Below are 42,822 nucleotides of genomic sequence, written 5' to 3' on the forward strand. Positions count from 1 at the left end.
GCAAGGGATGCATTCCTGCCGAGATAACATGGCATACCCGACATGAGTAAACGCCGAACATAAAGCGAACTCTGTATTTGTGGGAGCCGGGCTTGCCCGCGATACAGGCGACCTGATCTCAAAGGCATATCGCATGGTCCTTTTATCGCTAGCAAACTCGGTTCCTACGGGGTGCGATGGATTAATTACAAAGTAATGACGTCAACAAACCGTCAAATTATCGCATTTGTTACACATCACTTTTTTCAGCCGCCGAACGGGCGACGGTTTCCCGACACACGGTCACAACTTTTACGCTTCTCCGGGTCATATCTGAGTGCTGGCCGATTGGATCTTGGCAGCCAAGCAAACTAAGCCCGAGCCCGGAGATAAGTCCATGATTTATAACGTCCAAAATTTTGGCGCCAAAGGAGATGGTGTCACGGATGATACCGCTGCCATCCAGAAAGCTATTGATGCAGCCGCCGCTGCTGGCGGTGGGCAGGTTTACATTCCGCCTGGCACCTTCATTGTCAGCGGAGGCGAAGAACCGTCCGACGGCTGCCTGATGCTGAAAAGCAACGTGTACATGTTTGGCGACGGGATGGGCGTTTCGAACATCAAAGTGGCCGACGGCTCGGACACGAAAATCACCGGCATCATCCGCTCGGCCTATGGCGAAGAAACCCACGACTTCGGGCTCAGCAACCTGACCCTCGATGGCAACCGGGATAACACCACCGGCAAGATCGACGGCTGGTTCAACGGTTACATTCCCGGCCAGGAAGGTTACGACTCCAACGTCACTCTGGACGGCGTAGAAATCAAGGACTGCTCCGGCTACGGCTTCGACCCGCACGAACAGACCGTCAACATGGTCATCAAGAACAGCGTGTCCCACGGCAATGGCCTGGACGGCTTCGTCGCGGACTTTCTCAGCAATAGCACGTTCGAGAACAACGTCGCCTACGACAACGATCGTCACGGCTTCAACGTAGTCACCAGCACCCACGACTTCACCCTCACCAATAACGTCGCCTATAACAATGGCGGCGGCGGGATTGTGGTGCAGCGCGGCAGCGAAAATATTCCTTCGCCGAGCAATATCGTCATCACTGGCGGCGAGGTTTACGGCAATGGCGCCGAAGGCGTGCTCATCAAGTTGTCCAGCGACGTCACCCTCAGCGGCGTGAATATCCACGACAACGGCAGCGCCGGCGTGCGGATCTACGGCAGCAACAACGTTGACGTCACCGACAACACCCTCAGCAATAACGCCCTGAAAGGCGGCGTACCGGAAATCATCATCCAGTCCTACGACGACACCCTTGGCGTCTCCGGCAAGTATTTCAACGGCAGCGACAACACGATTCAGGGCAACACCATCACCGGCAGCAACCTGTCGACCTACGGCGTGGCAGAACGCAACGAAGACGGCACTGACCGCAACGCGATCATCGGCAACACCATTGGCCATACCACCAAAGGCGAAACACTGGTGTATGGCGATGGCAGTTACGTCAGCGCCACCGTGCCGGTGGTCACTGTTCAGGGCACCGAGGGCAACGACACGCTGATCGGCAGCAACGCCAATGAAATCCTTTACGGCGCAGCCGGTAACGACGTGATCAATGCCGGTGCCGGAGATGACATTCTGGTCGGCGGCGCGGGCATCGATAAGCTCACCGGCGGTACGGGCGCGGACACTTTTCGCTTCGCCAGCCAGTCCGACAGCTATCGCACCGCGACTAACAGCTTTGTCGACACCATTACCGATTTCGACGTCACTCAAGACAAGATCGACCTCGCAGACCTGGGCTTCACCGGTCTGGGCACCGGTCGCGGCGGCACCTTGCAGGTCAGCTACAACGCCAGCACCGATCGCACCTACATCAAAGACTACGACGCGGACGCCAACGGCAATCGCTTCGAGCTGATTCTGAGCGGCAATCTCACCAGCACGCTGACCGCCGACAACTTCATCTTCAACCGGACGGTCACCGGTACCAGCGGCAACGACTCGTTGCAGGGCACGGACTCGGCAGACACCCTGCTCGGGCTGGCCGGTAACGACAGCCTGGCTGGCGGCGCGGGTGATGACACGCTCAATGGCGGCGCGGGCATGGACACCCTCAGCGGCGGAGCGGGAGCGGACACCTTTGTGTTCTCCGAACGCACGGACAGCTACCGCAACTACAACGCGGGCGGCGCTAACCTGGGTGATCTGATCACCGACTTTGATCGCACCGCCGACAAGATCGACGTCTCGGCGCTGGGCTTTACCGGTCTGGGCGACGGCAAGAACAACACGCTGTATCTGGTTCTCAACGACGCCGGAACCAAGACCTACATCAAGTCGCTCGAAGCTGACGCCAATGGCAACCGCTTCGAGATCGCGCTGGATGGCAATTACCTCGACAAGCTGACCAACGCCAACTTCGTCTTCGCCACCGCGCCCACCACCAATCAGGCTCCGGTGGTTGCAACGCCATTGCTGGATCAGAACGCGACGGAAAACACCGCCTTCAGCTATGTCGTTCCTGCCACTAGTTTCACTGACCCGGATAACGACAGCCTCAGCTACACAGCCTCCCTCGCCGACGGCAGCGCCCTGCCCGGCTGGCTGACCTTCGACGCAGCCACTCGCACGCTGAGCGGCACGCCGGACAGCACCGCTTCGGGCAACTACTCAGTGAAAATCACTGCGACTGACGGCAGCAACGCCACGGTCAGCGACAGTTTCACGCTTGCGGTGCAAGACGTTCCTGGTGCGCCGATCATCATCAATGGCACGCCAAACAACGACACACTGACGGGCACTGCGGCCAACGAACAGTTGCTGGGCGGCGCCGGTAACGACACGCTCAACGGTGGCGCGGGCAACGATATTCTTGTCGGTGGCGCAGGTGCGGACAAACTTACTGGCGGCGACGGGGCTGACGTCTTCCGCTTCACCTCGAAGATGGACAGCTACCGCACCAGCACGACCAGCGCCAGTGATCAGATCCTTGATTTCGATGTGGCCGCCGACAAGATCGACGTCTCGACGCTGGGTTATACCGGCCTGGGCAACGGCCTGAACGGCACACTGCAGGTGACTTACAACGCATCGAACAACCGCACTTATCTCAAAGACAACACGGTCGACGCCAACGGCAACCGCTTCGAGATTTCAATGGCAGGCAATCTGGTCAACAGCCTCACGACCAGCCATTTCGTGTTCGCCGACCAGAACACGCCGAGCAACATCGCGCCGGTGGTGGTCATCCCGTTGCTGGACCAGAACGCCACTGAAAACACCGCTTTCTCGTACACCGTCACCAGCAACAGCTTTGCCGATGGCAACAAAGATGCGTTGAGCTACAGCGCTACCCTTGCAGACGGCACAGCGCTGCCTTCCTGGTTGAGCTTTGACGCCGTCAACCTGACCTTCAGCGGCACGCCGACCAGCACCGCGGCAGGCAATTACGACGTGCTGATCAAAGCCACCGATCCCGCGGGCGCGTCGGTCAGTGACAACTTTGCCTTGGTGGTGGCGGATGCACCCGCCAATACCCTCGCGGGCACCGACAACGCTGAAACCCTGACCGGCACGGCAGGCGCTGACCTGATCCTCGGTCTGGGTGGCAACGATACGATTCGCGCCGGTGCCGGGGCAGACATCATCGACGGCGGCGCTGGACGTGACTCGCTCTATGGCGGCGAAGGTGCCGACACGTTCCGCTACAGCAACGTGCTCGACAGCTATCGCGACTATGACGCTGGAGGTGTCACGGCCACGGACACGATCTATGACTTCACCCAGGGTGTGGACAAGATCGATGTCTCAGCTTTGGGCTTCCTCGGGTTAGGCGACGGCAGCAACGGCACGCTGTACATGACCCTCAATGAAGCGGGCGACAAGACTTACGTCAAATCCAGCGTCCCCGACGCCGATGGCAATCGCTTTGAAATCGCTCTCAGTGGTAATTACCTCAACACCCTGACCGCCGACGATTTCGTTTTCGGCGAACGTGCTCAGCAGGACATCCTTTACCTGCCGACGCTCGGCCAATCCAATGCGCGTCTGCTGCGGATGACCGAAGACGATGATCAGTCCGGCACCTCCATGCTGGTCAACGACCTGAGCAAGTACACCACCTACGATGTTCGCAGCCAGTTCAACGATGCCGACGGCAATGGCATCGACATCGCAGTGGGTGGCAGCACCGTCAACGGGATGTCCACGCTGGGCGCTGAAGAGCTGAAATTGTGCTGGTGGCTGACCGACACGAACGAGCCGGGCCCGGCGCTGTTGCGTGCCGTTGCACTGCTGCAGAACCAGCTCACCGAGCTCAAGGCCATCGATAACGTCAAGATGGGCATCATCTGGGGTCAGGGCGAAGAAGCGGCGCAGGAAATTGGCCGGGCAACTGACAAACAGGCAGCAGCGGCTGACTACAAAACCGCAACGCTGGCGGTGTTCGACTACCTGCACGCGCAGCTCGGCAGCTTCGACGTGTACATGATGGAGACCGGTCACTACGACCAGGACGCCGCCCGTGCACGGGGTTATTCCGAAGAGAAGATCGCCCAGATCGTGGAAGGTGTGGACTATGTCCGCTCGACTCAGGAAGCCATCGCTGCCGAGCGCACCGACGTCAAACTGGCTGTCGACTACACCGACTTGCCGTTGCGTCACGAAGTCGATCCGCTGGTGTATCCCGATGACGTCTGGCACTTGCACGAAGAGTCTGCAGAAATCGTCGGCCAGCGTCTGGCTGACTACATCGCCGATGACCTTGGCTTCCAGGGCAACCCTGACGACAACAACAGCGTGCAGGACATCTTCGATAACGCTCATAACGAAGGCGGCATGATCTTCGGCACCGATCAGGCCGACACGCTGGTTGGCACTTCGGGTAACGACACACTGGACGGCGACCTTGGCGCTGACACCATGACCGGCGGCGACGGCAACGACATTTATGTGGTCGACAACGCCTTCGACAGCGTGGTGGAAACCAACACCTCTCCTGCACAGATCGACACCGTGCAGGCCTCGGTCAGCTGGACCCTGGGCGACAACCTGGAAAATCTGGTGTTGACCGGCGTCTCGGCAATCGACGGGACAGGCAACGCGGTGCGCAACTTCATTACCGGTAACTCGGCCAATAACGTGATCAACGGTGGGGCTGGCGCGGACAGCATGAGTGGCGGCAACGGCAGTGACACGTATTACGTGGACGACTCCGGCGACAACGTGATCGAGACCAACAGTGACAAGGTATCGGGCGGGATCGACAGCGTGCACAGCAATCTGGCGACCTACACGCTCACGGCGAACGTTGAAAACCTGTACATCGACAGCAACGCAGCGGCCAACGGCATCGGCAACGCGCTGGACAACATCCTGTTCGCGGGTGCTGGGGATAACGTGCTGGAAGGCCGTGACGGCAACGATACGGTTTCGTTCGAGCGCGCACTGGCGGGCATCACTGCAACCTTGTCGACCTCAGCGCAACAGAACACTGTCGGCTCGGGGCTCGATACCCTCAAGGGCATCGAAAACCTGATAGGTAGTGCTTATGCCGACACCCTCTCGGGCAACAGCGGCGCCAACGTGCTCAATGGCGGTGCGGGCAATGACACGCTGGTGGGCGGCGCAGGTAACGACAGGTTGATTGGCGGTGAAGGCACCGACACTCTAACGGGCGGAACAGGCGCTGACACTTACGTCTTTGGTTCGCTCTCGGAAATGGGAACGGGTGCATTACGAGACGTCATCAGCGGCTTTAAAACCGCCGAGGGCGATCAACTGGACTTCACCGGCCTGGATGCCAACCCGCTGACTACCGGGATGGACGCCTTCAAGTTCATCGGCAACAACGCCTTCGACACCGCAGACGCCACCGGCCAGCTTCGTTTCGCCGACGGCATCCTGTACGGCAGCCTGAATGCTGATGCGACGCCGGAGTTCGAAATCCAGCTGGTCGGCGTCAAGGAGCTGCACGCCAGCGACTTCACGGCCTGATCAGTCAGAGGAATCCGGTGCGGCTTCTGATATCAGAGGCTGCATCGGATTTCTACACACTGGTCTGTAGGAGCCGGGCTTGCCCGCGATAAGGTTTCGGTGATCTGTCTGCCAGATCGCGACGCCTTTATCGCGGGCAAGCCCGGCTCCCACAGGGATGATGCGATCCCAATATTGGCGCGATGTCGTGGGACCGGCTTTAGCCGTACAGTCGCTGCATCTATGTAGTCATATATGCAGCTTTCCCGGCTAAAGCCAGTCCCACGTCGTCACATCAACCTGCGCGAAAACCTGGGTCTACCATCTGGATCTGTGCGAGCTGGAATATGGCGGCCCCCTCAAAACAACCGCTGCACCTGTTCCAGGACGCCGCGGTTCATTTGGCCGGTGTGGGTGTGCAAGCTGACGTAGCTCTGCAGCATGTCGAGCTTGGTATTGAGTAAATCACGACGAGCCTGAAACACACGCTGTTGCGCATCGAGGATGTCAACCGTCGAGCGCACACCGCCTTGAAAGCCTTTCTCCGTAGAGGTCAGCGCCTTTTGGTTGGACTCCACCGCACGCTGCATAGCCTTGGTTTTGGAAAACCCTGCAACCACGCCCAGATAATCCGTCTCGATGTCTTCCGACAATTGTTGGCGTTGCACGTCGTAATCCGACTGCGCACCCGCCAATTGAGCTTCAGCCTTGGCCACCGAGGCCCGAACCGAGCCGCCACGATACAGCGGAATATCCAGCTGCACCCCTACGTAATAGGTGTCCTGACGGGGATCGAGGTCCTGATACTGACGGGTCTCCCGACGCGTCAACTGAGTGGTTAACGACAGCGTCGGATAATGTCCGGCGCGCTGCGTGTCCGCCTGTGCCTCGGCCACTCTCATGGCCGCCAGACGCGCCGCCAATTCCGGGCTGGCGTCCTTGGCAATAGCCGTCCAGTAAGACAAATCCTGTTCCGGCGGGATCGGGCTATTGGCCGCAAGCTCTTCGCGCATTGGCCGGATATCAGCAATCGACACATTCGCTCGCCCGGACAATGCGCGCAATGCCGCGACCCGACGGGCCACGGCTTCTGCCTCCTGCGCCTCAACAAGGTCCAGACGCGCCTGAGCTTCATCGATGTCGGTGATAGCGCCCTGGCCGGACTTGAACAGCTTTTGGCTTTGCGTCACCAGACCGCTGATAGCGGCCTTCTGCTGGGCGATCAGTTTGATCTCGTTTTCGGCCCGAGCCACATCGAAGTAAGCTTTGGCCACTCGGTCATAAAGGCTCTGATTGGCGACGTCGAATTGCTGCGTGCCCAAAACCCCACGTGCCTTACCCTCTTGATACGCCGCCCAGCGGCCTTTGTCATACAGCGGTTGTTGCGCGGCCAGCGTGACGTTGTTGGCCTGGTAATCATTGCTGTTCACATAGCCGTTATCGCTGCCGCCATCGGTGCGGCCGCCATTGCCGTAGCGCGAGGTCAAAGAAACTTGCGGATAAAGGCCGCCACGACCAATGGCCTCCTCTTGCCGGGACGCATCGTAAGCATGACCGGCGGACTTCAGTGTCGGGTCATTGAGGCGTGAAGCGTCGTAGGCTTCGATCAGGCTCAGCCCGGCCTCAGCGGCCCACGCAGGACTGAACACCACCCAGCCGGCCCAAAGACCTACCAGCAAACGGCAACGGCGAGAGCGCTGGATCATGCTCATTCCTCTTTGAATGCAGCGAGCATGCGTTCGCGCAGGGGCTTCATCAGGTAATTCATCAGCGTGCGCTCCCCAGTCACTACCGTGACATCGGCAAGCATGCCGGGACGCACCAACAGTCCAGCGTTTTGCAGCGCGACCACCGTCTCGGCAGGGATCTGGACCTTGGCGGAGAAGTACGGCCGGCGGGTCTGCTCATCAAGCAACTGGTCTGCCGAGACCGTGCTCACAACCCCCGTCACGGTCGGCGTATCAACCCGTTGCAGCGCAGTGAAATGCACATGCACGGGTAAACCCGGGCGTAATTTGTTCGCCATCAGCGGCTCGAAACGCGCAGTGATTGCCATCGGCGCGTCCAGAGGCACTACTTGCATCAGGTTTTGCCCGGCCTGCGCGACGCCGCCCACGGTGTGAATCGTCACATCCATGATTTGCCCGGAAACCGGGGCACGAATGGCGCCGCTTTCGACCTCGAACTGCAGCGCACTAATCTGATCAGCAAAACCTGCTGCCTCGGCGGAAACCTCGCTGAGCTGAGTCTCGGCGTCGCGACGGAATTCCTGCTGGGTCTGAAGCGCCTTGAGCCGGCTTTCATTGATGGCCTGGCGCGTTTTGCCCACATCACCCACACCGGATGCAATTTGCCCGGCCAGTTGCGCCGCGTTGCGTTCTGCCTCGAAAAGTTTGTTGCGCGGTATATAACCTTCTCGCGCCAGATCACGCAGGCCTTCAAGCTCCTGCTGCTGGAATTGCATCTGCGCATCGTAATTGCGCTTCACGCCCTCATAGCCGCGCAACTGTTGCTGCAACGATTCGATTTCGTGTTCGATTATTTTCAAACGGCTGGCCAGCTCGGCGCGGCGGGTCTCGAACAACTGAGTCTGCAACCCCATCGCCGCTTTGATTCTTGGCTCCTGGGCACGCTCAAGTAACTCAGGCGGCCACTCGATAGCGGCGCTCCCCAGACGCTCAGCGATCAAGCGCGCCTCAACGGCGCGATCATTGAGCAACTTGCCTTGGGTGACATCCAGCTGCGACTGCGCTCGCAACGTGTTGAGCTGCACCAGCAATTGGCCTTGGCTGACGTGATCGCCATCACTGACCAACAACTTCTCAACCACACCGCCGACCAGCGTTTGTACAGCCTTGCGCTCGCCGGCAACTACCACAGTGCCGCTGCCGACCACTCCCTGATCAAGCGGCGCAAGACACGCCCACAGGAGAAAACTGCCCAGTGCGACGCAGAGAAAAATAACCCCGTAACGCGCAGCGCCGCCCGCATCAGTACTGGCTTCGGATGCCATGCCTGAATGACGCACACTGACAGGATTTTCGCTGCGCACGTTGGCGCCCGGCTCAAGATCACGCATCTTTACTGGCCACCATGACTGGAGCGGTTTTTTCCGCTGGCATCAACGCCTTGAGCACCCGATCCCGTGGACCGAACGCCTGCTGTCCACCGTCCTTGAGCAACAGAATGTGATCGACTACGGCCAATATGCCCGGCCGGTGGGTAATCAGCACCACCGTACTGCCCGCCGCCTTGAGGGCTTTGACCGCCTGAATCAGCGCCAACTCGCCCGCCTCGTCCAGATTGGAGTTGGGTTCATCGAGCACGATCAATGCCGGGTTGCCATACAGCGCACGAGCCAGGCCAAGACGCTGCTTCTGGCCGCCGGACAATCCGAGCCCGCCAGGCCCCAGCGGCGTGTCGTAACCTTTGGGAAAGTGCAGGATCATTTCGTGAATACCCGCATGGCGACTCGCCGTGATGATCTTGTCGGCATCCTGCTCACCAAAGCGGGCAATATTGTCGGCGACGGTGCCGTCAAACAGCTCGATATCCTGAGGCAAGTAACCCAGGTGGGGGCCTAATGCATCATGCGTCCACTGACTGATTTCGGCGCTGTCCAGCCTTACCGAACCGCCTATCGCAGGCCAGACGCCGACCAGCGCTCTGGCCAGAGTGGATTTGCCGCTGGCGCTGGCGCCGATCACCGCCAGCACGTCGCCTTTAGCAAGGGCGAAATTGATGCCACGCAGGATCGGTTGCGATGCGCCCGGCGGGCCTACATAAAGTTGCTCCAGTCGCACCGCGCCCGTCGGTGGTGGCAACGGCATGCGCAATCGCTCGCGAGGATGCGTGGTCAGTAACTGGCTCAAGCGCTGATAACTCTGGCGCCCGGAATTGAACTGCTTCCAGGAACCAATAGCGATTTCAACCGGGGCCAGCGCGCGACCGAGCAACAGCGACATCGCGATCATCATGCCGGCCGACAGCTCGCCTTCGAGTACCAGCAATGCGCCCAGGCCCAGCGCCAGCGATTGCCCGGATATACGCACGAAACGCGTGGCCGAAGTGATCCGCGCACTGCGGTCACTGGCATGCGCCTGAGCGGCAATGATTCGTTGCTGCAGCAGACTCCAGCGTTGGCGCAAGGGCCCGAGCATGCCCAACGCTCTGATCACCTCGGCATTTTGCAAGGTGCTGTTGACGTAAGCCGCCGAACTCACGCTCAGGCGATTGGCTTCGCCAAGACGAACCCGCGTCGCCAGTTCGCCCCACAGTGCCAGACCAATCAACACGATGGCGAGGACCAGTGTCAGCAGGCCAAACCAAGGATGAATAATGAATGCCACCAACAGGAATATCGGCAGCCATGGTGCATCCAGCAAGGCAATCAAACCCTGCCCGGTGATCAACTGCCGGAGCGTGGCCAGATCGCTGAGAACCTGTGCCGGATTGGCGTTGTGCTCTTGCAGGCTACGGGCGAATGCAGCATCGAACACCCGCTCGCCCAGCGCCTCATCGAGCCCCGCACTCATGCGAATCATCACTTGGCTGCGCACCCACTCGATCAGCCCACTGAAAAAGAACAAGCCCAGCGCGATCAAGGTCAGCATGACCAATGTGGTTTCATTACGGCTGGTGAGCACCCGGTCATAGACCTGCATCATGTACAACGACGGCACCAGCACCAGGAGGTTGATCACCCCACTGAACAGCGCCAACGACCAGAACACCCGGCGATAGCAGAGCAAGGCGGCATCAATGTCATGACGCGGATCAAGCGAGAAACGCATAGTGTGTCGACCGGTAAAGAAGTGTCAGTGTTTGCCGCAATCCATGCGTCGGGGGTTGAGCTGAAGGTGAAACTGCAACTATCTGATTTGGTTCTTTTCTGTAGGAGCTCACGAGCACCGCGAGGCAGCGATGGCGGCCTGTCTGAGACTCCGCTATCGCGGCCTCGCGGTGCTCGTGAGCTCCTACAGATCAATCATTTGGTGCAAGATTTCCCGCTGCCAGTAACTAGGTTACAAGGCCAGCCATGCCGGAGCGTCAATGTCCCGGCAATCCGCAAGTGATTGACAGCACTTGGCCAGCTTAGTGCCTGTTTGGCGGGGGAATTTCTGCTCGGCTCGTAATAAGCCGCGGACTAGAGAGGTCGCAAACGCCCAGGCCCCTGGCGTATCCAGCCAGGGACCTGCCGTTCACTGCATGACTCAAAGGAAGGTGAACACCGATTCCGCAGCCAGCCGCGACTTCGGCAGTTTGGCGTTGAAGTCGGTTTCGCTGCGATAGCCCAGGCTTACGATGACCAGACTGGTAAAACCTTGTTCGCGCAGGCCGAGCTCTTCATCCAGCTTCTTGAAGTCAAAACCTTCCATCGGCGTGGCATCCAGCCCCAAAGAAGCCGCGCCCAACAACAATGTGCCCAGTGCCAGATAGGTTTGTTTTTCCATCCAGTGCTGCACGTCTTTCTGGTCGTAGCGGTGCATATCGACATAGCCGCGACGGATTTTGTCCTGGCCAGCCTTGGCCTCGGCATTCTGAAAACGACCGTCCAGATCCTCCTGATCCAGCACAGCGTGCAGGTGAGCCTCGGTCATCTCGGTGCGGGTGCAGAGCACGATCACGTGAGACGCGTTGAGGATCTTTGCCTCGTTATAGGCAAAACCATCCTGCGCACCTTTGGCAATACGTGCCTTGCCCTGTTGGTCAGCGGCAACGATGAAATGCCAGGGCTGCGAGTTCACCGACGAAGGGCTGTGGCGCAGTTGGTCGAGCAGTGCATCAATGCTCGCCTGAGGAATTTTACGGGTCGCGTCGTAAGCTTTGGTGGTGTAACGGCTCTTGGCGAGGCTGGTGAGTTCCATGATGTTCTCCGGTCAAAAATGCTTAGCGAGTCGGTGCTGGCGCTGCGTTGATTTTTACCCGCAACAGGCTGTAGGGCTTCTGGCGAAGGTCTTTACCGTCGTGGAAACCGGCCTGACGATGCAACTGGTTGGCGGTGAAATACAGATAGCCATCCGGACCTATGGACAAGGTGTCGGGCCATAGCACTCGAGGATCGTGAACGATGGTTTGCCAAGTGCCATCCGCGAGTCGTTTGCGAATACCGTTGTGTTCGTAATCACTGGCATACACCGCGCCGTTCGCGTCTGCTTCGAGACCATCGGAAGCACCTTTTTCACCCAGATCCTGAACAGCTGCGTCCAGCGCTTTCTCGCTGACGCTTGAATCACGCAAGAGCCTGGTCGGTACGGAATACAGATGACGGCTCGACAGCGGGCTGAAATACAACGTCTGGCCATCTGGCGACAGTGCGATGCCATCGGAGGCAACACCCAGCGCTTTCTTCTTGCCATCAGCACCCTTGGTCATGACGGCCTGCCCTTCAACGACCGGGATGAACGACGGATCAACCGATGTCGACTTCGCACCGCTCAAACGGCGCGTTGCCTTGCCGGTAGCGATGTCCATGACAATGATTGCTCCCGGCCCACTCACGGAAGAGTCGGTGACATAGACCGTGCCTTCCTTGCCAGTGCGGAAATCAAAACGCATGTCGTTGACGTAAGTGCTCGGCAGGATGACGTTGGCCGGGAAGACCAGCGTTTTCACCACCTTGTTACTCGCCAGATCGACCGCTACCAGTTTCGCGCCTCCAGCCTTGGGTGCAGCAAAACCGGGGGCCGCAGTGTCCAGCAACCAGACGCGACCCTGCCCGTCTGCAACCACGCTTTGCACGCTGATCAGGCCCTTGGCCGGGTCTTGGGGATCTTCCTTGTTGATTTGCGCGTTCGGCCACGCCTGCACGTTGCCGTCCCGGACTTCAGCCACGGTAAAGGGCACGTCATCGCCCCAACGCGGGAAGTTGACGAAAATCCGGCCGGTTTCACTCACCGTCACGCCAGTGGGCATGGCGTCATGAAACGCAAAGACTTGCTGCAATTGGCCAATGGCCGTATCGGCCGGCGCGCTTGCTGAAAAATCGGCAGCCTCTGCCGCCAACGCTGTTTGAGCCGTCAAGGCCACACCCAGCGCCAAAGCGGAAACCGCGAAAAAGGACTTCTTGAACATGAGCATTCTCCTGACTGCCTGCTGGACACAGGCAGCCACTGACGGATCGATGAAAATCAGAAGCCTTCGAGGACGATTTTGCCTTTGGCCTTGCCGCTTTCTACAACGGCGTGGGCACGGCGCAGATTAGCGGCGTTAATCGTGCCGAAATGTTCGCCAAGGGTGGTCTTGAGCACACCTTGATCAATCAGGTCGGCGACGCGATTCAACAGCTCGTGCTGCTTGATCATGTCTGGCGTTTCGAACAGGGAACGGGTGAACATCAGCTCCCAGTGCAACGACAGCGCCTTGCGCTTCATCGGTACCACGTCGAGAGTTTTCGGGTCGTCGATCAGGGCCAGTTTGCCTTGCGGGCGCAGCGCTTCGATCAGTTGCGTGAAGTGGCTGTCGGTGTGGGTCAGGCTGGCGACATGGGTCACCTGGCCAACGCCAATCTGCTCCAGTTGCGCCATCAATGGCTGGCTGTGGTCGATGACGTGATGCGCACCGAGCTGCTTGATCCACGCTTGAGTTTCAGGACGGGAAGCGGTGCCGATCACGGTCATCCTGGTCAGTTGGCGGGCCAACTGAACGAGGATCGAGCCAACCCCACCCGCTGCGCCGATGATCAACAGACTTTCGCCTTCGCCACCGCCCTCTTCCACACCGAGGCGATCAAAGAGCAGTTCCCAAGCGGTGATGGACGTCAGCGGTAAAGCGGCCGCGTGGGCGTTATCAATGGATTTTGGCTTGTGGCCGACGATGCGCTCGTCTACCAGATGGAATTCGCTGTAGCTGCCGGGGCGCACGATCGAGCCGGCATAAAATACTTCATCGCCAGGCTGAAACAGGGTCACGTCACTGCCCACTTCGCGGACCGTACCAACGGCGTCCCAACCGACAACCTTTGGCTCGGTCGCCCCTGAACCGGCGCGAATCTTGGTGTCTACCGGGTTGACCGAAATCGCGTGAACTTCCACCAGCAAGTCCCGAGGGCCGGGCACGGGTTTCGGCAGGTCCATGTCGAGCAGTGCACTTGGATCTTCAATCGGCAGACCGTGTTGGGTAAAGGCGATAGCTTTCATGGCAAATCCTCTGAAGAGAGTTCTAAAACGTGGAGCCATAGTCACCTTCTCTGCCGCAAAGAAAAACCCCTAGAATGCGTCAACACTTTCACAGCTGGAGTGAAGATGATTCGTCTCGATGACCTTGCCTTGTTCGTGCGTACAGCCGCATTAGGCAGCTTTTCCAACGCTGCGCGGGAGGTGGATCTGCTGCCGGGACAAGTAGCGGCGGCGATCAAACGCCTGGAACGCGAGCTGGATGTGCGCCTGTTCGCGCGCTCCACCCGCAGCCTGCGCCTGACCGTTGAGGGCGAGCAGTACTTGCCCAACGCGCAAACCGTGCTCGATACCCTGAAAGACGGTCGCGAGAAACTTCGACGCGAGAGCGCCGAGTTGCGGGGTGTGCTGCAAGTCGCCGCACCTTCGGACCTGGGGCGTAACGTGCTGCTGCCATGGTTATCCGGGTTTCGGCGCGAGCATCCCGGGCTGTCGATGCGACTGTTTTTATCCGATCAGGTGGCGGACATGTTCCGCGACCCGGTGGACGTTGCGATTCGCTACGGCATGCTTGAAGACGCCAATTACATCGCCCTGCCGCTGGCAACCTGGAATCGACGGGTGCTGGTGGCTTCGCCCGACTATCTGCAACGCCATGGACGGCCACAGACGCCGGACGATCTGGCGCGGCATGACTGCTTGCTCTACACCTTGGGCGGACGGGTCTATGACAAATGGCGAGTCGGCGCACGGGTGATATCGGTGTCGGGGCCGCTATTCTGTGATGACGCGGACGTGGCGCGGCGCTGGGCGGTATCGGGGGAAGGCATTACCTATAAATCGTGGCTGGACGTCAGTCAGGACATCAAAGCCGGACGGCTGGAAATTCTGCTACCGGATTATCCCGGAGAGCCGGTGCCGCTGAATCTGGTATGCCCGCACCGCAAACAGTTTTCACCGGCGATTCAGCAATTGCATTCATTGTTGAAAGGGAAGTTTGCGGAGCTGGAGCAGGAGTTGCCTGTGCTGCTTTGATCCCGAGTTACCGCAGGGAGCAACGTCCGATCATATATTGCGTGTTATTTGATGAGATCCACCCATGCAACGAACCACCGAACGACTGCTACTCAGACCACCTCGCCCATATGACCTGGCCGCAATGTTCGCCATCTACAGCGATCCCGCCACCAACGTGTTCAATCCCAACGGCCCGATAAAAGAGCTGGCGCAGGCGCAGATATTTCTGAATGGCTGGATGCATCACTGGCATGAACAGGGTTATGGCTGGTGGGCGGTGGCGACTCGGGAAGCGCCGGATCAAATCATCGGTTTTGGCGGTGTGGCGTTGATGAAGTATCTCGACGTCGAACGGGTCAACCTCGGGTATCGCTTCGGTGTACCGGCGTGGGGCAAGGGTTATGCGACGGAGCTGGGCCATGCGGCGCTGGACTATGCGTTCAACGAACAGAGGCTACCAAAGGTATACGGACTGGTTCGGCCCACGCATCAGGCCTCGATCAGAGTGCTGGAAAAAATCGGAATGGAACGTGTTGATGTACTGAACGATGTGCCGGGGCAAGCGCCCAGTCTGGTGTTTCTGGCGAACCGGCGTTGATGTCGCGGCAGGCCTGGATGGCGGCCTGCCGACAACACTTAGAGCGTCAGTGCATTTTGCTGTGATCGTGCATCGAGCCATGATCCGGCGCGTTCAAGGCACGAGCGGTGGCTTCGACCGCAATCGACTGTTTTACACCTTTGTCATCCTCGACAATCAGCGTCAGCGGGACTTTATCGCCCTCTTTCACCTGAGCCGTCAGATTGATCAGCATGATGTGATAGCTGCTTGGGTCCAGCACCACTGGCTTACCCGCAGGCAAAGCAATCGAGGTCACTTCCTGCATGCTCATCACATCGTCTTTCATGCTCGATTGATGAATCTGCACGATTTTTGCCACCGGCGACTGCGCCTCCAGCAGCTTGCTGTCAGCACTGGCCGTCAACGTCAGGAATGCACCCGTGGACGCCTGCCCCGGCACCGTTGCGCGTACCCACGCATCGTCAACAACGGTTTGCGCTGACGCCTGAGCGGCAAGGCCCAGTAGTGAGAGTCCCAATAGCGCTTGCTTTAGGAAAGTTTTCGGTCGTTCAAGGTTCATCAGCAGACCTCCATGACAGTCAGCAGATCTTCTGTGCACTGTTGGGCAGAAAGAGAATGGGACAGGCCAAGACGCAGCACGCCACGCGTGTCGTAGACGTAACTGGTGGCGGTGTGGGACATGGTGTATGTGTCGCCAGTCGGGATTTTCTCGTAAAACACGCCGTACTCTTTCGCCGTGGCGGCGGTTTCTTCGAGGGTGCCGTACAACGCGACAAAGCTCGGATCGAACGCTTTGACGTAGGCGTCGAGCATTTGCGGCTTATCGCGTTCCGGGTCGATGGTGATGAAGATCACCTGCAGCGTATCGCCATCCGGCCCCATCAACTTCTTGATCTGCGCTGCACGCGCCAACGCTGTCGGGCAAACCGCCGGGCATTGGGTGAAGCCGAAAAACACCATCGGCATCGTGCCGCGAAAGCTCGAAAGGGTTTTCACGTTGCCCTGCGGGTCCTTCAGTTTGAAGGTCCGCCCGAGAATCTTGTCGCTCAAGTCCTTGCCGTATTTGAACGACAATTTGTTGGAATCACCGCAACCGGCAAGCGCGCCCAGACTCAGCACGCTCATGCCGCCGAGAAGCTGGCGGCGGGTCAGTAATGTGTTCATGTGTGGCCTCATGAAGAACAACGGAGGCACTAAACGGCTCCGTTGCTCAAATTCTCTGTGCTGCTAAAGCCGCGTAGGTTACCTGTGACATTTCCTACAGTCGCTGTAGTAATGTCAGAAAATGCTTCACGGCGTTTTCCATCCAGTCTTGATCAGCCCTGACTGCGCACAAAGGCGACAGACGGCGCGCGATACGTGACGATAAGATCGCAGAGAACCAGCGCCAACAGGCTCCAGCCCAATACCGGCAAGCATATGCCGAGACCCACTGCCACCATCAACCACACTGTCCTGGCGACGGCACCAGACTGTCGCCACGCATCCACGACCGTTGGCTGTCTTACGAGAGTCGGCCTGCGCCGCCACCACATCAGGTAACCAATGATCACCATCACCACCAGTCCGCTGGCAAAAAACACCAATATCAACTGATTGGCCAGCCCGAACAGCACGCCCATGTGCGCGTCTATGCCCCAGCGGGTGAGTTTGGCAGGCAACGTGTATTGGGAGAACTCGACCTGATCAACTACCGCCAGGGTATTGGGATTGATGGAGACGGCATCGACTTGAGTCGGCCAACTGCGATCAATCTCGGCGACCACCCAGGCTTTCTCGGGTTTGCTCGACGGGCGGATTTCCACCTTGGCCGCTTCGATATTGGCGTTACGTGCCGCGGCCAGAACGCTGTCGAACAGCGCGGGATTCAGCGTGCTGTTAGAAACGGCTGGCGCCATGTGCATGTGATGCTCGGCGTGCTCGTCCATCGGCATATTCATGTTCATTGCCGGGTCCGCCGGTTTCGCCAGGGTCGTCGCAACGCTCGGCGTGGACCAGCCGTAATAGGCGCGCAGCACACCAATGTTGTCGCCCGCGTATTGCGACCAGGTCAGACCGGTCGCCGAGAAAAACAGCAAGCCCAGCATTAACCACAGCCCAGCGCTGGCATGCCAGCTACGCAAACTGCCGCGCAGCGTCCGGGCACGTTTGCGCCGCACCGCCCACAAAACAATGCCGCCCGCCGCCGCGACCCACAGCCAGGAAGCGGCCAGTTCGCTGTAGATGCGGCCGACGTCACCGAGCAGCAAACTGCGGTGGAACTGATCGATCCAGGTGCGCAACGGCAATATCCCGCTGGTGCCGTAGACCTTCATGTCGCCGCGAATCTCCCCACTGACCGGATCGACGAACAGCGCGCGATGCTCCGACTCGCCCAACCCCGGAACGTTGAACATCACGCGGGTGGTGTCGCCCTGATTGGGCGCAGGACGAACTGCCGCGACCGTCGGCCCCGGTCCGGCGGCCTCCTGAGCACGACGCACCTGGGCTTCGAGACTCAAGACCGGGCCGTGGGTTTCGGTATGCAGCGCATGGGCGTAGAGGTATTTTTCGATCTGCGGCGTCAGGGCATAAACAACCCCGCTAAGTGCCGCGACCAGAATGAAAGGCCCGATAAACAGGCCGATGTAAAAGTGCAGCCGTTTCGTCAGAGCGACAAACGCGCTGGACGACGACTGTGCAGGTAAAGCAGACATAGGGCTCACCAACGGCTAAACGCGCCCGGCCGGGAAAAATCCCGGCGAGGCAAAAAATCGATATTGGTTTTTAACGGCGAGTGGGTGCCGTCAGGGAGCCTGCGGGTTGAGCCCGGGGAAACACTGGCGAGAGGTACGGCCCGGCCAGAGCGAAGGGAAGATAAAACGAGGGCTGCGAGTACGAATCAGCCAGCTCAGGGCGACGAAAAAAATCATCGCCAGGGTCAGCGTCCCGGCAAAGGAACAATCGCCAAACAACGATTGCATGCTGCCCGGCGTCGCCATGGTTTTGCTGGCGCCGTCCATCGGCATCGACATGTCCATCGACATCTCGTGGTGCGCGTCACTCATGGACGCGGTGCCGTGATGCTCATGGTGGGAAGGCGCCGCTGCGGGCTCCCCGGAAAACGCCCCCATCATCTGGCCATGACTCATGGCGCACGCGAGTCCATTGAACAGGATGAAGGCGTACAGCATCCAGGCAATGGGCGAGCGATGGGTTCGGAAGAAATTCATGGCGGCTAATTTAGCATTTCAGCCGGGGGTAAGACAGGACGCGGGTCAATGCAGGCTCGAAGGACCGACTTTAGTCGGGGGCGCGCAATGCCTGACGACGAAATGCATCGACGTGCCGACGTCCTCCCGGCGAAAGCCGGCCCTTCAAGATAGTCGGCCTGCAAATTCGCCATGGCGTATGAGCACATCTTCACAAAAAAGTTCACGACTGATAACGATTTGTATTTGCTGTCGTATTCACACCTTGCTAGGATCGCGTCACCTTGCGTTTTACGTAGTCCGGCAGTGTCTTGAACATTTGTGTCAAAACATCCTGCCAGGCGGTCTCGTGCGCTTAATTATTTGGCCCAATGTCAGGATCACAGAATGTCCCGTCCCGCCCTATCAGCCTTGACCATCGCCCTGGCGCTTGGCATGTCCGCCACTGCTTTCGCTGCCCCGGTCCGCCTGGACCTTCCAGCTCAACCATTGGCGGCTTCGCTGACCCAATTGGGTCAAGCTAGCGGCATGACGGTGACATTCGATCCGCAACAGGTGGCTGGCAAGCAGGCCCCCACAGTGCGCGGCGACCTGGAACCCGCTCAGGCGCTGCAACGCCTGCTGGAAGGCAGCGGACTGACAGCGAGTGTGCAAGGCAATTCGGCACGAGTGACCCAGCCGACTCAAGGCGTGGTTGCTCTGGACGGCGTGAACATCAATGCTGATTACGGCCTTGCAGGCGTAGCAACGACTGAAGGGACTAACTCTTACACCACCGGCTCGATGAACACCGCGACCAAGTTGCCGTTGTCGATTCGTGAAACGCCGCAGTCGGTCAGCGTTGTGACGCGCCAGCGCATGGACGACCAGGGCATGAACGATGTGAACGACGTCGTTAAATATGCACCGGGTGTGACGCTGCGCAAATTTGGTCAGGACCGTCAGCAGTTTCTGGCTCGTGGTTTTACGATTGATAACCTGATGTACGACGGGTTGCCAACCATCCTCAGTACCTTCACTCAGGACACACTGGCAGAAGCGGATCTGGCCCTGTACGACCGAGTGGAAGTAGTGCGCGGCGCGACCGGTCTGATGACGGGTTCTGGTAGCCCGTCGGCAACCCTGAATCTGGTACGCAAACGCCCAACAGCGACGCCGCAAGTGAGTATTACAACCAGCGCCGGCAGTTGGGACCGCTATCGCACAGAAGTTGACGCCTCCAACAAGCTCAACGAATCCGGCACTGTCCGTGGACGAGTAGTGGCTGCCTATCAAGACGACAAGAGCTTCGTCGACGAGCGCAACAAACAGCGCCAGACTTTCTACGGCATCCTTGAAGCCGACTTGAACGAGTCGACTACATGGACCATCGGAGCCTCCAAACAAAAAGACGACGCAACTTCAGATTGGGGCAGCCTGCCATCCGGCCGTAACGGCGAAAATCTTGGGTTTTCGCGCTCGACGTTCCTGAGTGGCGACTGGGCCTACTGGAATCGCGACAACGTCAGTGTGTTCACTGACCTGACGCATCGCTTTGACAACGGCTGGAACGGCAAACTGGCAGCGTCCAAGATCTGGGCCAAATCCGATACCTTCTCCAACTACATCGCGTTCCCTTTCCCGGACCCGGGCGTCGGTTATGAACAGGGCGCTGGCCAATACGACACCAAAGACACGCAAAACAATCTGGACGCGTCTCTTTCTGGCCCGTTCCAGTTATTTGGGCGCGAGCATGATCTGAGCTTTGGCGTCAGCCATCGCCAGGAAAAATTCGATCAGCGTGGCGGCTTCTGGGCCAACTATGCAGTTGATCCATTCGCCATCACCCCGGGCACTGTACCTAAACCCTCAGCTGATACCCGAACCCCGTATGCAAGCAAAAACGTAGCCACCGAGAACGCAGCTTATGCCGTCGCTCGCTTCAACCCGATTGATCCGCTGCACGTGATCATCGGTAGCCGGTTGAGCTGGTATGACTACGACAATCAGAGCGGCACTGGCGACTATAAGGTCACTCAGGAAGTTACACCGTACGCGGGTGTTATCTACGACCTGAACGATACCTACTCGGTGTACGCCAGCTATACCGAAATCTTCAAGCCGCAAAGTGAACAGAATGCTTCTGGCTCCGCATTGAAACCGATGACAGGTGAAAGCTATGAAATTGGTCTGAAAGGCGAATACTTCGATGGTGCACTGAACGCATCGGTGGCGTTGTTCGACATGACTCAGGAAAACCGCGCCTATCTGATTCCAAACCAGAGTCTCGCGAACTGCCCGTCCTTCCCGGCATCCAGTTGCTACGACACAGCGGGCGAAGTTCGTAGCCGCGGTATCGACACCGAGATCAGCGGCGCGATCACTCCTAACTGGCAACTCTCCGCAGCCTACACCTACCTGCTAAGCCAGTACGTCAAAGATGCAAGCAACGAGGGCAAGCGGTTTGGTGCCGATCAGCCCAAGCAACTGTTCAAAGCCGCCACCAGCTATAACCTGGAGGGTGACCTCAACAAGTGGCGTGTCGGTGCAGACATTCTTGCCCAAAGCGATACGTTCAACCGTGTCGGTAACGGCCACGCCACTCAGGATGCTTACTCGGTCGTAGGCCTGATGGCAGGCTACAAGTTCGACGAACACTGGGATGGCCGCGTCAACTTCAACAACATATTTGATACCAAATACTGGCAGGGTATTCCTACCGGCTCGGGCAGCGGCGTCTATGGCGACCCACGTAACGTGATGTTCTCGTTGAAGTGGACCCTCTGATTCAGACAGGCAACACATTCCGGTAGGAGGCAACTTGTTGGCGAGACAGTGTGTCAGGCACAACTTCTCGCGAACAAGTTCGCTCCTACCGATAAATGCCTCTTCTGTTGGAGCGCGCTTGCAGTCAAAGCTGCGCTTCAACTGCTGCCTTATCAATAACTGACCACACCTCCATAATCCTCCCCTCGCGAAACCGGTAGAACACGTTCTCGCTGAACTGCACTTTCCGGCCATTGACCGGCAGGCCCATGAACTCCCCAATCGGGGTGCAGTTGAAATCGAGCCGGGCGGCGATGTGTTCGGGGTCGGCGATCAAAAAGCGAATGTGGAACTGCAGGTCCGGAATCTGCCGGTAGTCTCGTTCGAGCATTTCGCGGTAGCCACTCAGGCCTACGCGCGTGTCGTTGTAACGCACATCCTCATCAACAAACTGCCCCAGCGCAGCCCAGTCCTGCTGATTCAGACAGGCGATGTAACCTCGGTAGACGTCACGCAGGTCGCTGCTCATCAAATACCTCCGGCAATAAAAAAGCCCCGATCTGATGGCTCAGACCGGGGCTTTTTGGTTCAAGCGTTTACATCAGGCAAGGTCGAAGCGATCAAGGTTCATCACTTTGGTCCAGGCCGCGACGAAATCGCTGACGAACTTCTCCTGCGCATCACCCGCGGCATACACCTCGGCCAGCGCACGCAACTGGGCGTGGGAGCCGAAGACCAGATCGACGCGAGTACCAGTCCATTTGACGGCACCGGTCTTGCGATCGCGACCTTCGAACTCGTCTTTGGCCTCCGATACGGCGCGCCACTCGGTGCTCATGTCCAGCAGGTTGACGAAGAAGTCGTTGGTCAGGGTTTCCGGACGCTGAGTGAACACGCCATGTCGGGTTTGACCGACGTTGGTGTTCAACACCCGCAGGCCGCCCACCAGCACGGTCATTTCCGGCGCGGTCAGGTTCAGCAGTTGTGCCTTGTCGACCAGCAGCGCTTCAGCCGAGGAGCCAAAACGGCCCTTCTGGAAGTTACGGAAACCATCAGCGACCGGCTCCAGGAACCCGAACGACTCGACATCCGTCTGCTCTTGCGAGGCGTCGGTACGGCCCGGCGCGAACGGCACGGTGATCGCATGACCGGCGTTTTTCGCCGCTTGCTCAACGCCAGCAGAACCGGCCAGCACGATCAGGTCAGCGAGGGAGATTTTCTTGCCGCCTGTTTGTGCGCTGTTGAACTCGCTCTGGATACTTTCCAGTTTCGCCAGCACATGCGCCAGTTGCTCCGGCTGGTTGGCTTGCCAGAATTTCTGTGGAGCGAGACGCAGACGCCCGCCGTTGGCACCGCCGCGTTTGTCGGAGCCCCGGAAGCTGGAAGCTGCCGCCCACGCAGTAGAGACCAGTTGCGAAACCGACAGACCCGATGCCAGGACTTTTGCCTTCAATGCAGCCACGTCGTTCTCATCGACCAAGGCGTGATCAACGTCTGGAATCGGGTCTTGCCACAGCAATTCTTCGGCTGGCGTTTCCGGGCCGAGATAACGGGACAGCGGGCCCATGTCGCGGTGAGTCAGCTTGAACCAGGCGCGGGCGAACGCGTCGGTCAACTGGTCCGGATTGGCGAGGAAGCGACGGGAAATCACTTCGTAAGCCGGGTCAAAGCGCAGGGCCAGGTCGGAGGTCAACATGGTCGGCGTGTGGCGTTTGGACGGATCGTGAGCGTCGGGAATCAGACCGGCGCCTGCGCCGTCTTTTGGACGCCACTGGTGAGCACCCGCCGGGCTTTTGAACAGTTCCCACTCGAAACCGAACAGGTTTTCCAGGTAGTTGTTGCTCCACTGAGTCGGCGTGGTGGTCCACGTCACTTCCAGGCCGCTGGTGATGGTGTCGCCACCTTTACCGGTGCCGAAAGTGCTTTTCCAGCCCAGACCTTGTTGCTCGATATCTGCCGCTTCGGGTTCTGCGCCAACGTTGTCCGCCGGGCCAGCACCGTGGGTTTTACCGAAAGCATGACCGCCAGCAATCAGGGCCACGGTTTCTTCGTCGTTCATGGCCATGCGGCCGAAGGTTTCGCGGATGTCTTTCGCCGAAGCTACTGGGTCCGGGTTGCCTTCAGGGCCTTCAGGGTTCACGTAGATCAGCCCCATTTGCACGGCGGCCAATGGATTTTCCAGATCGCGACCCGGCGCGTCATTACGGCTTTCTTCGGTGCCGTGCTTGCCTGCATCGGCCACCAGCACGCCCTCGCCTTCGGGCTGCGCTTCCTTACCGTAGCGCGTATCGCCACCCAGCCAGGTTTTCTCGGAACCCCAATAAACGGCTTCTTCCGGCTCCCAGACATCAGCCCGCCCGCCGGAGAACCCAAACGGTTTGAAACCCATGGTTTCCAGGGCGACGTTGCCGGTGAGGATGATCAAGTCGGCCCAGGAAATCTTGCGGCCGTACTTCTGCTTGATCGGCCAGATCAGACGACGCGCTTTGTCGAGGCTGACGTTATCTGGCCAGCTGTTGAGCGGCGCAAAACGTTGTTGACCGGCACCCGCGCCACCACGACCGTCAGCGGTGCGATAGGTCCCGGCGCTGTGCCAGGCCATGCGGATGAACAGCGGACCATAGTGACCAAAGTCGGCTGGCCACCAGTCCTGCGAGTCAGTCATCAGCGCGCGCAGGTCCTGCTTTACAGCTTCCAGATCGAGGCTTTTGAAGGCAGCGGCGTAGTCAAAGTTTTCGCCCATCGGGTCGGACAAGGACGAATGCTGATGCAGGATCTTCAGATTGAGTTGGTTCGGCCACCAGTCGCGGTTGGTAGTACCGCCACCCGCAGCTGCGTGATTAAAGGGGCATTTCGATTCAGTCGACATGTTTTATTTACCTTTGGTCGAGTTCATGCGCTGCCGGGCCGGGTCCAGACCTCGAGCAGCGATGTGGTTCATCACGGCACAACATGCATGGCCAGCTCTGGATCTGCAGATAGCTGTTGCCACGCGGAAACTCTAAAGAAACGGCCAGCGGCTCGCCAGCGCCAGAACAAGCCTAGACGGCGTTTGAGCAGAGAGCTAATAAGCTAAGTCTTGTGTGTCGATAGACATACTCTGTCAATCGATAGACAAAACTTGAAGGTATGAGCTTTTTTGTGGGGGATTGCCTATTCAGGCTCAGAGAAACACGCGGTTGCGCGGAAGAAAACAACCTGTTGGAGCGAGTAAGCGGCATTCCGACTTGCCCGCAAAGAGCCCAGACGAGGTTTACCTGATACTCCGCGGCGCATGATTCGCGGGCAAGCCTCGCTCCCAAGAGCCATGCGCAGAATCGCCTTAGCCCGCACCCTGAGGAAAACGCAGCGGGTCGGAGAAACTTGCCAGCAGATGGTCGTAAATCAGACGAACGCGCGGGGCTACGGGTCCGCGCTGTGGGCGATAGATGAAAAGCTCCCATGGCGGTGGTGCGATCTGCGGCACCACCTCAACCAGCTTGCCCTCTCGCAAATGAGGCTCCGCCAGATAGCGGGGAATTTGGGCGTAAGTCAGCCCGGCCAGAACGATTTCCAGCTCGGCTTCGGGATCGTCGCAGGAAAAAGCCGCCGACTGCGGCATGAACGTCTGGCCATCGGCGAATACCCAGGGCCACGGCCTTCCGCTCTTGCGATCAATCAGCACGGATAGCGGGCGCTGCTGGAGTTCGTCCAGCGTCGATGGCAGCCCGGTTTCCGCCACCAGTTGCGGCGCAGCCACTACATGAAAGGGAACAGTGCCCGCAGCCCGGGCAATGTAACGCCGGTCCCGGATGTAGCCGACCCGAATACCAATATCGACTTGAGCCTCTACCGCATCGGTTATCTCATCATCAAAGCGCAAATCGATGCGCAACTCAGGGTGCTGGCTCATCAAGGGTTTCAGGAATTCCAGCAGGAACAATCGGCCGATGGCATAAGGAGCGGTGATGCCCACGCGTCCGGCCAGGCCGTTTTCCTCAATGTCGGTGTGGCGGGTGAACAACTGGTCGAAGCCGCTCAGGGTTTCCCGGGCCTGTCGTGCCAGGTCCTCGCCGAACGCCGTGATATGGATCTGCCGGGTACTGCGGTGAAAAAGCATTTCGCCGAGGGTATTTTCCAGTTCTTTGATGGCCCGCGTCACGCTCTGCGGCGAAGTGCCCAGACGGCTTGCGGCTTCGCGGAAGGTGTCCGATTCGGCTGCAGCACAGAAAATTCTCAGCATTTCGACGCGGTTGAGCATGGGGTGATTACTCCTTGTTTGACATCCAGAAATAGAACAGCAAACGAATATCCTGTGGGAGCGAGGGAGCGCGCAGTCCCTGTGCCAGCTACCTATTTATTCCATTTTCTGGAATTCCTAAATCCTATCTCTTCCATTTATCGATAGGAAGAACACGACCACAATTGAGTTCGAAAGCAGTTATCCATCTCGAAACCAACTTAAGGGTATTCAGATCATGAGCAATAACATCGAAGGTAAAGTGGTCGTCATCACCGGTGCCAGCAGCGGCCTGGGTGAAGCCACTGCCCGTCATCTCGGCGGCTTGGGGGCGAAGGTTGTACTGGGTGCTCGTCGCAAAGCGAACCTGGACACTCTGGTCAACGAAATCACCGCAGCAGGCGGCAACGCGGTTGCCTATCAGACTGACGTAACCCGTAAAGAAGAAGTGGATGCGTTGATCAAAGGCGCGCTGGACACCTTTGGCCGTATCGACGTGCTGATCAACAACGCCGGTGCCATGGCCATTGCGCCAATGTCGGAAGGCAAGACCGATGAATGGGATCGCATGATCGACATCAACATCAAAGGCCTGCTCTATGGCATCGCCGCCACTTTGCCGGTCTTCCAGCAGCAAAACAGTGGTCACTTCATCAACATCGCTTCGGTGGCGGGCATCAAAGTCTTCAGCCCGGGCGGCACCGTGTACAGCGGCACCAAGTTTGCTGTACGAGCCATTTCCGAAGGGCTTCGTCATGAAGTCGGCGGCAGCATTCGCACCACCACCATCGAGCCAGGTGCAGTGGACTCGGAATTGAAACTGGGCAGCTCGCACCAGGCCAGTTCTGAAGCAGTAGGCGAGTTCTACAAACAAGCCATCCCTGCCAGCTCGGTAGCCCGCGCCATTGCCTTCGCCATTGAGCAACCGGCAGACGTGGACATTAACGAAATCGTGCTGCGCCCTACGACGCAGGATTTCTGATTAGAGACTGCAAACCGTCCCTGTCGTCCAGACGCTGCGCTGTCGCGCAGCAAACAGGGGCCTGTAGAAACGCGCTTGCCCGCGATTCGGTCTGTCAGCCGATGAATACATCGCCTGTTCTGACGTGATCGCGGGCAAGCGCGCTCCTACAGAAAATGCATTTCAACTCATGATCAAACCAGCTTGTCCAACGGCTCCCCCGCCGCTTTACCAGCCCCCTTCCTGAGCGAACTCTGTTCCTTCATCGCGGCGATTTCACGGGCGGCCTGTGCCTGGTCGAATGAGCCGTCCCATTTGGCAATCGCGATGGTGCCGATGCCGTTTCCGATCAGGTTGGTTACGGCCCGCGCTTCGTTAAGGAAACGGTCGACACCCAGCAGCAAGACCAGGCCCACCAGCGGAATATCACCGATCACCGACAGCGTTGCTGCCAGGGTGACAAACCCCGCGCCTGCAACACCCGCCGAACCTTTCGAGGTCAGCAGCAATACGCCCAGTACCACCAGTTGATCCATCAGGGTCAGCGGCGTATTGGTCGCCTGCGCCACAAAGATCGCGGCCATGGTCAGGTAAATGCAGGTGCCGTCGGAGTTGAAGGTGTAGCCGGTCGGCAAGACCATGCCCACCACCGATTTTTTGCAGCCCAGTTTCTCCAGCTTGACCATCATCCGTGGCAAAACCGCTTCGGTGGAGCAGGTCCCGAGGGTGACGAGAATTTCGTCCTTGAAGTAGCGAAGGAATTGCAGCAGCGGCAAGCCCGACCAGCGCGCCACGCTGCCCAGCACCACCACAATGAAGAACAGGGTCGTGACATACAGCGCGATGATCAACTGCCCCAACGACATCAATGTACCGATGCCGTACTTGCCGATGGTAAACGCCATACCAGCACCCGCGCCGATCGGGGCGAGCTTCATGACCATCGCGACGATGCGAAACAGCGTCTGCAGCAACAGGTCGATGACGTTGACCAGTGGCTTGCCGGTTTCACCCAACTGCACTAGCGCAACGCCCATCAATACCGAGACCAGAATCACCTGCAACATTGCGCCTTTGGCGAAGGCGTCGAACAGCGTCGTGGGAATGATGCCGAGGAAGAACTCGATCACTCCGCCCTGTGCTGCCGCCGCCTGGGTGTAACCATTGACCGCGCTGGCGTTAAGGGTGTTGACGTCGATGTTCATGCCAACGCCAGGCTTGAGCACGTTGACCACGACAAGGCCGATGACCAGCGCCAGCGTCGATAACACTTCGAAGTAGATCAGCGCCTTGCCGCCAATACGACCGACTTCCTTGATGCTGCCCATTTTGGCAATGCCGACTACAACGGTGCCGAAGATGATCGGCGCCAGCAGCATTTTGATCAGTTTGATAAAGCCATCGGCGAGGGGTTGCAGCTTTGCACCGATGTCAGGAAGGAAGAAACCGATGGCACCGCCAATGACGATGCCTATCAGTACCTGGACATACAGCTGGCCGTACCAGCGTGTAGGTGTGTCGCTCATGAGAACCTCGATCTTGTTGTTGTATGAGGAATTTGACGCGCCATTGCGCTGCTTTCGTGGGACCGGCTTTAGCCGGGAAGACTGCTTTCCTGACGCAAAAAATGCATCGGATGTACAGAAGTCTTCCCGGCTAAAGCCGGTCCCACGTCGGCACAGAGACTCAGATCAACTTGCTGTATCAGGCCCCCTCACCCAGCTCACGCATCACGGCATACAGCGCAGACTTGGCTTCGAAACCGACGCCCGGAATGTCCGGCAAACCGACGTAGCTGTTCTCGACTTTGATGCCATCGGCGAAACCACCGAATGGCTGGAACACGTCGGGATAGGACTCGTTACCGCCCAGATGCAGGCCTGCCGCGAGGTTCAGCGACATCTGGTGGCCGCCATGCGGGACAACGCGGCGCGATGACCAGCCCAGCTCTTTCATCACGTCCAGAGTGCGCAGGTATTCCACCAGACCGTAGGACAGCGCGCAGTCGAACTGTACGAAGTCGCGATCAGGGCGCATGCCTCCGTGGCGCAGCAGGTTGCGGGCGTCCTGGTGGGAGAACAGGTTTTCACCGGTCGCCATGGGCAGGTCATAGTGATTGGCCAGTTCAGCCTGAAGCGCGTAGTCCAGCGGATCGCCCGCCTCTTCGTACCAGAACAGGTTGTACGGTTTGATGGCCTCGGCGTAGGCAATCGAGGTTTTCAGATCGAAGCGGCCGTTGGCGTCCACAGCCAAACGACGGCCATCGCCCACCACTTCCAGCACGGCCTCGATACGGCGGATATCTTCATCCAGCGGTACAGCACCGATTTTCATCTTCACTACGTCGTAGCCGCGGTCCAGATAGCTCTGCATTTCGGCCTTGAGCTTGGTCTGGTCCTTGCCGGGATAGTAGTAACCGCCTGCCGCGTAGACCCAGACTTTGTCATCGGCGACGCCGTTGCGATAACGATCAGCCAACACACGATACAGCGGCTTGCCTTCAATCTTCGCAACGGCGTCCCACACCGCCATGTCGATGGTGCCGACTGCCACTGAACGCTCGCCGTGGCCGCCTGGTTTTTCGTTGGTCATCAGGGTTTTCCAGATGGCGAACGGGTCGAGGTTATTGCGCTCGTGGTCGATCAGGCTGTCTGGGTCCGCTTCGGTGATACGCGCCAGAAACCGGTCCCGCATCAGCGCGCCCTGGCCATAACGCCCGTTGGAGTTGAAGCCATAACCGATCACTGGCTTGCCATCGCGAATCACGTCAGTAATCACGGCGACGACCGAGCAGGTCATTTTCGAAAAGTCGATATAGGCGTTGGCAATAGGCGATGCGATAGAAACGGTTTTCTCGCGAATGTCCACGATGCGCATGGAAAGTCCTCTCTGATTATTAGGTGGCCGCTGCTATCAGCTGGCTGCCAGAGAACTCTAGGGCTAGCGGCCCAGGCGCAGCCAATGCTTATAATCGAGCACCTCATGCACAGGTGGCATTGCCCATGGAACTCGCTTGGCTGGAAGACTTCGTCGCACTGGCGGAACTGGAAAACTTCTCTCGTGCGGCCGACTCACGCCATGTCACCCAACCGGCGTTCAGCCGCCGGATCAAGTCGCTGGAAAACTGGATGGGCGTTGAGTTGTTTGAACGCACCACCCATGGCGCGACGCTCACCGATGTCGGCCGACAGATGCTCGGCAACGCGCAGGACATGACGCGACGCCTGCATCAGATGCGTCTGGACGCTCGCGAGCTGGCGGGCAAACAATTGCGGACGCTGTACTTCGCGGCGACTCATTCGCTGTCGTTCACGTTTTTTCCCGGCTGGATCAGGAGCATCGAACGCGAAGCACCGATCGAAGGCGTGCGCCTGCATTCGGACAACATGCGTTCTTGCGAACAAATGCTGCTGAACGGCGAGGTGCAATTCCTGCTTTGTCACCATCACCCGGACGTGCCGCCACGATTTGCCAGCGAGCAGTTTCTGGGTAAAGCGGTGGGCCTCGATGTGTTGCTGCCGTTGTGCGCGCCGGGGCAGCGCAGCGTGGAGTCCAACGACCCGCTGGACTATCTGGGTTACACCGCAGATTCCGGGCTGGGCAGAATCATCAATTGGCGGCTCAATCGCTCGCAACCCGAGCAACCACTGCAAACCCTGTTCAGTTCCCACCTGGCGGCGGTGCTGCTGTCGATGGTGCAGGAAGGCAAAGGCATGGCCTGGCTGCCGCGCACATTAGCGGAGTCTGAAATGGGCCAGAACCGCCTGGTGCGAGCGCTGGAAGAAACCTGGGACATCCCGGTGGAAATCCGCCTGTTCCGCGCCCGTACGCCGCTGAGTGATTTCGCCGAGGCGTTCTGGAATGGGTTGGGGTAGAACCAGCAGCGACGTGGGACCGGCTTTAGCCGTGAAGGCGGCATTCCTGACAACACAAATGTATCGGCTGTACTGGCCTCTTCCCGGCTAAAGCCGGTCCCACGTCAGTTCATTGCCGCGTCTCAGATCCTGATCAACTGAGGTACTATCGACGGCTCTTTGTTGCCTGGGTGCATTTGCCGGATGTCTTCAACTGATTCCCTTCCCGCCGTTCTTGCTGGCCCTCTGTTGCGTCGCCTTGAGCCTCAGCGTCTGGTGATGTGGCTGGTGGGTTCGCGACCGTTGACGTTGACCCTTCGCCTTCCGGGCCATGACTACCCGCTGAATGAACAGCAATGCCAGGTCGTTGCAGTAGGTCGCAATGCCTTCATTCACCTGATCGACTTGCCGCTGGATGATGCCCTGCCCTGCGATGTCGCCATTGCCTACGACTTGTTGATCGACGGCCAGCAAGGCATCGCCGAATGGGCGCCGCATTTGCTGTATGCCGACCGATCCCTGCCGGACTTCGTGCTGCGCAGCACCATCGAACAATTGCTCCACGGCTCTTGCCGCAAACCCCATCACGCTTCAGATGAAGGCCTGCTGTGCGCCGACCGGCTAATCGCTGCCAATCCGGATGCCGAGCATCGCCCGGCGCTGTTGATGATGAGCGGCGATCAGGTTTACGCCGACGATGTGGCCGGGCCGATGCTGCGCGCTATTCATGCATTGATTGAACGCCTGGGTCTGTTCCATGAGCACCTGGACGGAGCCGTGATCAGCGACAGCGCCGAGCTCTACAACCATCCGGCCAGCTACTACAACCGCGCCGACCTGTTACCGGCATTGAAGAGCAACGATACCCTGCGCGAACGGTTCTTCGGTGGCGCGCGCAAGCCGATTTTCACCAGCAGCACCGCCGATAACCATCTGGTGACGTTCTCTGAAGTGATTGCCATGTACCTGCTGGTCTGGTCACCGGTGCCGTGGACGCTGATCGACCCGACACCTCCTGTTTTCGAAGCCGGTGAACAACCTCGCTATGAACAGGAACAGCAGCGTATCGACGCTTTTGTCGACGGTTTGGGTGGCGTTTCACGGGTTTTCGCGCATCTATCCTGCCTGATGATTTTCGACGATCACGACGTAACGGACGACTGGAACCTCTCGGCCAAGTGGGAAGAAACCGCCTACGGCCACCCGTTTTCCAAGCGCATCATCGGCAACGCGTTGCTGGCCTATTTGTTGTGTCAGGGCTGGGGCAACAATCCGGATGCCTTCCCTGGTTTGCTGGAGCAGACACAGCAACTGGTCAACCAAGCACCTGATGCAAACGGTTATCTGCAAAGCGAAGCCCTGGATACGCTGATCACCCGGTTACTGAAGTTTCAGCAATGGCATTACGTGCTGCCCACCTCCCCTGCATTGGTAGTGCTCGACACCCGCACCCGGCGCTGGCGCAGCGAATTCAACCTGCATCAGCCTTCCGGTCTGCTGGATTGGGAAGCGCTGAGCGAGCTGCAACAGGATTTGCTCGATCACCCTTCGGCGATCATCGTGTCACCCGCGCCAGTGTTCGGCGTGAAGCTGATTGAAACTGTGCAGAAGATTTTCAGTTGGTGTGGGCACCCGCTGCTGGTCGACGCCGAGAACTGGATGGCGCATCGGGGCGCCGCGCAGGTCATTCTGAATATCTTTCGTCACTCGCGAACGCCGGGCAATTACGTGATCCTGTCGGGGGACGTGCATTACTCGTTCGTTTACAAAATCCTGATTCGCCATCGCACCGCTAATCCGCATATCTGGCAGGTCACCAGCAGCGGCTTGAAGAATGAATTCCCGCAAAGCCTGCTGGACTGGTTTGACCGTCTGAACCGTTGGCTGTATTCGCCTCGCTCACCACTGAACTGGTTTACCAAACGACGCCTGATGCGCGTAGTCCCGCGTATCCCGGAGCACAGCAAAGCCGGGGAGCGGCTGTGGAATTCGGCGGGCGTGGGGCAGGTTTTCTTCGATGACGAGGGCCGGCCAACCGAGATTTATCAGCTCAACGCCAACGGTCGTGAGCCGACACGGTTTATCGAGCCAGACGCTAACGCTTAGCCGTCGAAGGCTTTGTTCAGGGCGTCACGACCTTTGCTCGTGACGTTCAAGGCCCTGGAATCGAGCTGGCGAGTCACCCAACCGCGCTTGAGCATTAGCTCCAGAATGGCGGCACCCAGTGCGCCGCCGATGTGCGGCGAGCGCTCACTCCAATCCATGCACGGATAAGCCAGCCGTCTGCGCTGACCACGCATCGCATCAACATCGACGCCCAGTTTCACCAGTCGCTCAACGCCTTTTTCAGTCAGGGTGTAATCCCGGCCCTGCGCCTCAATCCAGTCGGCTTGCAGCAGAACATCGTGAAGCTTGACTGCGACCTCGCCTGCGCAGTGGTCGTAACAGGTTCGGGCATGTCTGAGAGCTGCGGGCGTGCTGGGCTGGAACGGTGTTGCAGGTTGGCCAGTGATCGACAGCAACGACTCCAGGGCTCGCGCCACCCGGCTATTGGCCAAGCGGTAATAGCGATGGCGACCCTGCACCAGTTGCTCGACCAACCCGTGCTCACGCAGGCGCGAAAAATGATTGCTGGCCATGGAGGCGGTCACGTCGGCAACCGCGGCCAATTCGGTGGCGGTGCGCGCCCGGCCATCGAGCAAGCTGCACAGCATGCGCGAGCGAGCCGGGTCAGCAATGGCGCCCGCCACTTCAGCGAGCGAAACCTCTGCGCATTCGACATCCATAGTTCAGCCATCCCTGAAGCATCGTTTTGACCGCTCATCATACTGAGGTTCACAGCACATTTAGGGATTGAGTCATGATGCAACCGGGTTTCTTTGGCAGCAAAGTCGTCGCTGCCACGTTTGTAATGGCTGTGTTTGGCTGGGGTATTGGTTTCTACGGACCACCGATTTTTCTCTATGCCGTGTTGCAACGCACCGACTGGTCGGTGTCACTGTGCTCGGCGGCAGTGACGTTGCACTTTCTGGCGGGCACGCTGGTGATCGTCAACCTGCCGCGTCTCTATAAGCGTTTTGGCCTGGCACGCGTCACCGTATCGGGCGCAACCGTCCTGGCGATTGGCGTATACGGCTGGGCGGTGGCAGCTCAGCCTTATCAACTATTCATCGCGGCGCTGCTCAGTGGTTTGGGCTGGGTGACCATGGGCGCGGCGGCGGTAAATGCCGCTATCGCTCCGTGGTTTGTCAGCAAGCGCCCCGCCGCGTTGGCCATGGCTTACAACGGCGCAAGTATCGGCGGGGTGATTTTTTCATCGGCGTGGGTTTACCTGATCAGCCAGTTGGGCTTTGGTCAGGCCGCGCTGTGGGTCGGTGGCTTTTCGATCAGCGTTATTGCCCTGCTGTCGTTCAAGGTCTTCGCCATGCGCCCGGAACATGTGGGGCAACATCCCGACGGTGCTGAGCAGCCGCCCGCCGAGGCAATCAGCCCGTCGATGGCCCCTTCAACCTCGCTGTGGCGCAATCGGCAATTTTTGACCCTGGCAGCGGGCATGTCGCTGGGCTTGTTTGCGCAAATCGGACTGATTACGCATTTGTTTCTGGTGCTCGTGCAGCATCTGACTGAGCAAGAGGCGGGACTGGCGATGGGGTTGGCCACGGCCAGCGCAATCGTTGGACGAACGCTAGTGGGCTGGCTGATGCCTGCCTATGCAAACCGACGCAATGTGGCGTGCCTGAGTTATGGCATTCAACTGCTGGGTTGCATCGTAATGCTCGGCGTTAGCCAGGCTCCAGGGCTGGTCTGGCTGGGTGTGATCCTGTTTGGCGCGGGCATCGGCAACGCGACTTCGCTGCCGCCACTGATTGCTCAAGCGGAGTTCCCGCGTCAGCACACCCAACGCGTGGTGGCGCTGATCGTTGCGACGGCGCAAGGCTGTTATGCATTTGCTCCGGCGATTTTCGGGGTGGTGAAGTCGTTGAGTGGTGAGGCGAATAGCGGGTTGTTGATATTTACCCTGGCGGCAGTGATTCAAGGGCTGGCGATAGTGGTTTTGCTGGCGGGGAAGATCAGGCCGATCAAGCAATCACACTAGCTTGAATTGGAATGCTATCCCTGTGGGAGCGAGGCTTGCCCGCTCCCACATAGGACGCATTTCAACCCAAGGATCTCATCATTCGTTCAATCGATAGTCACCATCAAAATTCGCAAGTTCTGCTTTTTTCGGCAAAGGAGGAGGATGGCCACATACCGAAACCGCTTGCGAGGAATACGCGATGAGATTTTCTACCCTGCTGACTCTTGTCGCCGTATTGACTGGCGGTGCCTTTGCCCCTGCCTTCGCCGCCGAGCAAGCGACTTGCCATTTCCAGCCGGTTGCCGATAGCAATTCCGGCTTGCAACACTCTCAATCTGTGGGGGTGCTGTACAGCGAAAACACGGTCAGCACCCTGCAATATCTTGAGCAGTACCATTCGGTCGCATTGAACGGGGCGAAAAATAACGGCCTTGATCCCCGCATCCGTGAGGCGTTCGTCAACAGTTCCGATCCGAAACTGGCCATCGACTGGCTGAAAGGTTCGCTGCAAAAAGAATTCGCCTCGGTGACTGTGTACGACAACCTTGATGCGGTGATGCAGGCCAGACCCGATGTGGTGGTGATGCTCGACACCTACAACCGTCTGGTGACCCAGCGTAATACTCAGGTTGAAGCGCGGTTTGTCGCCAAGTTCTATGACGCCAACCTGCAGTACATTGGCAAGGCCGAAGGTTATGGCGGCAAGGAAATGACTTCAGTGTGGGTGCATGACAAGGCTGCCGCAGAAATCGCTGCGCAGATTGATCAGCAACGTGTGCTGCAAGTGAATGCGCTGAAACAGTTCGATGCGTCGCTGAAGGCGCTGGTCGTTTCGGGACAGGTTGCGGCGAATTGAGGTGTTGGATTTCTGTGGGAGCTGAGCTAGCTCGCGATAAGGCTGGACGTGATCTAAAAGTGAACCGCGTCCAGCCTTATCACGAGCAAGCTCAGCTCCTACATTAGATCTCCGAGGCATCAGCCACCGCCCCACGTATCGCATCCAGCAACATCGCAAACGCTGGATTATCGTTATCCGACCTCCAGATCAGGTGCAGTTCGCTTTGCACGCCCTCACCCAGATCGATGTCGCGAAATGTCACGCCTTTGAACACCACGCTCGCCGCGCAGCGCGGCACCAGTGCCAGGCCCATACCGGCGTTGACCAGCGCCAGAATGGTCAGCGACGATCCCAGCCACTGCACATACTGCGGCGCCACCCGTGCCGAGCGGAACATGCCGGTCAGCAACTCGTTGAACGGTGGATAAGCCGCGTGGGAATACATCAGGAATGGCTCAGCATCCAGGTCCGACACTGACACCGTTTCAGCGCTAGCCAGCCGATGAGTGCTGGGCACCGCCAACACAAACGGCTCGCGCACCAAGCACTCGGTAGCGAACCCCGGCTGCAGCAACGGTGAACGAACAATCCCCAGATCAATGCGTCGCGCCCGCATGGCTTCGTGCTGCTGGTAGGTGTTCATTTCTTCCAGCGAGATTTTCACCTGCGGCTGCTTGAGCCGGGCTTCGGCAATCACCTTGGGCAGAAACTCATACACCGCACTGCCGACAAAGCTGATGGTCACCGAACCGATATCACCTTCAGCAAATCGCTTGGCTGACGCCGCAGCTTGCTGAGCCCGCTCCAACAGGTTCTGCGCTTCCACGAAAAACGCCCGCCCCGCCGCCGTCAGCGCCACACTGCGAGTGCTGCGGGTAAACAGCGCCACGCCCAGATGATGTTCCAGCAGTTGAATCTGCCGACTCAAGGGCGGCTGGGTCATATTCAGACGCTCAGCGGCGCGGCGAAAGTTGAGTTCGGTGGCGACGGTGGTGAAACAGCGCAGTTGGGCAAGCTCAAACATTGATTCATTCCAGGTATCAATCAAGTGCCAATCTAGATTAGACCGGAACAAAGACTGCGTCCATGATCGACTCGTCCCCAAAAAAATAATGATCGGGAGTCGCCTCAGTGAACACAGTCCATAGTCCAACGGACGCCTCAGCGCTTGCCCGGGCAGCCGCCAAGGTCAAGCGCCACGTCCTGCCCCTGTTCGTCATCATGTTCATCGTCAATTACATTGACCGGGTGAACATCGGCTTCGTCCGTAGCCATCTGGAAACCGATCTGGGCATAGGCGCAGCCGCTTATGGTCTGGGTGCCGGGCTATTCTTCGTTGGTTACGCGATTTTCGAAGTGCCTTCCAACATGCTGCTGCAACGTTACGGCGCTCGCGCCTGGCTGACGCGGATCATGTTCACCTGGGGCGTGGCAGCAATGGCCATGGCTTTCGTGCAAGGCGAAACCAGCTTCTACGTACTGCGCTTTATCCTTGGCGCGGCTGAAGCGGGCTTCTTCCCCGGCATCATTTATTACTTCACGCAGTGGCTGCCAGGTGCTGATCGCGGCAAGGCCATGGCGATCTTCCTCAGTGGCTCGGCCATCGCGTCAGTCATCTCCGGACCGGTTTCGGGCGCTCTGCTGCACATCAGCGGCATGGGCATGCACGGCTGGCAGTGGATGTTCCTGATCGAAGGCTTCGCTTCTGTAGTGCTCTGCGCCTTTGTCTGGTTCTGGCTGCAATCACACCCCAGCGAAGCGAAGTGGCTGACCACTGAAGAAAAAGATGCGCTGATTGGCGCCATTGCCGAGGAGCAGCGTGAACGCGAAGCCTCGCAGACCATCAAGCCGTCGATGTTCAAGCTACTGGCTGACAAACAGATCGCGCTGTTCTGCTTCATCTACTTCTCCATCGCCCTGACTATTTATGGCGCCACCTTCTGGCTGCCAAGCATGATCAAGAAGATGGGCAACCTGGGCGACTTCCAGGTCGGCCTGTTCAACTCGATCCCGTGGATCATTTCGATCATCGCCATGTATGGCTTTGCGGCCATGGCCAGCAAATGGAAATACCAGCAGGCGTGGGTCGCGGTGACCTTGGTGATCGCTTCGTTCGGCATGTTCATGTCCACCACAGGCGGTCCGGTCTTCGCGTTCGTCGCCATCTGCTTTGCCGCGATTGGTTTCAAAGCGGCTTCGGCATTGTTCTGGCCAATCCCGCAAGGTTATCTGGATGCACGAATTGCTGCGGCAGTGATCGCCCTGATCAATTCCATCGGCAACCTCGGCGGCTTCGTCGCGCCCACCGCGTTTGGCTTCCTTGAGCAAACCACCGGCTCCATCGAAGGCGGTTTGTATGGCCTGGCGATTACTTCACTCGTCGCCGCAGTGGTGATCTTTTTCGCCCGCACCAAGCCTCGCGGCGATGCGCCAAGCGTGCTCGGCGGCGGCAAGCCTGACGACACCGACGCGAAAAAAAACATGAATAAGCCTCAAGCCCTGACATCGGGAGCAGCCTCTTGAAAATCAAACGCGTAACCGTCACCCCAATTGCCTTTCGCGATCCGCCCCTGCTCAACGCCAGCGGCATTCACGAACCCTTTGCGCTGCGCTCAATCATCGAAATTGAAAGCGACAACGGCTACATCGGTTTGGGCGAAAGCTACGGCGATGCTCCGGCGCTGGCGATTCAGCAACAACTGCAGAACCAGTTGATCGGCCTTGATCCTTTCAACCTCAACCAGTTGCGCACCATTGTGCAGGCGACGGTGGCGGCCAATAAACCGGCGAGCATTGCCGGTGCCGAACTGGCCCCCGGCTCCCACGCCAGCAAAGCGGTAAGTAATGCTTATTCGGCCTTTGAAGTCGCGTTTCTGGATTTGCAGGCGCATTACCTGAACGTGCCACTGGTAGATCTGTTGGGCGGCGCGATCCGTGACGAAATTCCGTTCAGCGCCTATCTGTTCTTCAAGTACGCGCAGCATGTGGATTCGCCCTACAAGCCGGACAATTGGGGCGAAGCCCTGAACGAGGAGCAGATCGTTGCTCAGGCCCGGCGGATGATCGAGGAGTACGGTTTCAAGAGCATCAAACTCAAGGCTGGCACCCTGCCGCCGGAGCATGAAGTGTCCTGTATCAAGGCGCTGAAGAAAGCCTTCCCCGGCTACCCGCTGCGTATCGACCCTAACGGTAACTGGTCGCTGGAAACGTCGATTCGCATGGCCGAGTTGCTGGGCGACGATCTGCAGTATTACGAAGACCCGACGCCGGGTCTTGAGGGCATGTCCGAGCTGCACAAACGCACCGGCTTGCCGCTGGCGACCAACATGGTGGTAACGGACTTTGATGAGTTCCGCCGCAGCGTTGCGCTCAACAGTGTGCAGATTGTGCTCGCCGACCACCATTACTGGGGCGGCCTGCGTGACACGCAAGCGCTGGCGAAAATGTGTGACACCTTCGGACTTGGGGTTTCGATGCACTCCAACTCGCACCTGGGCATCAGCCTGATGGCGATGGCGCATGTGGCGGCGTCAGTACCGAATCTGGATTACGCCTGCGATACCCACTACCCGTGGCAGGAACCGGACGAGGAAGTGATCAAGGGCGGCAAGCTGCCAATCGTCGATGGCTGCGTGAAAATCACCCGCGCACCCGGACTTGGGCTGGAGCTGGATCGGGATCAACTGGGCAAGCTGCATGACCAGTATTTGACCTGCGGCATCCGCCAGCGCGATGACGTGAAACAGATGCAACGCTACAAGCCGGAATGGAAGGCGGTCAAGCCGCGGTTCTGATCTAAGCAGAGTTACCAGACAAACCTTTAGCCCGGACACTCCCCCTGTGCCGGGCTTTTTTTGCCATCGACGCCGATCCCCGGACTCCGATCCCCGTAGGAGCTGCCGAAGGCTGCGAATCGCGGTATGTCAGATAAATCGCTTTCGCAGCCTTCGGCAGCTCCTACAAAGTCGGCTTCTCACGCCAACGCAGGCGCAGCCATTCTCACATCCCGACGCGCCAGCACCAGGTAGAACACGCCGCCCAGGAAGCAACCGGTAAACCAGGCAAAATTGACGATAGGCTTGAACCACGGCACGAAGGTGAACAGCAGACCGATCAGCGTCGCGGCCAGCAATGCTTTGATGGCGACGGGGTTGAAGCCGTTGGTGTACCAGTAGCGGCCAGTCGGGGTGTCGTCGAACAGTGCGTCCACATCGATGTGTTGTTTTTTGATCAGGTAGAAATCCACCAGCAAGATGCCGAACAGCGGGCCAATAAAGGCGGCCAACACGTCCAGGGTGTAGTGGATCACTTCAGGGTTGTTGAAGAGGTTCCACGGGGTGATGAAGATCGAGGCCACTGCCGCGATCATACCGCCCGCACGCCAGCTGATTTTGCTCGGAGCGCAGTTGGCAAAGTCGAAAGCCGGGGACACGAAGTTGGCCACGATGTTGATGCCGATGGTCGCCGTCACGAAGGCAAACGCACCCAGCAAAACGGCAACGGTGTTATCGATACGGGCCACGGTAGCGATTGGATCGTGGATCATTTCACCAAACACCGGCAAAGTGCCGGAGACGATCACGACCGTCACCAGCGAGAACGCCAGGAAATTCACCGGCAAGCCCCAGAAGTTTCCGCGTTTGACGTCAGCCATGCTCCGGCAATAACGGCTGAAATCACCGAAGTTCAAGGTAGGCCCGGAGAAGTACGACACCACCAACGCCGTTGCCATGACCACCTGGCCGAATGCTTCCCAGCCACTCAGGGACTTTTCCGACAGGGTAAAGCTGATGTTGCTCCAACCCGCTTTCCAGACAATCCAGCCCGCCAGCAGGAACATGACCGCGTAGACCACCGGCCCCGCCCAGTCGATAAAGCGGCGAATCGAATCCATGCCGCGCCAGAACACGATGGCTTGCAGCACCCACAAGGTCAAAAAGCCCATCCAGCCGAGATACGACAGACCGGCAAATTGCACCTGAGCGAGACTTTCCATCGACGGGAAGAAGCGCAGCACCACGATGACCAGCGCGCTGGACGCCAGATAGGTTTGCACCCCGTACCAGGCGACTGCGATCAAGCCGCGAATCACCGCTGGAATGTTTGCGCCGAATACACCGAATGCCAGACGGCAAATCACCGGATAAGGCACCGCAGCCTGCTGACTCGGCTTGGCGAGCAGGTTGGCGATGACCTGAATGATGCAGATCCCGACGAGCAGCGCGATCAACACCTGCCAACTGGCCAGGCCCAGCGCGAACAGGCTGGCGGCAAAGACGTAACCGCCGACGCTGTGCACGTCGCTCATCCAGAACGCGAAGATGTTGTACCAGGTCCACTTTTGCTTAACCGGGCCAAGATCTTCGTTGTACAAGCGAGGGCTGTAGCCCTTTGGAATTTCTGGATTCATCGCACGCACTCTCCCTTGATCGATGCCGCTCCGGAGACTGCATACGGAGGCTGGCGTTATTTGTATACGATCTGAAAGGCATGATGCATGCCAAACTGCTGGAATCGGCTTATAGCGCCGGTGTTAGAGGCGTTCAGCAGGATAGAAAAAATCTCAGACGCCCCAGCAAATGCTCGATTAAAGTGCATAAATGCGCACTGACAGTGCATACAATCATGGTTTCGGCACGCCAAGTGAGTGATGGCAAACCGCACAGAGTTTGTATACGATCAGCTTCACACTTACCGGTTAAAGCGGCCTTATGAATCCTCTCTTCCTCGCCAGCCCTGCCACGAGCGATTCAACGCTGAGTCGCGATGAACAGATCTATCAGGACATTCTTGAAGCCATCGTCGAGCACCGGTTGTTGCCGGGCACACGCTTGCCGGAAGATGCCTTGGCTGAAGTGTTCGCCATCAGCCGCACGGGTATTCGCAAAGTCCTGCAGCGGCTGGCACTGGAGCGACTGGTGACGTTGCGCACCAACCGTGGGGCAGAAGTCGCTCAACCGACCGCTAAAGAAGCCCAGGATGTATTCGCCGCGCGCCAGTTGATCGAGCCTGCGCTGATGCCTGCCGTGGCCGAGCAGATTGATGCCGCGCAACTGAAGACGCTGCGTACTCTGGTCAATGAGGAGCACGAGGCCCAGCGCGAAGGCTTGCACAGCAAAGCTATTCAGTTGTCTGCGCGCTTTCACGTGCAGTTGATCGCGCTTGCCGACAATCAGGTGCTGACCGAACAGGTTGCCCAGTTGACCACCCGCTCGTCGCTGATCATCGCGGTTTACGGTTCGCGGCACAGTGTTGGCTGCGACTGTGGCGACCATGAAGAACTGCTTGGGCTGCTCGAAGAAGGCAAAGGCGCTTCGGCTGCGCAGTGGATGGGCAAGCATCTGGCAAGTATCCGCGCCAGCTTGCAGGTCGATCAGGTGACGCCGGTTGAGCCGGACTTCAAAACCATTTTCAAGCGTTGATCCGCGAGTCGAGCCTTACATGAAAATCCAGGTCATCAATCCCAACACCAGCCAGAGCATGACGGCGAGCATCGGCCGCGCCGCTCGCGCAGTGGCACGTCCCGACACAGAAATCATCCCCTGCTGCCCGGATGCCGGCCCGGAATCCATCGAGGGCCATTTCGACGAGGCCATCGCGGCCGTCGGTGTGCTCGAAGAAGTCCGCAAAGGCGTTGCTGCGGGATACGACGCGCACATCATCGCCTGCTTCGGCGACCCAGGCCTGTTGGCGGCACGGGAATTGGCGCGCGGTCCGGTGATCGGCATTGCCGAAGCGGCCTTCCATGTCGCCAGCCTGATCTGCACACGCTTTGCTGTGGTCACCACGCTGACCCGCACCCGAATCATCGCCGAGCATCTGTTGCGCAACTACGGCATGACCGAGCATTGCACGTCTGTGCGTTGCGTCGATGTGCCGGTGCTTGAGCTGGAAAGCATGGGTGAGCAAGCCTTGGCAGAACGCATCGCCGAACAGGCAATGCAGGCCCGGGATAACGAAGGTGCGGGGGCGATTATTCTCGGTTGCGGTGGCATGGCGGACTTGCCGGGGTTGGTCAGTGAATTGATGGGTTTGCCGGTGGTTGATGGTGTCGCTGCGGCTGTGAAACTCGCCGAGGCGCTTGGCGAACTGGGGTTAGCCACCAGCAAGCATGGGGATCTGGCCTTTCCGCTGGCCAAAAGCTTTACCGGTCGGTTTGCGCATTTCGGCCGTTAACCAGGCCCACCTCCCATCAAAAAAGCAAGTTACTGATTTCAATGCTTTTCTGTAGGAGCTTACGAGCCCCGCGAGGCA

Annotated in this window: 31 protein-coding genes; 13 read left to right on the forward strand and 18 right to left on the reverse strand. The window is 58.6% G+C overall.

Features of this window, described 5'->3' with window-relative positions:
* The first annotated feature begins 376 nt into the window (after nt 1-376).
* Nucleotides 377-5,992, forward strand: a complete 5,616-nt coding sequence (locus tag AUC60_RS24280; RefSeq protein ID WP_087273670.1) for a putative Ig domain-containing protein — start codon at nt 377-379, stop codon at nt 5,990-5,992.
* 338 nt (nt 5,993-6,330) lie between these two features.
* On the opposite strand, the gene AUC60_RS24285 is transcribed toward AUC60_RS24280, so the two are convergent.
* The 6 genes from AUC60_RS24285 to AUC60_RS24310 form a co-directional block, all read right to left on the reverse strand.
* Nucleotides 6,331-7,677: a TolC family outer membrane protein gene (locus AUC60_RS24285; protein WP_087273671.1), complete on the reverse strand. Its 1,347-nt coding sequence runs from the start codon at nt 7,675-7,677 to the stop codon at nt 6,331-6,333.
* 2 nt (nt 7,678-7,679) lie between these two features.
* Nucleotides 7,680-9,050 (reverse strand): HlyD family type I secretion periplasmic adaptor subunit, encoded by a 1,371-nt coding sequence (locus AUC60_RS24290; RefSeq protein WP_087273673.1) that lies wholly within the window; start codon nt 9,048-9,050, stop codon nt 7,680-7,682.
* A complete protein-coding gene (locus tag AUC60_RS24295; RefSeq protein ID WP_087273675.1) occupies nt 9,043-10,764 on the reverse strand; it encodes a type I secretion system permease/ATPase in 1,722 nt (573 codons plus the stop codon). The genes AUC60_RS24290 and AUC60_RS24295 overlap by 8 nt, the downstream gene beginning before the upstream one ends.
* Nucleotides 10,765-11,184: 420 nt before the next feature.
* Nucleotides 11,185-11,838, reverse strand: coding sequence for an oxygen-insensitive NAD(P)H nitroreductase (nfsB, locus tag AUC60_RS24300; RefSeq protein WP_087273677.1), 654 nt, complete (start codon nt 11,836-11,838; stop codon nt 11,185-11,187).
* Between the two features lie 22 nt (nt 11,839-11,860).
* Nucleotides 11,861-13,045: an L-dopachrome tautomerase-related protein gene (locus AUC60_RS24305; RefSeq protein WP_087273678.1), complete on the reverse strand. Its 1,185-nt coding sequence runs from the start codon at nt 13,043-13,045 to the stop codon at nt 11,861-11,863.
* Between the two features lie 56 nt (nt 13,046-13,101).
* Nucleotides 13,102-14,109: a zinc-binding alcohol dehydrogenase family protein gene (locus AUC60_RS24310; RefSeq protein ID WP_087273680.1), complete on the reverse strand. Its 1,008-nt coding sequence runs from the start codon at nt 14,107-14,109 to the stop codon at nt 13,102-13,104.
* Nucleotides 14,110-14,214: 105 nt separating this feature from the next.
* Here AUC60_RS24310 and AUC60_RS24315 point away from each other — a divergent pair, with 105 nt between their 5' ends.
* Nucleotides 14,215-15,120, forward strand: a complete 906-nt coding sequence (locus tag AUC60_RS24315; protein WP_087273682.1) for a LysR family transcriptional regulator — start codon at nt 14,215-14,217, stop codon at nt 15,118-15,120.
* 64 nt (nt 15,121-15,184) lie between these two features.
* Nucleotides 15,185-15,700, forward strand: a complete 516-nt coding sequence (locus AUC60_RS24320; RefSeq protein WP_087273684.1) for a GNAT family N-acetyltransferase — start codon at nt 15,185-15,187, stop codon at nt 15,698-15,700.
* 46 nt (nt 15,701-15,746) lie between these two features.
* On the opposite strand, the gene AUC60_RS24325 is transcribed toward AUC60_RS24320, so the two are convergent.
* The 4 genes from AUC60_RS24325 to AUC60_RS24340 all read right to left on the reverse strand — a co-directional run bounded on the left by AUC60_RS24325 (nt 15,747) and on the right by AUC60_RS24340 (nt 18,894).
* Nucleotides 15,747-16,241: a copper chaperone PCu(A)C gene (locus tag AUC60_RS24325; RefSeq protein WP_087273686.1), complete on the reverse strand. Its 495-nt coding sequence runs from the start codon at nt 16,239-16,241 to the stop codon at nt 15,747-15,749.
* Nucleotides 16,241-16,846, reverse strand: a complete 606-nt coding sequence (locus AUC60_RS24330) for an SCO family protein (protein ID WP_087273688.1) — start codon at nt 16,844-16,846, stop codon at nt 16,241-16,243. The genes AUC60_RS24325 and AUC60_RS24330 overlap by 1 nt, the downstream gene beginning before the upstream one ends.
* Nucleotides 16,847-16,998: 152 nt before the next feature.
* Entirely contained in the window at nt 16,999-18,378 is a 1,380-nt protein-coding gene (locus AUC60_RS24335; RefSeq protein ID WP_087273691.1) for a PepSY-associated TM helix domain-containing protein, read from the reverse strand.
* 90 nt (nt 18,379-18,468) lie between these two features.
* The gene (locus tag AUC60_RS24340) at nt 18,469-18,894 is read right to left on the reverse strand and encodes a hypothetical protein (protein ID WP_087273692.1); all 426 of its coding nucleotides are present in this window, start codon (nt 18,892-18,894) and stop codon (nt 18,469-18,471) included.
* A gap of 366 nt (nt 18,895-19,260) precedes the next feature.
* Between AUC60_RS24340 and AUC60_RS24345 the strand changes: the two genes are divergently transcribed.
* Nucleotides 19,261-21,639 (forward strand): TonB-dependent siderophore receptor, encoded by a 2,379-nt coding sequence (locus tag AUC60_RS24345; protein WP_087273694.1) that lies wholly within the window; start codon nt 19,261-19,263, stop codon nt 21,637-21,639.
* A gap of 124 nt (nt 21,640-21,763) precedes the next feature.
* Here AUC60_RS24345 and AUC60_RS24350 read toward each other — a convergent pair whose 3' ends face one another.
* From AUC60_RS24350 to AUC60_RS24360, 3 genes are all read right to left on the reverse strand, one after another.
* Nucleotides 21,764-22,147, reverse strand: coding sequence for an ester cyclase (locus AUC60_RS24350; RefSeq protein ID WP_405623845.1), 384 nt, complete (start codon nt 22,145-22,147; stop codon nt 21,764-21,766).
* A gap of 72 nt (nt 22,148-22,219) precedes the next feature.
* Nucleotides 22,220-24,487, reverse strand: a complete 2,268-nt coding sequence (gene katG / locus AUC60_RS24355; protein WP_087273697.1) for a catalase/peroxidase HPI — start codon at nt 24,485-24,487, stop codon at nt 22,220-22,222.
* 453 nt (nt 24,488-24,940) lie between these two features.
* A complete protein-coding gene (locus AUC60_RS24360) occupies nt 24,941-25,858 on the reverse strand; it encodes a LysR family transcriptional regulator (protein ID WP_087273699.1) in 918 nt (305 codons plus the stop codon).
* Between the two features lie 217 nt (nt 25,859-26,075).
* Here AUC60_RS24360 and AUC60_RS24365 point away from each other — a divergent pair, with 217 nt between their 5' ends.
* Nucleotides 26,076-26,819, forward strand: a complete 744-nt coding sequence (locus tag AUC60_RS24365) for an SDR family oxidoreductase (protein ID WP_087273701.1) — start codon at nt 26,076-26,078, stop codon at nt 26,817-26,819.
* 173 nt (nt 26,820-26,992) lie between these two features.
* On the opposite strand, the gene dctA is transcribed toward AUC60_RS24365, so the two are convergent.
* Together dctA and AUC60_RS24375 are read right to left on the reverse strand one after the other, a co-directional pair.
* Entirely contained in the window at nt 26,993-28,324 is a 1,332-nt protein-coding gene (gene dctA, locus AUC60_RS24370; protein ID WP_087273703.1) for a C4-dicarboxylate transporter DctA, read from the reverse strand.
* Nucleotides 28,325-28,502: 178 nt separating this feature from the next.
* Nucleotides 28,503-29,675 carry a mandelate racemase/muconate lactonizing enzyme family protein gene (locus tag AUC60_RS24375; protein ID WP_087273705.1) on the reverse strand — a complete coding sequence of 391 codons (1,173 nt, stop codon included), beginning with the start codon at nt 29,673-29,675 and terminating at the stop codon, nt 28,503-28,505.
* Nucleotides 29,676-29,800: 125 nt separating this feature from the next.
* Between AUC60_RS24375 and AUC60_RS24380 the strand changes: the two genes are divergently transcribed.
* Both AUC60_RS24380 and AUC60_RS24385 read left to right on the forward strand, forming a co-directional pair.
* Complete coding sequence (locus AUC60_RS24380; protein ID WP_087273706.1) at nt 29,801-30,673, forward strand: LysR family transcriptional regulator; 873 nt, start codon at nt 29,801-29,803, stop codon at nt 30,671-30,673.
* Nucleotides 30,674-30,856: 183 nt separating this feature from the next.
* Nucleotides 30,857-32,758 (forward strand): metallophosphoesterase family protein, encoded by a 1,902-nt coding sequence (locus AUC60_RS24385; RefSeq protein WP_087273708.1) that lies wholly within the window; start codon nt 30,857-30,859, stop codon nt 32,756-32,758.
* On the opposite strand, the gene AUC60_RS24390 is transcribed toward AUC60_RS24385, so the two are convergent.
* Nucleotides 32,755-33,438, reverse strand: coding sequence for an ArsR/SmtB family transcription factor (locus AUC60_RS24390; protein ID WP_087273710.1), 684 nt, complete (start codon nt 33,436-33,438; stop codon nt 32,755-32,757). The genes AUC60_RS24385 and AUC60_RS24390 overlap by 4 nt on opposite strands.
* A 74-nt stretch (nt 33,439-33,512) precedes the next feature.
* Between AUC60_RS24390 and AUC60_RS24395 the strand changes: the two genes are divergently transcribed.
* Nucleotides 33,513-34,748, forward strand: a complete 1,236-nt coding sequence (locus AUC60_RS24395; protein WP_087273712.1) for an MFS transporter — start codon at nt 33,513-33,515, stop codon at nt 34,746-34,748.
* A 181-nt stretch (nt 34,749-34,929) separates the two neighbouring features.
* Nucleotides 34,930-35,586, forward strand: coding sequence for an ATPase (locus AUC60_RS24400; protein WP_087273714.1), 657 nt, complete (start codon nt 34,930-34,932; stop codon nt 35,584-35,586).
* Nucleotides 35,587-35,689: 103 nt separating this feature from the next.
* Here AUC60_RS24400 and AUC60_RS24405 read toward each other — a convergent pair whose 3' ends face one another.
* Nucleotides 35,690-36,592 carry a LysR family transcriptional regulator gene (locus tag AUC60_RS24405; RefSeq protein ID WP_087273716.1) on the reverse strand — a complete coding sequence of 301 codons (903 nt, stop codon included), beginning with the start codon at nt 36,590-36,592 and terminating at the stop codon, nt 35,690-35,692.
* A 107-nt stretch (nt 36,593-36,699) separates the two neighbouring features.
* Between AUC60_RS24405 and AUC60_RS24410 the strand changes: the two genes are divergently transcribed.
* Both AUC60_RS24410 and AUC60_RS24415 read left to right on the forward strand, forming a co-directional pair.
* A complete protein-coding gene (locus AUC60_RS24410) occupies nt 36,700-38,091 on the forward strand; it encodes an MFS transporter (protein ID WP_087273719.1) in 1,392 nt (463 codons plus the stop codon).
* Complete coding sequence (locus AUC60_RS24415; RefSeq protein WP_087273722.1) at nt 38,088-39,362, forward strand: glucarate dehydratase family protein; 1,275 nt, start codon at nt 38,088-38,090, stop codon at nt 39,360-39,362. The genes AUC60_RS24410 and AUC60_RS24415 overlap by 4 nt, the downstream gene beginning before the upstream one ends.
* A 179-nt stretch (nt 39,363-39,541) precedes the next feature.
* On the opposite strand, the gene AUC60_RS24420 is transcribed toward AUC60_RS24415, so the two are convergent.
* Nucleotides 39,542-40,978 carry an NCS1 family nucleobase:cation symporter-1 gene (locus AUC60_RS24420; protein WP_087273724.1) on the reverse strand — a complete coding sequence of 479 codons (1,437 nt, stop codon included), beginning with the start codon at nt 40,976-40,978 and terminating at the stop codon, nt 39,542-39,544.
* A 301-nt stretch (nt 40,979-41,279) separates the two neighbouring features.
* Between AUC60_RS24420 and AUC60_RS24425 the strand changes: the two genes are divergently transcribed.
* Both AUC60_RS24425 and AUC60_RS24430 read left to right on the forward strand, forming a co-directional pair.
* Nucleotides 41,280-41,990 (forward strand): GntR family transcriptional regulator, encoded by a 711-nt coding sequence (locus AUC60_RS24425; RefSeq protein ID WP_087273726.1) that lies wholly within the window; start codon nt 41,280-41,282, stop codon nt 41,988-41,990.
* A gap of 19 nt (nt 41,991-42,009) precedes the next feature.
* The gene (locus tag AUC60_RS24430) at nt 42,010-42,744 is read left to right on the forward strand and encodes an aspartate/glutamate racemase family protein (protein ID WP_087273728.1); all 735 of its coding nucleotides are present in this window, start codon (nt 42,010-42,012) and stop codon (nt 42,742-42,744) included.
* Nucleotides 42,745-42,822: the final 78 nt, after the last annotated feature.

Source organism: Pseudomonas caspiana (genome assembly GCF_002158995.1).
GTDB classification, from domain to species: Bacteria; Pseudomonadota; Gammaproteobacteria; order Pseudomonadales; family Pseudomonadaceae; genus Aquipseudomonas; species Aquipseudomonas caspiana.

Excerpts from the sequence above, each read along its gene's own strand:
- AUC60_RS24280 (WP_087273670.1), top strand. The coding sequence starts at position 377 with ATGATTTATAACGTCCAAAATTTTGGCGCCAAAGGAGATGGTGTCACG.
- AUC60_RS24285 (WP_087273671.1), bottom strand. The coding sequence starts at position 7,677 with ATGATCCAGCGCTCTCGCCGTTGCCGTTTGCTGGTAGGTCTTTGGGCC.
- AUC60_RS24290 (WP_087273673.1), bottom strand. The coding sequence starts at position 9,050 with ATGCGTGATCTTGAGCCGGGCGCCAACGTGCGCAGCGAAAATCCTGTC.
- AUC60_RS24295 (WP_087273675.1), bottom strand. The coding sequence starts at position 10,764 with ATGCGTTTCTCGCTTGATCCGCGTCATGACATTGATGCCGCCTTGCTC.
- nfsB (WP_087273677.1), bottom strand. The coding sequence starts at position 11,838 with ATGGAACTCACCAGCCTCGCCAAGAGCCGTTACACCACCAAAGCTTAC.
- AUC60_RS24305 (WP_087273678.1), bottom strand. The coding sequence starts at position 13,045 with ATGTTCAAGAAGTCCTTTTTCGCGGTTTCCGCTTTGGCGCTGGGTGTG.
- AUC60_RS24310 (WP_087273680.1), bottom strand. The coding sequence starts at position 14,109 with ATGAAAGCTATCGCCTTTACCCAACACGGTCTGCCGATTGAAGATCCA.
- AUC60_RS24315 (WP_087273682.1), top strand. The coding sequence starts at position 14,215 with ATGATTCGTCTCGATGACCTTGCCTTGTTCGTGCGTACAGCCGCATTA.
- AUC60_RS24320 (WP_087273684.1), top strand. The coding sequence starts at position 15,185 with ATGCAACGAACCACCGAACGACTGCTACTCAGACCACCTCGCCCATAT.
- AUC60_RS24325 (WP_087273686.1), bottom strand. The coding sequence starts at position 16,241 with ATGAACCTTGAACGACCGAAAACTTTCCTAAAGCAAGCGCTATTGGGA.
- AUC60_RS24330 (WP_087273688.1), bottom strand. The coding sequence starts at position 16,846 with ATGAACACATTACTGACCCGCCGCCAGCTTCTCGGCGGCATGAGCGTG.
- AUC60_RS24335 (WP_087273691.1), bottom strand. The coding sequence starts at position 18,378 with ATGTCTGCTTTACCTGCACAGTCGTCGTCCAGCGCGTTTGTCGCTCTG.
- AUC60_RS24340 (WP_087273692.1), bottom strand. The coding sequence starts at position 18,894 with ATGAATTTCTTCCGAACCCATCGCTCGCCCATTGCCTGGATGCTGTAC.
- AUC60_RS24345 (WP_087273694.1), top strand. The coding sequence starts at position 19,261 with ATGTCCCGTCCCGCCCTATCAGCCTTGACCATCGCCCTGGCGCTTGGC.
- AUC60_RS24350 (WP_405623845.1), bottom strand. The coding sequence starts at position 22,147 with ATGAGCAGCGACCTGCGTGACGTCTACCGAGGTTACATCGCCTGTCTG.
- katG (WP_087273697.1), bottom strand. The coding sequence starts at position 24,487 with ATGTCGACTGAATCGAAATGCCCCTTTAATCACGCAGCTGCGGGTGGC.
- AUC60_RS24360 (WP_087273699.1), bottom strand. The coding sequence starts at position 25,858 with ATGCTCAACCGCGTCGAAATGCTGAGAATTTTCTGTGCTGCAGCCGAA.
- AUC60_RS24365 (WP_087273701.1), top strand. The coding sequence starts at position 26,076 with ATGAGCAATAACATCGAAGGTAAAGTGGTCGTCATCACCGGTGCCAGC.
- dctA (WP_087273703.1), bottom strand. The coding sequence starts at position 28,324 with ATGAGCGACACACCTACACGCTGGTACGGCCAGCTGTATGTCCAGGTA.
- AUC60_RS24375 (WP_087273705.1), bottom strand. The coding sequence starts at position 29,675 with ATGCGCATCGTGGACATTCGCGAGAAAACCGTTTCTATCGCATCGCCT.
- AUC60_RS24380 (WP_087273706.1), top strand. The coding sequence starts at position 29,801 with ATGGAACTCGCTTGGCTGGAAGACTTCGTCGCACTGGCGGAACTGGAA.
- AUC60_RS24385 (WP_087273708.1), top strand. The coding sequence starts at position 30,857 with ATGTCTTCAACTGATTCCCTTCCCGCCGTTCTTGCTGGCCCTCTGTTG.
- AUC60_RS24390 (WP_087273710.1), bottom strand. The coding sequence starts at position 33,438 with ATGGATGTCGAATGCGCAGAGGTTTCGCTCGCTGAAGTGGCGGGCGCC.
- AUC60_RS24395 (WP_087273712.1), top strand. The coding sequence starts at position 33,513 with ATGATGCAACCGGGTTTCTTTGGCAGCAAAGTCGTCGCTGCCACGTTT.
- AUC60_RS24400 (WP_087273714.1), top strand. The coding sequence starts at position 34,930 with ATGAGATTTTCTACCCTGCTGACTCTTGTCGCCGTATTGACTGGCGGT.
- AUC60_RS24405 (WP_087273716.1), bottom strand. The coding sequence starts at position 36,592 with ATGTTTGAGCTTGCCCAACTGCGCTGTTTCACCACCGTCGCCACCGAA.
- AUC60_RS24420 (WP_087273724.1), bottom strand. The coding sequence starts at position 40,978 with ATGAATCCAGAAATTCCAAAGGGCTACAGCCCTCGCTTGTACAACGAA.
- AUC60_RS24425 (WP_087273726.1), top strand. The coding sequence starts at position 41,280 with ATGAATCCTCTCTTCCTCGCCAGCCCTGCCACGAGCGATTCAACGCTG.
- AUC60_RS24430 (WP_087273728.1), top strand. The coding sequence starts at position 42,010 with ATGAAAATCCAGGTCATCAATCCCAACACCAGCCAGAGCATGACGGCG.